39 protein-coding genes are annotated in these 48,296 nt (G+C 68.3%); 16 read left to right on the top strand and 23 right to left on the bottom strand.

What is annotated here, in order from left to right:
* Positions 1–163: 163 nt before the first annotated feature.
* A complete protein-coding gene (gene pyc, locus KHC23_RS23505) occupies positions 164–3,631 on the bottom strand; it encodes a pyruvate carboxylase (RefSeq protein ID WP_213376137.1) in 3,468 nt (1,155 codons plus the stop codon).
* 421 nt (positions 3,632–4,052) lie between these two features.
* On the opposite strand from pyc, the gene pyk reads away from it, so the two are divergent.
* From pyk to KHC23_RS23470, 7 genes are all read left to right on the top strand, one after another.
* Positions 4,053–5,600 (top strand): pyruvate kinase, encoded by a 1,548-nt coding sequence (gene pyk, locus KHC23_RS23500; protein ID WP_213376136.1) that lies wholly within the window; start codon positions 4,053–4,055, stop codon positions 5,598–5,600.
* 121 nt (positions 5,601–5,721) lie between these two features.
* Positions 5,722–6,123, top strand: a complete 402-nt coding sequence (locus tag KHC23_RS23495) for a GFA family protein (RefSeq protein WP_213376135.1) — start codon at positions 5,722–5,724, stop codon at positions 6,121–6,123.
* A gap of 79 nt (positions 6,124–6,202) precedes the next feature.
* The gene (locus KHC23_RS23490) at positions 6,203–7,354 is read left to right on the top strand and encodes an acyltransferase family protein (protein WP_213376134.1); all 1,152 of its coding nucleotides are present in this window, start codon (positions 6,203–6,205) and stop codon (positions 7,352–7,354) included.
* A gap of 129 nt (positions 7,355–7,483) precedes the next feature.
* A complete protein-coding gene (locus tag KHC23_RS23485; RefSeq protein WP_213376133.1) occupies positions 7,484–8,050 on the top strand; it encodes a TetR/AcrR family transcriptional regulator in 567 nt (188 codons plus the stop codon).
* An 84-nt stretch (positions 8,051–8,134) separates the two neighbouring features.
* Complete coding sequence (locus KHC23_RS23480) at positions 8,135–9,313, top strand: transporter substrate-binding domain-containing protein (protein WP_213376132.1); 1,179 nt, start codon at positions 8,135–8,137, stop codon at positions 9,311–9,313.
* 14 nt (positions 9,314–9,327) lie between these two features.
* Complete coding sequence (locus KHC23_RS23475; RefSeq protein ID WP_213376131.1) at positions 9,328–9,972, top strand: ANTAR domain-containing response regulator; 645 nt, start codon at positions 9,328–9,330, stop codon at positions 9,970–9,972.
* Positions 9,973–10,274: 302 nt separating this feature from the next.
* Positions 10,275–11,312: an aliphatic amidase gene (locus KHC23_RS23470; protein ID WP_213376130.1), complete on the top strand. Its 1,038-nt coding sequence runs from the start codon at positions 10,275–10,277 to the stop codon at positions 11,310–11,312.
* 252 nt (positions 11,313–11,564) lie between these two features.
* Here KHC23_RS23470 and KHC23_RS23465 read toward each other — a convergent pair whose 3' ends face one another.
* The 5 genes from KHC23_RS23465 to KHC23_RS23445 form a co-directional block, all read right to left on the bottom strand.
* Positions 11,565–13,844, bottom strand: a complete 2,280-nt coding sequence (locus tag KHC23_RS23465; protein ID WP_213376129.1) for a nitric oxide reductase activation protein NorD — start codon at positions 13,842–13,844, stop codon at positions 11,565–11,567.
* Entirely contained in the window at positions 13,841–14,698 is an 858-nt protein-coding gene (locus tag KHC23_RS23460) for a CbbQ/NirQ/NorQ/GpvN family protein (RefSeq protein WP_213376128.1), read from the bottom strand. The genes KHC23_RS23465 and KHC23_RS23460 overlap by 4 nt, the downstream gene beginning before the upstream one ends.
* Positions 14,699–14,870: 172 nt before the next feature.
* Positions 14,871–16,049, bottom strand: coding sequence for an ABC transporter permease (locus KHC23_RS23455; RefSeq protein WP_246544912.1), 1,179 nt, complete (start codon positions 16,047–16,049; stop codon positions 14,871–14,873).
* Between the two features lies 1 nt (position 16,050).
* Positions 16,051–18,807: a ribosome-associated ATPase/putative transporter RbbA gene (rbbA, locus tag KHC23_RS23450; protein WP_213376127.1), complete on the bottom strand. Its 2,757-nt coding sequence runs from the start codon at positions 18,805–18,807 to the stop codon at positions 16,051–16,053.
* The gene (locus tag KHC23_RS23445; RefSeq protein WP_213376126.1) at positions 18,804–19,853 is read right to left on the bottom strand and encodes an HlyD family secretion protein; all 1,050 of its coding nucleotides are present in this window, start codon (positions 19,851–19,853) and stop codon (positions 18,804–18,806) included. Before KHC23_RS23445 ends, rbbA begins: the two co-directional genes overlap by 4 nt.
* Positions 19,854–20,061: 208 nt before the next feature.
* Between KHC23_RS23445 and KHC23_RS23440 the strand changes: the two genes are divergently transcribed.
* The 6 genes from KHC23_RS23440 (at position 20,062) to KHC23_RS23415 (ending at position 26,501) form a co-directional block, all read left to right on the top strand.
* Positions 20,062–21,045: a zinc-dependent alcohol dehydrogenase family protein gene (locus tag KHC23_RS23440; RefSeq protein ID WP_213376125.1), complete on the top strand. Its 984-nt coding sequence runs from the start codon at positions 20,062–20,064 to the stop codon at positions 21,043–21,045.
* Between the two features lie 83 nt (positions 21,046–21,128).
* Complete coding sequence (locus KHC23_RS23435) at positions 21,129–23,504, top strand: phosphoketolase family protein (protein WP_213376124.1); 2,376 nt, start codon at positions 21,129–21,131, stop codon at positions 23,502–23,504.
* A gap of 113 nt (positions 23,505–23,617) precedes the next feature.
* Positions 23,618–23,890 (top strand): PepSY domain-containing protein, encoded by a 273-nt coding sequence (locus KHC23_RS23430; protein WP_213376123.1) that lies wholly within the window; start codon positions 23,618–23,620, stop codon positions 23,888–23,890.
* Entirely contained in the window at positions 23,890–24,453 is a 564-nt protein-coding gene (locus tag KHC23_RS23425) for a cytochrome b/b6 domain-containing protein (RefSeq protein WP_213376122.1), read from the top strand. The genes KHC23_RS23430 and KHC23_RS23425 overlap by 1 nt, the downstream gene beginning before the upstream one ends.
* Before the next feature lie 6 nt (positions 24,454–24,459).
* Entirely contained in the window at positions 24,460–25,137 is a 678-nt protein-coding gene (locus KHC23_RS23420; protein WP_213376121.1) for a response regulator, read from the top strand.
* The gene (locus tag KHC23_RS23415; protein ID WP_271188661.1) at positions 25,134–26,501 is read left to right on the top strand and encodes a sensor histidine kinase; all 1,368 of its coding nucleotides are present in this window, start codon (positions 25,134–25,136) and stop codon (positions 26,499–26,501) included. Before KHC23_RS23420 ends, KHC23_RS23415 begins: the two co-directional genes overlap by 4 nt.
* Here KHC23_RS23415 and KHC23_RS23410 read toward each other — a convergent pair.
* Together KHC23_RS23410 and KHC23_RS23405 are read right to left on the bottom strand one after the other, a co-directional pair.
* Entirely contained in the window at positions 26,485–27,285 is an 801-nt protein-coding gene (locus KHC23_RS23410) for a DUF72 domain-containing protein (RefSeq protein WP_213376120.1), read from the bottom strand. The two genes, KHC23_RS23415 and KHC23_RS23410, sit on opposite strands and share 17 nt — an antisense overlap.
* Before the next feature lie 72 nt (positions 27,286–27,357).
* Complete coding sequence (locus KHC23_RS23405) at positions 27,358–27,828, bottom strand: Lrp/AsnC family transcriptional regulator (RefSeq protein ID WP_213376119.1); 471 nt, start codon at positions 27,826–27,828, stop codon at positions 27,358–27,360.
* A gap of 129 nt (positions 27,829–27,957) precedes the next feature.
* Between KHC23_RS23405 and KHC23_RS23400 the strand changes: the two genes are divergently transcribed.
* Together KHC23_RS23400 and KHC23_RS23395 are read left to right on the top strand one after the other, a co-directional pair.
* Positions 27,958–30,339 carry a transketolase gene (locus KHC23_RS23400; RefSeq protein ID WP_213376118.1) on the top strand — a complete coding sequence of 794 codons (2,382 nt, stop codon included), beginning with the start codon at positions 27,958–27,960 and terminating at the stop codon, positions 30,337–30,339.
* Positions 30,340–30,433: 94 nt separating this feature from the next.
* Positions 30,434–31,453: an NAD-dependent epimerase/dehydratase family protein gene (locus tag KHC23_RS23395; RefSeq protein ID WP_213376117.1), complete on the top strand. Its 1,020-nt coding sequence runs from the start codon at positions 30,434–30,436 to the stop codon at positions 31,451–31,453.
* A 14-nt stretch (positions 31,454–31,467) separates the two neighbouring features.
* Here KHC23_RS23395 and KHC23_RS23390 read toward each other — a convergent pair whose 3' ends face one another.
* From KHC23_RS23390 to KHC23_RS23320, 15 genes are all read right to left on the bottom strand, one after another.
* Positions 31,468–32,475: an ATP-grasp domain-containing protein gene (locus tag KHC23_RS23390; protein WP_213376116.1), complete on the bottom strand. Its 1,008-nt coding sequence runs from the start codon at positions 32,473–32,475 to the stop codon at positions 31,468–31,470.
* Entirely contained in the window at positions 32,472–33,014 is a 543-nt protein-coding gene (locus tag KHC23_RS23385) for a GNAT family N-acetyltransferase (protein WP_213376115.1), read from the bottom strand. The genes KHC23_RS23390 and KHC23_RS23385 overlap by 4 nt, the downstream gene beginning before the upstream one ends.
* Positions 33,007–33,609, bottom strand: coding sequence for a sugar transferase (locus KHC23_RS23380; RefSeq protein WP_213376114.1), 603 nt, complete (start codon positions 33,607–33,609; stop codon positions 33,007–33,009). Before KHC23_RS23380 ends, KHC23_RS23385 begins: the two co-directional genes overlap by 8 nt.
* Positions 33,609–34,895 (bottom strand): glycosyltransferase family 4 protein, encoded by a 1,287-nt coding sequence (locus KHC23_RS23375; RefSeq protein WP_213376113.1) that lies wholly within the window; start codon positions 34,893–34,895, stop codon positions 33,609–33,611. The genes KHC23_RS23380 and KHC23_RS23375 overlap by 1 nt, the downstream gene beginning before the upstream one ends.
* Positions 34,892–36,040, bottom strand: a complete 1,149-nt coding sequence (wecB, locus tag KHC23_RS23370; RefSeq protein WP_213376112.1) for a non-hydrolyzing UDP-N-acetylglucosamine 2-epimerase — start codon at positions 36,038–36,040, stop codon at positions 34,892–34,894. Before wecB ends, KHC23_RS23375 begins: the two co-directional genes overlap by 4 nt.
* A gap of 4 nt (positions 36,041–36,044) precedes the next feature.
* On the bottom strand, positions 36,045–37,181 hold the full coding sequence (locus KHC23_RS23365; RefSeq protein ID WP_213376111.1) for a polysaccharide biosynthesis C-terminal domain-containing protein: 1,137 nt from the start codon (positions 37,179–37,181) through the stop codon (positions 36,045–36,047).
* Positions 37,182–37,185: 4 nt separating this feature from the next.
* Positions 37,186–38,052 carry a dTDP-4-dehydrorhamnose reductase family protein gene (locus tag KHC23_RS23360; protein ID WP_213376110.1) on the bottom strand — a complete coding sequence of 289 codons (867 nt, stop codon included), beginning with the start codon at positions 38,050–38,052 and terminating at the stop codon, positions 37,186–37,188.
* Between the two features lie 49 nt (positions 38,053–38,101).
* Complete coding sequence (locus KHC23_RS23355) at positions 38,102–39,124, bottom strand: polysaccharide biosynthesis protein (protein ID WP_213376109.1); 1,023 nt, start codon at positions 39,122–39,124, stop codon at positions 38,102–38,104.
* 39 nt (positions 39,125–39,163) lie between these two features.
* On the bottom strand, positions 39,164–40,351 hold the full coding sequence (locus KHC23_RS23350; RefSeq protein ID WP_246544911.1) for a glycosyltransferase family 4 protein: 1,188 nt from the start codon (positions 40,349–40,351) through the stop codon (positions 39,164–39,166).
* A 53-nt stretch (positions 40,352–40,404) separates the two neighbouring features.
* Positions 40,405–41,613 (bottom strand): hypothetical protein, encoded by a 1,209-nt coding sequence (locus KHC23_RS23345; protein WP_213376108.1) that lies wholly within the window; start codon positions 41,611–41,613, stop codon positions 40,405–40,407.
* Positions 41,614–41,744: 131 nt separating this feature from the next.
* Positions 41,745–42,068: a hypothetical protein gene (locus tag KHC23_RS23340; protein ID WP_213376107.1), complete on the bottom strand. Its 324-nt coding sequence runs from the start codon at positions 42,066–42,068 to the stop codon at positions 41,745–41,747.
* A 163-nt stretch (positions 42,069–42,231) separates the two neighbouring features.
* Positions 42,232–43,395 (bottom strand): glycosyltransferase, encoded by a 1,164-nt coding sequence (locus KHC23_RS23335; RefSeq protein ID WP_213376106.1) that lies wholly within the window; start codon positions 43,393–43,395, stop codon positions 42,232–42,234.
* Between the two features lie 51 nt (positions 43,396–43,446).
* Positions 43,447–44,559 (bottom strand): glycosyltransferase family 4 protein, encoded by a 1,113-nt coding sequence (locus KHC23_RS23330; protein ID WP_213376105.1) that lies wholly within the window; start codon positions 44,557–44,559, stop codon positions 43,447–43,449.
* Between the two features lie 34 nt (positions 44,560–44,593).
* Positions 44,594–45,295 carry a hypothetical protein gene (locus tag KHC23_RS23325; protein WP_213376104.1) on the bottom strand — a complete coding sequence of 234 codons (702 nt, stop codon included), beginning with the start codon at positions 45,293–45,295 and terminating at the stop codon, positions 44,594–44,596.
* Positions 45,296–45,865: 570 nt separating this feature from the next.
* Positions 45,866–47,614: an ABC transporter ATP-binding protein gene (locus tag KHC23_RS23320; RefSeq protein WP_246544910.1), complete on the bottom strand. Its 1,749-nt coding sequence runs from the start codon at positions 47,612–47,614 to the stop codon at positions 45,866–45,868.
* 379 nt (positions 47,615–47,993) lie between these two features.
* Between KHC23_RS23320 and KHC23_RS23315 the strand changes: the two genes are divergently transcribed.
* The gene (locus KHC23_RS23315; RefSeq protein WP_213376103.1) at positions 47,994–48,245 is read left to right on the top strand and encodes a hypothetical protein; all 252 of its coding nucleotides are present in this window, start codon (positions 47,994–47,996) and stop codon (positions 48,243–48,245) included.
* Positions 48,246–48,296 lie beyond the last annotated feature (51 nt).

Raw genomic sequence — 48,296 nt, 5'->3', positions numbered from 1 at the left:
CGACGCGACAAATACCGCCGCCCCCAAGCCGACATAGCGCTTGACCGTGTCGGCGCTGGCCGCCACGCGGGGTTCGAGGCCCGCCTCTTCCCTCAGTATCGCCACTCGCATTGCCTACCTCCCAGTATCGCCTTCCTGTCGAGAAGGTCGTTGTCCGTTTCGTTCACCCTTCGAGAATGACAAGCAGATCCTTGGCGTCGATCGCCGTCCCCGGCGACACCAGGATCTCCTGCACCGTGCCCCCGCACGGTGCATGGATCGCCGTCTCCATCTTCATCGCCTCGATGGTCATGAGCACGTCGCCCGCCGCGACCGCCTGGCCGCCCAGCACCGCGAGCGAGGAGATGGTGCCGGGCATCGGCGCGGCGACGTGGAGCGCGTTGCCCTCCTCCGCCTTGCGCCGCCCGGCGACCTTCGGCACCGCGGCGCGGTCGGTCGCCAGGATCATGCGCGGCTGGCCGTTGAGCTCGAAGAACACCTCGACCTGCCCGTCATCCCGCGTTTCGCCGAGCGCGGTGAGGCGCACCATCAGCGTCTTGCCGCGTTCGATCTCGATCGTGGTCTCGTCGCCCGGCTTCATGCCGTAGAAGAACACCGGGGTCGGCAGCGCCGAGACCGGGCCGAATTTTGCCACCACGGGGGCGAAGTCGGAAAACACCTTCGGGTACATGAGGTAGGAGGCGAGTTCGCGGTCGCTGGCGGTGCGGCCGAGCAGGGCCGACACGTCGGCGCGCTCCGCCTCCAGATCGGCATCCTCCAGCAGCGAGCCATAGCGCACGGTGATCGGCTGTTCGCCCTTCAGCGCCTTGTTCTGCAGCGCCGGCGGCCAGCCGCCGAGGGGCTGGCCGTATTCGCCATGCAGCATCGCCACCGCCGAGGCCGGGAAGGCGACGTCGCGCGCGGGGTCCAGCACGTCGGCGGCGGACAGGCCCTGGCTCACCATCATCAAGGCGAGGTCGCCCACCACCTTGGACGAGGGCGTGACCTTGATGATGTCGCCGAACAGGTCGTTGGCGTCGCGATAGGCGCGCGCCACCTCGTGCCAGCGGCTCTCCAGCCCCATCGAGCGCGCCTGCTCCTTCAGGTTGGTGAACTGCCCGCCCGGCATCTCGTGCAGATAGACTTCCGAGGCCGGGCCCTTGAGGTCGCTCTCGAAGGCGGCGTACTGGGCGCGCACGCCCTCCCAGTAGAAGGAGATGCGGCGGATCGCCTCCGGGTCGAGCCCGGTGTCGCGCGCCGAGCCGCGCAGCGCCTCGACGATCGAGCCGAGGCACGGCTGCGAGGTCATGCCGCTCATCGCGTCCATGGCGAGGTCGACGGCGTCGACCCCCGCCTCCACCGCCGCCAGCACCGAGGCGCCGGCGACGCCCGAGGTGTCATGGGTGTGGAAGTGGACGGGCAGGCCGATCTCCTCCTTCAGCGCCTTGAACAACACCCTGGCGGCTGCGGGCTTGACCAGGCCGCCCATGTCCTTGAGCCCGAGGACATGGATGCCGGTCTTCTCCAGCTCCTTCGCCATCGAGACGTAGTATTTCAGGTCGTATTTCGACCGGTTGGGGTCGAGCAGGTCGCCGGCATAGCAGATGGCGCCCTCGACCAGCTTACCCGTCTTCAGCGCCTCGTCGATCGAGACGCGCATGTTCTCGATCCAGTTGAGGCAGTCGAAGACGCGGAAGATGTCCATGCCGGCCTCAGCCGCCTGACGGATGAAGAAGCGCACGACATTGTCGGGATAATTGGCGTAGCCGACCCCGTTGGCGCCGCGCACCAGGGTCTGGGTGAGGATGTTGGGCACCTGTTCGCGGATCTTCGCCAGCCCCTCCCACGGGTCCTCCGAGAGGAAGCGCATGGAGACGTCGAACGCCGCCCCGCCCCAGCATTCCAGCGAGAGCAGCCCCGGCAGGCCGCGCGCGTAGGAATCGGCGACGCGGGCGATGTCGTGGGCGCGCATGCGGGTGGCGAGCAGCGACTGGTGCGCGTCGCGCATCGTGGTGTCGGTGACGAGCACCCGCTCCTGCGCCAGCATCCAGTCGGCGAAGCCCTTGGGACCGAGCTGGTCGAGAAGCTGCCTTGTGCCGGGCGCCGGCGCGTTGAGGAAGGCCGGCGGCTCCGGCGTGCGGGCGTTGGCGGAGGGGCGGGCGCGGCCCTTCACCTCCGGATGGCCGTTCACCGTCACATCGGCGATCCAGGCCAGCAGCTTGGTGGCGCGGTCCCGCCTTCCGCCGAAATCGAACAGTTCCGGCGTGGTGTCGATAAAGCGCGTGGTGTAGCGGCAGGCGGTGAAATCGTCGTGCGTCAGCACGTTTTCGAGGAAGGGCAGATTGGTCGCCACGCCGCGGATGCGGTATTCGCGCAGCGCCCGGTGCATGCGGGCGATGACCTCTTCGCTGGAGGGCGCCCAGGCGGTGACCTTCTCCAGCATCGGGTCGTAGAAGCGGGTCACCACGGCGCCGGAATAGGCGGTGCCGCCATCGACGCGGATGCCGAAGCCCATCGCACCGCGATAGGCGGTGATGCGGCCATAGTCCGGGATGAAGTTGTTCTCGGGGTCCTCGGTGGTGATGCGGCACTGCAGGGCGTGGCCGTTGAGACGGATTTCGTCCTGCGGCGGAATGCCGGTCTCGCCGACATTGCCGATATGGCCGCCTTCGAGAATGCGGATCTGCGCCTTGATGAGGTCGAGGCCGGTGACGACCTCGGTCACCGTGTGCTCGACCTGGATGCGCGGGTTGACCTCGATGAAATAGAAGGCGCCGGTGTCCGAATCCATCAGGAACTCGACCGTGCCGGCGCCGACATAGGCGGTGGCCCGGCCGATGGCCAGCGCCGCGTCGGTCAGCCCCTTGCGGGTCACCTCGTCGACATAGGGCGCGGGCGCGCGCTCGATGACCTTCTGGTTGCGGCGCTGGATCGAGCAGTCGCGCTCGAACAGGTGAACGAGATTGCCATGGGTGTCGCCGAGGATCTGCACCTCGACATGCCTGGCGCGGCGCACCAGCTTTTCGAGATAGACCTCATCCTTGCCGAAGGCCGCCTTGGCCTCGCGCTTGGCGGTCATCACGGCGTCGAGCAGCTTGTCCTCGCTCTCGATGGGGCGCATGCCGCGCCCGCCGCCGCCCCAGCTCGCCTTGAGCATGACCGGGTAGCCGACCGCGCGGGCCGCCGCCAGCACCGCCTGCGGATCGTCCGGCAGCGGCTCGCTGGCCGGCATGACCGGCACGCCGACGGAAATGGCGAGGTTGCGCGCCGCCACCTTGTTGCCGAGGGTGCGCATGGTCTGCGGCGTCGGGCCGATGAAGATGATGCCGGCCTCTGCGCACGCCTCGGCGAATTCCGGGCTTTCGGAGAGGAAGCCATAGCCGGGATGGATGGCGTCGACCTTCGCCTCCTTGGCGACGCGGATCACCTCGTCGATGGAGAGATAGGCGTCGATGGGGCCCAGCGGCTTGGCCAGAAACGGGCCGCGCCCGATGAGATAGGCCTCGTCCGCCTTGAAGCGGTGGAGCGAGAGCTTGTCCTCCTCGGCATAGATAGCGACCGTGGTGATGCCGAGCTCGGTCGCGGCACGAAAGACGCGGATCGCGATTTCGGAACGGTTTGCAACGAGAAGCTTCTTGATCGTGCGCATCATGGCGTAGCGTCACCCGTGGTTGCGGTCTGCGAATGTTGAAAACTCGAAACCTGCATCCTGCTGCGGACCAAACGGGGCGCCCCGCCTGCCTGCCGCCGCCGGAACCGGCAGGGCGACGATGCATCAGCCATGCCGGTTCCCTCGCGGGATACCGGCGTCCGGGCGATGCCGCACACGTGACATCGCAATTGGTATACAGAATTCCGAATGCCAGCAAGACGTTTCCGGCCGGCCGGCCGCGACGGGCCGGCGGTCAAGGTTCCTGCCGTTACGGCACGTTGTTTTGATCGCCGGGGCCCTCGGCGTCGCGAAAGGGACACGCTGCGGTGCAAGATAACATCCGAGAGACAGAACTGGACTTTTGCTTCATATGAGGACGCGCCGGTGCTGCGCATCGGCGAGCCCACCGACGGAGGAAATCATGGTTAGCAGGCGTGGACGCGCGACCAAAATCGTGGCGACGCTGGGTCCGGCGTCTTCAAGTCCGGAGATGATCAAGGCGCTGTACGAGGCCGGGGTCGACGTGTTCCGGCTGAATTTCAGCCATGGCACCCAGGAGAACCACGGCCGCGTGCTCGCCTCCGTGCGGGCGCTCGAAAAGGAAGTCCGGCGACCGATCGGCGTGCTCGCGGACCTTCAGGGCCCGAAGCTGCGCCTCGGCCGCTTCGAGAACGGCTTCATCAACCTGACTGCCGGCTCGACCATCCGCTTCGACACCGACCCGACGCCCGGCAACGAGACGCGCGTGTCGATCCCGCACCCGGAAATCCTTGAGGCCCTCAACGAGGGCTCCACCGTGCTGCTCGACGACGGCAAGGTGCGCGTGCGGGTGGTGAAGAAGGGCGCCGGCTATATCGACGCCGAAGTGGTGGCCGGCAACAAGCTGTCCAACAACAAGGGCTTCAACGTTCCCGACGTGCTGCTGCCGGTCTCGGCGCTCACCGACAAGGACCGCGCCGACCTGTTCTTCGCCCTCGACCTCGGCGTCGAGTGGATCGCGCTCTCCTTCGTGCAGCGCCCCGAGGACGTGCTGGAGGCCAAGGAACTGATCCAGGGCCGCGCCCAGATCAACCTGAAGCTGGAGAAGCCGCTCGCGGTCGAGCACCTCACCCGCCTCACCGAATTGTCCGACAGCATCATGGTGGCGCGCGGCGATCTCGGCGTGGAGCTGTCGCTGCCGGAAATCCCGGCGCTGCAGAAGCGCGTCATCCGCGAATCCCGCCGCCTCGGCAAGCCGGTGATCGTGGCGACGCAGATGCTGGAATCGATGATCAGCGCCCCGGTGCCGACCCGCGCCGAAGTCTCCGACGTCGCCACCGCCGTCTATGACGGCGCCGACGCGGTGATGCTCTCGGCCGAGAGCGCGGCCGGCCAGTACCCGGTCGAGGCCGTGGCGATGATGGACCAGATCATCAAGCAGGTGGAACGCGACCCGGGCTACCGCGCGATCATCGAATCGCAGCGTCCCGAGGAAGGCCATTCGGTGGCCGACGCGGTGACCCAGGCCGCCTACCACGCGGCGCTGTCGACCAATGCGGCGGCCATCGTCACCTACACCCTCTCCGGCACCACGACGCTTCACGCCGCGCGGGAGCGCCCGCGCATCCCGATCATCGGCATCGCCAGCCAGCTCTCCACCGCGCGCCGCCTTGTCATGTCCTATGGCGTCCACGTCGTGCACGCGCCGGAGGAGATCCACACCTTCGGCGAGATGGCGGCCAAGGCGACGCAGGTGACGGTGGAGCACGGCTTCGCCACCGAGGGCGACCTGATCGCCATCACCGCCGGCGTGCCCTTCGCCACCCCCGGCACCACCAATGTGCTGCGCCTCGTCACCATCGACAAGGCGATGGCCCACCGCACGCCGCGCCCGGAAGAGGCGGGCGATTCCCTGCGCCCGCGCGCCGCCGCCCTGAAGGCGGACGACGCCGTCCTGCGCTCCGCCCCGGTGGCGCCGAAGGCGGACTGAGGCGCCGGTTGCCGGCCCGCGATTGACTCCAGAAGGCCCGCTCCGGCGGGCCTTTCTCATGGCGCCGGCGCCATCGACCTGCGGTGCTGGATACCCGGACACTGCACCCGCGAGACTCCCGATGAAGCTTTCCGGCGGCTGCAATTGCGGACAGGTCCGCTACCAGATCGAGGGCGAGCCGCGGCGCGTCGGCCTCTGCCATTGCGCGACCTGCCGCAAGCAGTCCGGCTCGGCCTTCTCCTTCTTCGGCATCTGGCCGCGCGCCGGCGTGACGATGTCCGGCGAACTCGCCTGCTGGCCGGCGCGGGCCGGCGGCGAGCGGTTCTGCCCGCGCTGCGGCGCGCAATTGTTCTGCTGGGCGGAAGGCTCGGACGAGATCGAGGTCAAGCTCGGCTCGCTGGACACCCCGCCCAGCGCGCTGGTGCCTTCCTATGAACTGTGGACCCTCCGCCGCGAGCACTGGCTGGCGCCGCAGGAGGGCGCCGCGCAGCACACCAGGGACCGGCCGGCGGACGACGACTGACGGGTTGACGCGGGGCGCGGCGGCGGCGACACCTGTCGGTATCTTGACGCCACCTCCCGACGCCACAGGGCGGGCCCCGATGCCGCTGCGCACTGCCGAGATCGCACCCGCCTCCCCGCCTTCCGGGCGGGTGCGGTGCCTCGACGGGCTGCGCGGGCTGGCGGCCTGTTCGGTCGTGGCCTTCCATTTCTTCTATGCCTTCGTGCCCGCGCCTTTCACCGACTGGAACCGCAGCGGCTTCGGCCTCTGGGACACACCGATCGCGGTGCTGTGGAACGGGCATTTCGCGGTCGCCATCTTCTTCGTGCTGTCGGGCTTCGTGCTCGCCGCCTCGGCGCCGCGCGGCGCCCGCGAGGCGCCGGCGATGATCGGGCTGCGCTATCTCAGGCTCGCCCTCCCCGCGCTGGTCTCCTCGGCCCTGGCCTGGGCGTGGCTCATGAGCTTTCCCGACGCCGCGCGCGAGGTGCAGGCGCTCACCGGCAGCCCCTGGTTCCGCTGGACCTACCAGCCGCCCTTCCCGCCCTTCACCCAGGCGCTGTGGGAGGGCGGAATCGGCGCTTTCCTCGACGGCACCACGCGCTTCAACAACCCGCTCTGGACCATGCAGGCGGAGTTCTTCGGCTCCATCCTGATCTACGGCTCCTATGCGGTGCTGCCCGGCCGGGCGCGCCCGCTCGCCATGGCGTTTGCCGGGCTCGCCCTCGGTGCGCTGGGACAGTTCTCGCTCGCCGCCTTCTGCGGCGGGGCGCTGGTGTTCGAGGGCCGGCACATTCTGCGCGACCACGCGCGCGCGGGCTGCGTCCTTGGCCTGTTCGGCCTCGTCCTCGGCGCCACCTATCCCGGCCATGCGGCCGATGGCGGTGTCGTCTCCTACCTGCAATCCTGGCTCGGGCGGGACGGCGTCCGGCAGGTCGGCGCGGTGCTGGTGCTGGTCGCCCTGCTGATCACTCCCGCGGCGCGCCGCCTGTTCGAGACCGCGCCCTTGCAGCGCCTCGGCGAACTCTCCTTTCCGCTCTACCTCGTCCATGTGCCGCTCATCGTCGCGCCCGCCTGCGCCCTCTATGCCCGCTTCGGCCCGCTCGACCCGCTGGCGCTGGCGGGGCTGTTCGTGGCGACCTTCCTCGCCGCGCTGGCGCTGGCGGGGGTGTTCCTCGTCGCGGTGGAGCGGCCGGTGCTGGCGGGGCTGAAGGCGGTCCGCGCCCGCCTCAGGGCCCGGCCCGCTTCCGCCTGAAGGGCCGGCGCGGCGCGCCCCGCCCACGCAGAGAGCCGTATTTCCATCGGCCCGCTTTTCGTGCTCTTAGGGTCGGCACTGCGCCCCGGGGCGTAGCGGGCCATCCATCCGGCGTCGGGGAGAACTGCGTTGCGGGTCACGAAAGCCAAGGTCGCCGAGCATCGCCGGTCGATTCTCGAATCCGCGTCCCGCCTGTTTCGCCAACGCGGCTTCAAGGATGTCGGCGTCGCCGAGATCATGCAGGCCAGCGGCCTCACCCACGGCGCCTTCTACGGCCATTTCCGTTCCAAGGCCGACCTCGCCGACGCGGCCTGCCGGGAGGCCTGCATCGAAGGCATCCAGGGCTGGCTCAGATCGGCCGACCTCACCGCCATTCTCGACCGCTACCTCACCCCCGCCCATCGTGACGATCCCGCCCGCGGCTGCGCCCTCTCCGCCCTCGGCGCCGAGGTCTCGCGCCAGTCGGCCGACCTGCAGAAGAGCTATGCCGCCGGGCTCAACGGCTTCGTCGACGCCATCGCGCGCCACATGGACGACGCCCCGCCCGAGGCCCGCCGCCGGCAGGCGGTGGCGGTGCTGTCCTGCATGATCGGCGCGCTCACCATGGCGCGCGGCGTGGCCGAGGGCGATCCGGCGCTTTCGGCCGAGATTCTCGACAGCGTCCGCCGCGAACTGCGCGACCGTTTCGGCGCGTAAAGGGGGCAAACGCCGTATTGCGCGGCGCGGCCGGTACTGGTCGCATGCGCCGGACGAGTTTCCGGCGCGGGGTGCAGACGGCCAATGGCGAGGGTTTTCCCAAGCAGCGATGCGACGGCCGCGTGCTGGCAGGTTGGCGTGCTGTTCTCCGCCACCGGCGTCACCGCGGCGGTGGAGACCTCGCAGCTTGGCGGCACGCTGCTCGCCATCGACGAGATCAACGCCGCCGGCGGCGTCCTCGGCCGGCGCGTCGAGGCCGTCATCCGCGACCCCGCCTGCGACCCCCGCGCCTTCCGCCGGCTGGCCGAGCGGCTGCTGGTCGATGATGGCGTGCGGCTCATCTTCGGCTGCTACATGTCCTCCACCCGCAAGGCGGTGCTGCCGGTGGTGGAGGCGCAGGGCGGGCTGCTGTTCTACCCCACGCTTTACGAGGGCTTCGAATATTCGCGCCACTGCGTCTACACCGGGGCGGCGCCGAACCAGAATTCGATCCAGCTCGCCAACTACCTGCTGGGCCATTACGGCAACCGGTTCTTCCTCGTCGGTTCCGACTACGTCTACCCCTACGAGTCGAACCGCATCATGAGCGATTTCGTGGTGCAGTCGCGCGGGCGGGTGCTGGGCGAGACCTATGTGCCGCTCGGCGCGTCGGAGGCCGATTTCGCCGAGGTGATGGACAAGGTCCGCGAGGCCGCGCCGGACGTCATTTTCTCCACCGTGGTCGGTGCCGATACGGCCAAGCTCTACGCCGCCCATCACGCCGCCGGCTTCGATTCGCGCATCCTGCCGATCGCCAGCCTCACCACCAGCGAGGCGGAGGTGGCGCTGATGGCGCCTGAAGTGGCGAGCGGCCACATCACCGCCGCCCCCTTCTTCGAGACGCTGGGCACGCCGGCCGCAAGGCGCTTCGTCGCCGCCTTCAAGAAGCGCTACGGCGTAGCCACGCCGGTCACCGCCGCTGCCGAGGCCGCCTATTTCCAGCTGCATCTCGCCATGCAGGCGCTGGCCCGCGCCGGCACCGACGCGCCCGACGCCCTGCTCGCAGAACTCGGCGCCGGGGCCTTCGAGGCGCCGCAGGGCCGGGTGCGGGTGGAGCCCGGCAACCACCACACCTGGCTGCGCCCGCGCATCGCCCGGCTCGGCGCCGATGCCCGCTTCGAGGTGGTGTGGGACGCCGGCGCCCCGGTGAGGCCGGACCCCTATTGCGTGGTTCAGAACCTCGATGACTGGCCGGCCGATGGCCGCCAGTTCGCGCTGTCGTGACGGGAGGCGGCGAGATGGCGATGCAGGTGCTCAAGGATTTGCGCGGCCTTCGGGTGCATGTGATCCACCCGCCCGACGACGAGCGCCCGAGCCTGGTGGAGCATCTGCGCCGCATCGGCTGCGCGGTGGAGATCGTCTGGCCGGTGCCCGCCGACTGGCCGGCCGGCGCCGATGTGGTCCTGCTCGCCATCGAGCCGGATGCGCGCACCGCCATCGTGAAACTGCTCAAGGCCGATCCGACCCGACGCCCGACGCTGATCGCGGTGGTCGGCTACGAGAACCCCGCAACGCTGCAACTGGTGCTGGAATCGGGCGCGGTGGCGGTGGTGGAGCGGCCGATCCGGCCGTTCGGCCTGCTGACCAACCTCACCATTGCCCGCACATTGTGGCTGGAGCGGCAGGAGGCGCGAAAGCGCGTCGCCCGGCTGGAAAGCAAGCTCGCCGGCCTGCAGACGATCCAGCGCGCCAAGTCGATCCTGATGGCGAATCTCGGCCTCACCGAGGAGGACGCCTATCAGAGCCTGCGCCGGCAGGCGATGGCCAAGCGGGTGCCGATGGAGGACATGGCGGCGTCGCTGATCCACGCCACCGAGCTGTTGCAGATTTCCCCGCGCGGCCGCGACGCCGGCGCCGCGGCCACGCCGCCCGCCGGCTCTTGAACTGGCGCGGCGATGATGATTAGATATTACCCATGGATGGTTTCCGGGCAGTCGGGCCCGGCACGCCATCTCCCGCCCGGCCACCAACGCTGTTGGCCGTGCATGGCAACGTAGCCCGCAAGGTTCGCGAGAGCCTGCCGGGCTTTTTTTATGCCCGAATGCCCCGGCGGAACAACGCGGTTCCGCCCTGACGCCTGCCGCGGCCGGCCCTCCCCTGCGGCGCCCCGTTCCCGTCCCCCGAAAACGCACCGGCCCGGCCGCTTGCGAGCGCGCCCGCGCGGCTTATCCCGAGGAGAATTCCCATGATGCACGGCGACGTTTCCAGCAGCAAAGACACCGTCGGCGTGGCGGTGGTGAACTACAAGATGCCCCGCCTGCACACCAAGGCCGAGGTGCTTGAGAACGCCCGCAAGATCGCCGACATGGTGGTGGGCATGAAGGTGGGCCTGCCGGGCATGGACCTGGTCATCTTCCCGGAATATTCGACCCACGGAATCATGTACGATTCCAAGGAGATGTACGAGACCGCCTCGACCATCCCCGGCGACGAGACCGAGATTTTCGCCGAGGCCTGCCGCAAGGCCCGGGTGTGGGGCGTGTTCTCGCTGACCGGCGAACAGCATGAGGAGCACCCCAACAAGGCGCCCTACAACACGCTCATTCTGATGAACGACAAGGGTGAGATCGTGCAGAAATACCGCAAGATCATGCCCTGGGTGCCGATCGAGGGCTGGTATCCCGGCAATTGCACCTATGTCTCGGAAGGGCCGAAGGGGCTGAAGATCTCGCTGATCATCTGCGACGACGGCAACTATCCCGAGATCTGGCGCGACTGCGCGATGAAGGGCGCCGAACTCATCGTGCGCTGCCAGGGCTACATGTACCCGGCCAAGGAGCAGCAGGTACTGATGTCGAAGGCGATGGCCTTCGCCAACAACGTCTATGTCGCGGTGGCCAACGCGTCGGGCTTCGACGGCGTCTATTCCTATTTCGGTCACTCGGCCATTGTCGGCTTCGACGGGCGCACGCTGGGCGAATGCGGCGAGGAGGATTACGGCATCCAGTACGCCGCGCTCTCCACCTCGCTGATCCGCGACGCGCGCAAGAACATGCAGTCGGAGAACCACCTCTTCAAGCTGGTGCACCGCGGCTATACCGGCATGATCAATTCCGGCGACGGCGACAAGGGCGAGGCCGCCTGCCCCTACGACTTCTACCGGAAGTGGATCGCCGACCCGGAAGGCACCCGCGAGATGGTGGAATCCTTCACCCGCCCGATGGTCGGCACCGAGGAGTGCCCGATCGAAGGCATTCCCAACCCCGACACCGCGCATCGGTGAGCGGGGCCGCCGCTTCCAGGACGGCCATGGCCGGGCATAGACCGGCCATGACCGTCCCGAGCCACGAGGACCATCCTTCGAGGCTCAGGATGACGGTGCTCCTGTGACGCTCCCCCGGGACGTCGCTGTTCTGCAAGACGCTCGTCATGCTGAGGTGCCGGCGCTTTGCGCCGGCCTCAAAGCACGCAGGTCCGCGCCGCGAGCGATCCCGGATCGTCCTACGGGCGTCCAGGATGACGGCCGCACGGGAGATCACCGCCGCGCCAGCCGGAAATAGAGTTCCGACAGCCGCGCGGGCAGTTCCTCCACCCGGCGCACCGGCATGGAATTGGCCTTGCCGAAGATGGCGGGGCCGGACCCCACACCGGCCGGATCAAGCGTGACGCCGAACGTGTCGATGCCCTGCGAACGCAGTTGCAGCACCACGCGGCGCGCGTCCTGCACCAGATCCTCGCCCGAAGCGTCGATGTCGGAGGGCTCGCCGTCGGTGAGCACGAGGATGAGCTTGCGGAAGGCGCGCACGCGGGCGATCTGCGCCCCGGCATGGCGCAGGCCCGCGCCGAGCCGGGTCGACAGGCCGCTGGAGAGCCCGGCGAGACACGCCGCCGCCGCCGTGTCGTAGGGCGCGTCGAAGCCTTTCACCTCGCACACCCGCACGTCGCCGCGCCCGCTGGAGGCGAAGGCGATGAGCGCGAAGGCGTCGCCGAGCGCCGCCAGCGCCTCGGCCAGCATCGCCACGGCGAGCTTTTCCACATCCAGCACGCCGGCCCCGTCGGCCAGCCGGGCGCGGGTCGATTGCGACATGTCGATCAGCACCAGCACGGCGAGGTCGCGCTGGCTGAGCGCGGTAGAGCGGAACACCCGCAGGTCCGGCACCTCGCCGGCGCGCCGGGCGATCGCCGCCTCGATAGCCGCGTCGAGGTCGAGATCGTGGCCTTCCGCCTGCCGCTTCAGCCGGGCGGCGCGCCCGACCCTGGCCGCCTTCACCAGCCGGGCGATGCGCGCGCGCACCGGGCCCGCCCGCTCCAGCGCGTGCCGGAGCCCGCCTGTGTCGCCGGCGGCCGGCATCACCGCCCTTATGCTGGTCCAGTCCGGCCGCTCGATCCCCGCCGCCGCGTCCCATTCGGGATAGGTGGCGATGACGGCGCCGGTCTCGCCGGCCGGCCGCGGGCGGGCGCGTCCGGCCGGTTCGGGGGAAGGCGCCGCGTCCGGCGGCCCGTCCCCGCCTTCGCGCCGCTCGAGGCGGGCGGCCTCGACCATCAGTTCGACCTCGTCGGCGGCTTCCGGGGCGATGTCGGAAAAGTCCCACAGGCCGAGCCCGTCGTCGCGATAGGCCGGCTCGACCACATGGCCGCGCGCGTCGAAGCGCAGGCGCCGCTGGCCGATGTCGTTGGCCAGCCGGGTGCCGATAGCGAGGCTGAGCGCGGGGTCGTCGATCCGCCCGCGCGCCGCGGCGAACAGTTCCTGCCCCTTGCCGACCAGCGCGTCGGGGTCGCGATAGGCCGGATCGAACAGCCCGCGCGCCAGCCGGGCGAGCAGGGAGGCGACGGTCGGCCCATCGGCGGAAGAGGCGACATGATAGGGCGCCCATAGCCGGCGCAGGCCGGGATAGCGCGCCATCGCCAGCGTCTCCACCCGGGCATCCTCGACGATCCCGGCCAGCGCCATCTGCACCGGCTTGAATTTGCCGATCGGGAAGCGCGGATTGCCGAAATGAAGATGCGCCCCGGCATGCAGCGCGGCGGCGCGGTAGAGCGCGCGCGCCGCTTCCCCCGCGACGCCGGGAAACACCTCCGGCAGGCGGACCACCGGGCCGGCGATGTTCACACGGCGTGGCGCCTCACCCCCGGGCGGCAGCGGCTGGAGCGGCGGCGGCGTGCCCCACAGGGCGGCGAGCACCCGACACAAATCGGTCTCCAGCTCGGCAAATCCCGGCCCGGCGCCGATGCGCGCCAGCAGCCCGAGCGCCAGCGGGTCCTCCAGCGCGAAGAAGGCGCGCTGGCGCGCCCGGTCGCGCCCCGCCGCCTTCAGCCCCGCCGCGACGAAACCCTCGAACGCGGCCACATGGCCCGGCCGGACCAGACGGCGCGCCTGCGCGGCGACAAGCGCGACGCCATCGGGCGCCGCCTGCGCCAGCGCGAGCAGCGCCCGCCAGAACAGCGTCCGCTCCGCCGGCCCGGCAAGGCGCGGGGCGATCTCCACGAAGGCGTCGAGCGCAGCAAGGGTGGCCCGTCCGCCGGCCTCGCGGCACAGCGCGGCGGCGGCATGGCCGGTCTCGCCGAGTGCCGCCGGGGAGAGCCGGCCCGACAGTTCCAGGCTGGCGCGCCAGAAGGCGAGCAGCGCCCCGGCGCCGGCATTGACCTCGACCAGCGCCAGCGCGCCGCCCGCCCACGGCTCCAGCGCCGCCTCGCCATGGCGCGCGGCGAGCCGCCGGCAGGTGTCGGCGAAGCTGGCCGCGAGGTTTTCGCGCCCGCCCATCAGCCGCGTGAGGCGGGCCAACGCCGGAGGGGCGAGAGCGACGGCCCCGCTCATGCGAAACAGGCGGAAATCGCCGCGCTGAGCGCCCGGCGCATGTCGGCATCGTCGGTGATCGGCAGCACGATGCCGGCCTGCACCGCCGCCTCCAGCGACACCCCGCCCGCCGCCAGCCGGCCGGCATGGATCAGCATGCGGGTGGAGGCGCCCTCATCCAGCCCGTGGCCGCGCAGGTTTCGCGAGCAGGCGGCGATGGCCACCAGCGTACGGGCCAGCGCCGCGTCGGCACCCGCCTCGCGCATCACGATCTCGGCTTCCAGCGCCGGCGCGGGATAGTCGAAATCGATGGCGATGAAGCGCTGCTTGGTCGATTCCTTGAGGTCTTTCACCGCGCTCTGGTAGCCGGGGTTGTAGGAGATGACGAGGTGGAAATCGGCATGGGCCGCCACCAGCTCGTTGCGCTTTTCCAGCGGCAGCATGCGCCGCGCGTCGGTGAGCGGATGGATGACAACCGTGGTGTCCTGCCGGGCCTCGACGATCTCGTCGAGATAACAGATCGCGCCATGGCGCACCGCCTGGGTCAGCGGCCCGTCATGCCACACCGTGCCCTCCGGGGTGAGCAGGAAGCGGCCGGCGAGATCGGCGGCGGTCATGTCCTCATGCGCCGCCACGGTGATCAGCGGCCGGCCGAGCCGCCACGCCATGTGCTCGACGAAGCGGGTCTTGCCGCAGCCGGTCGGGCCCTTCAGCATCACCGGCAGCCGGTGCCGCCACGCCGCCTCGAACACGGCGATCTCGTCGCCCACCGGCCGGTAATAGGGCTCGGCGGCGAGGCGATAGGCGGAAAGGTCGAGGGCGCCGGCGGAGGAAGAACCGGCGGGGGAAGAACCGGCGGGGAAAGCGGTCGGCATCGGGGTCTCCGCGAGAATGGCGCGGCCGTTTCCCCATGGCGCAGCAAAGGACGGCGCAGGGAGGAACGGCCCCGCGAGGGGCTGCCGGCACTCCCTGCCGCATCGCCGGCAACGCCCTTGTTGCCCGGCCCGGCCATTAGAAATCCATTCGCCGCGCCGCACAAGAGGGACGTCAGCCCGCGGCCTGCAACGCCTTGCGGAAGCGCAGCGCCGCCAGCCCGAAGAACGCGGCGCCGATGGCGGCCAGCGCCAGCAGGTTCGGCCAGATCACCGACAGGCCGGCGCCGCGATAGAGCACCGCCTGCGAGAGGGCGACGAAATGAGTGGAGGGGGAGAGCTGCATCACGTTCTGCAGCCAGACCGGCATGCTCTCCATCGGCGTGGTCGAGCCGGACAGCAGGTTCATCACGATCAGGATCGGCATCACCACCAGGCCGAATTGCGCCATCGAGGTCGAGACGGTGGCGACCAGGATGCCGAGCGCGGTGACCGAGAACTGGTAGACCAGCATGGAGGCGACGAACAGCGGCACCGAGCCCTGCACCGGCACGCCCAGCAGCCGCTCGACCACCACGACGAGTGACAGCGTCGCCGCCACCACGATGACAAGGCCGTTGGCCCAGATCTTCGCCAGCATGATCTCGATCGGCGTCACCGGCATCACCAGCAGATGCTCGATCGTGCCGTGCTCGCGCTCGCGGATCAGCGCCGCGCCGGAGAGGATGACGGCGAGCATGGTGACGTTGTTGATCACCTGCATGACCGCGGTGAACCAGGCCGAGGTGAGGTTCGGGTTGAATTTCGGCCGGATGACGACGTTCACCGGCGCTGCCGCGGTCGCTGCGGACGTGGCTGCAGACATGGCTGCGGACGTGGCTGCAAGCGCTGCTGCCACTTCCTGCTGCAGGATGTTCTGGATGTAGGCTGCACCATTGCCCGCCTGCGACATCGCGGTGGCGTCGATGTCGAGCTGGATCTCGGGGTCGCGGCCGGCGATCAGGTCGTGCTCGAATTTCGGCGGGATCTCGACCACGAAGACGAAGCGCCCGGCATCCATCGCCGCGTCGATCCCGTCGGCGCCGATCAGCACCGCCGGCTTGAAGAAGGGCGGCAGCAGCGCGTCGCGCAGCCGGCGCGAGAGCGCGCTGTGGTCCTCGTCGACCACCGCCACCGCCGCGTTCTCGACCTCGAACCTGGCCCCCGCCGAGACGGTGTAGACCGCCACGGTGAAGGTGTAGAGGATCAGCCCCGCCAGCACCGGGTCGGACCGGAGGCTGTACAGCTCCTTGATGCCGAGGCGCCAGATGCGGGCGAGGCGGGCAAGCAATCCGGCAAGGCGTCCGGTCCGCATGTCAGGCCCCCTGCTTGCGCAGCGCCGCCATGGCGGCGGCGAGGAAGACCAGGGCGAGCGCGAACACCATGGCGATGTCCTGCCAGAGCGAGGCAAGGCCCAGCCCCTTGGTGAAGGCGCCGACGCTGACCTGCTGATACCAGGCGGAAGGGAAGGCCAGCCCCATGAGGCGCGCCCCGCCGGAGAGCGAGGACACCGGCACCAGCAGGCCGGAGAAGTTCACCGCCGGGATGATGGCGATGATCGCGGTGGCGAAGATCGCCGCCACCTGGCTGCGCACGAAGCTCGACACCAGCAGGCCGAAGGCGGTGGTCGCGAACACATAGACCAGCGAGCCGAAGGCCAGCGTGGCGAAGGAGCCCTTCACCGGCACGCCGAACACCAGGCGCGCCGCCACCACCATGGTGAGGAAGCTGACAAAGGCGATGGCGACATAGGGAAGCTGCTTGCCGAGCAGGAATTCGAAGCGCGTCACCGGGGTCGACTGGAAATTGGTGATCGAGCCGGTCTCCTTCTCCTTCACCACACCGAGCGCGGTCATGATGGCGGGGATCAGCACCAGCATCAGCATGATGACGTTCGGCACCATGGCGTTCACGCTCTTGAACGCCTGATTGTAGCGGTAGCGCGGCTCGATGGTGAACGGGGCGAGCGCGCCCGACGTGCCGGTGCTGCGCATCTGCGCGTCGGCGAGGTAGCTCTGGGCGATGCCCTGCACATAGCCGCGCGTGGTCTCGGCGCGGAACGGCATCGAGCCGTCGAGCCACACGCCGACCTCGGGCTGGCGCCCGCGCATGAGGTCGCGGCCGAAATCGGGGGGAATCTCGATGGCGAGCTTCAGTTCGCCGCTCTTGAGCCGCGTCTCCAGCTCCTCGATGGAGGCGATCGGCGCATGGGTCTCGAAATAGCGCGAGCCCTCGAAGCTCTCCAGCAATTGCCGGCTCTGCGCGCTGCGGTCCTGGTCGAAGGCGGCATAGGGCAGGTTCTCGACATCGAAGGAGATGCCGTAGCCGAAGGTGAACAGCAGCAGGATCGGCCCGATCAGCGCGAAAGCGAGCCGGGCGGGGTCGCGCGCGATCTCCAGCGCCTCGCGCCGGGTGTAGGCCCACAGCCGGCCGGCGTCGAAGCGCTTCACCGGGGCGAGGGCGGCGGGGCGCTGCTTCAGCTCGGCGCGCTCCTCCTCCCGGCCCATCCCGGCCTCCTCCAGCACGGCGATGAACACCTCTTCCAATGTCGCCATGCCGCGCGCGCGCTTCAGTGCCTCGGGCGTGCCGACCGCCAGCACCTTGCCCGCATGCATCAGCGAGATGCGGTCGCAGCGCTCGGCCTCGTTCATGAAATGGGTGGAGAGGAAGATGGTGACGCCGTCCTGGCGCGAGAGCTCGATCAGCGTGCGCCAGAAGCCGTCGCGCGCCACCGGGTCGACGCCGGAGGTCGGCTCGTCGAGGATGAGGATCTCCGGCCGGTGGATCACCGCCACGGCGAGCTGGAGGCGCTGGCGGATGCCCAGCGGCAGACTCTCGGGCCGCATATCGGCGACAGCGGCGAGGTCGAAGCGGGCCTCCATCTCGGCGACGCGCGCGGCGGCATCGGGTATCTCGAACAATTGCGCGTGCAGCACCAGGTTCTGCCGCACGGTGAGCTCGGCATAGAGCGAGAAGGCTTGCGACATGTAGCCGACGCGCTTGCGGGTCTCCATGTCGCCGCCGGCCAGCGGCGCGCCGAACAGCCTGGCTTCGCCCTCGCTCGCCGGCAGCAGGCCGGTGAGCATCTTCATCGTGGTCGACTTGCCCGAGCCGTTGGAGCCGAGGAAGCCGAAGATCTCGCCGCCCTCGATGCGGAAGTTCACATGATCGACGGCAACGAAATCGCCGAAGCGGCGGGTGAGGCCGGTTGCTTCGATAGCCGGCTCACCATCATGCATCACCGGCGGCAGGTCCGGCAGCGGCCCGTCCTGCGCGCGCTCGGCCGGTGGAAGCAGCGCGACGAAGGCGCGCTCCAGCGTGTCCTCGCCGGCCCGGGCGAGAATGTCGGCGGGGCTGCCGGTGGCGAGGACCCGCCCGCCATTCATCGCCGCCAGCCAGTCGAAGCGCTCGGCCTCCTCCATATAGGCGGTGGCGACGATGACGCTCATCGACGGCCGGCGGGCGCGCAGCCGCGCCATCAACTCCCAGAACTGCCGGCGCGAGAGCGGATCGATGCCGGTGGTCGGCTCGTCGAGGATGACGAGGTCGGGATCATGGATCAGCGCGGCGCAGATGCCGAGCTTCTGCTTCATGCCGCCCGACAGCTTGCCGGCCGGGCGCGCGGCGAAGGCGGAGAGGCCGGTGGCGGCCAGCAGTTCCTCGATGCGCTCGGCCCGCTCGCCGGCCCCCTGCCCGAACAGGCGGGCGAAGAAGTCGAGATTCTCCGTGATCGACAGGGTCGGGTAGAGGTTGCGCCCCAGCCCCTGCGGCATGTAGGCGACGCGCCCGCCGACCTGCCGCCGCCAGTGCCGGTCCGCCATGTCGCCGCCCAGCACCTCGACCCGGCCCTGCTGGAGACGGGTGACGCCGGCGGCGAGCGAGAGCAGGGTCGACTTGCCCACCCCGTCCGGCCCGATCAGCCCCGCCATGCAGCCTGCCGGAACGGAAAGGTCGACGCCGTCGAGCGCCAGCGTCCGGCCGTAGCGATGGGTGACACCGGCCAGGGCGATGACCGGCGGCACGACCGGTGCCTCCACCGGCGCAAGGGAGGCCTCGATGGCGGGCCCGCTCATTGCGGCAGCTTGACGCCGAGCGTGTCGGGCCAGGCGGTCGCGGGATCGGTGCGCACATAGGCGAGGCCGCGCACGCCGGTCTTCACCCGGTCCTCGTACTGGCGCAGCAATTCGGCCGCGATGCGCAGCTTGACACGGAACATCAGCTTCTCGCGCTCATCCGCCGTCTCCACCGATTTCGGCGTGAACTGCGCGCCGGAGGCGACGAAGCTCACCGTCGCCGGCACCACATAGTCCGGCGCCGGGTCGAGAATGATGCGCGCCTCGTCGCCCAGCGCCAGCCGCCCGGCGACGCGCGCGGGTACGAAGACGGTCATGTAGACGTCGGAGAGGTCGAGCAGGGTGACGATCGGCGCGCCGGCCGCCACCACCTCGCCGGACTGCACCAGCTTGTACTCGACCCGGCCCCGGCGCGGCGCCCGCAGGGTGGAATCGTCGATCTGCGACTGGATGCGCGCCACCTCGGCCCGCGCCGCATCGGCAGAGGCGTGCGCCTCGTCGAGCGCGGCATTGGCGGCCCTGAGCGCCGCCACCGCGACATTGAGCTGGCTCTGGCGCAGATCGAGCGACTGGGCGGTGCCATAGCCGCTCTGGTTGAGCCTGGAGGCACGCTGGTGCTCCTGCTCGGCGAGCGTGCGCTCGCTCTCGCGCTGGGCGATGGCGGCCTCGGCCTCGGCGATGGCCTTCTCCGCCCGGCGCACCTGCGCCTGCGCGCCGGCCAGTTGCGCCTCCAGCTCGGACGTGTCCATGCGGGCGACCACCTGCCCGGTTTCCACCGTCTGGCCCTCCTCGACCAGCACGGCGAGCACCCTGCCCGCCAGCTTGGCGGCGACCAGCACCTGCTCGGCCTCGATCCGGCCATTGGTGGAGAAGATGCCGGCCGGCAGCTTGTTTCCCGTGAGCCTGCCGATCAGCGCCTGCAGCTTCGCCGTGAGCCCCGCCGCCGAACCGCCGGCGGCGCTGTCCTGCGCCGCCGCGGGAAGCACCAGGCAGGCCGACAGGGCCAGCACGAGAGGCAAGAAGTGGGACCGTCGCTGGCTTGCCATCGTGCCTCCCTAGGATTGCACCGGATGATCCGGAGGATGGCGCAGCCCGCGCCATCCGCCAAGCCGCGCAAAAGCCGAAACCCGGGAGCGGCCCCGGCGCCGATGCATCTGAGTAGACGTCATTTGCGCCGGTGCCTTGACCGCGATCAACGAAAGGCCGGCAATGAACCTGTTGGATGGCGTCTCCGTCACACGCGAAGGATTTGCGATGAAGGCCATGGTCCTCCATGCCTATGGCGAGGCTCTTCGTCCCGAGGAGCGTCCCCTGCCCGTTCCGGGGCCCGGCGAGATCCGGGTGCGCGTGGAAGCCTGCGCCGTCTGCCGCACCGACCTTCACCTCGTCGACGGCGAATTGCCGCCCGGCCCGCTTCCGGTCGTGCCCGGCCATGAGATCGTCGGCATCGTCGAGGCGCGCGGGCCGGGCGTCGCGGCGCCGGCCATCGGCGCGCGGGTGGGCGTGCCATGGCTCGGCCACACCTGCGGCGCCTGCCCCTATTGCGCGATGCAGCGCGAGAACCTGTGCGACGCGCCGCTGTTCACCGGCTACACCCGCGACGGCGGCTTCGCCACCCATGTGGTGGCCGACGCCGCCTATTGCTTCCCGCTCGACAGCTTCCCTGATCCGGTAGCCGCCGCCCCGCTGATGTGCGCCGGGCTGATCGGCTGGCGGACGCTGAAGATGGCCGGCGAGGCGCGGCGGGTGGGCATTTACGGCTTCGGCGCCGCCGCCCATCTCATCGCCCAGCTCTGCCGCTGGCAGGGGCGCGACTTCTACGCCTTCACCCGCGCCGGCGACACCGGCGCGCAGGACCTCGCCCTCTCGCTCGGCGCACGCTGGGCCGGCGGCTCCGGGCAGGCGCCGCCCGAGGAGCTGGACGCCGCGCTCATCTTCGCCCCGGTCGGCGCGCTGGTGCCGCTGGCGCTGCGCGCGGTGCGCAAGGGCGGGCGCGTGGTGTGCGGGGGGATCCACATGAGCGACATCCCGCAATTTCCCTATTCCCTGCTGTGGGAGGAGCGGCAATTGCTCTCGGTAGCCAACCTGACCCGCGCCGACGCGCTGGAGTTTCTGGAACTGGCGCCGCGCGCGGGCATCGTCGCCACCACCACCACCTACGCGCTCGAGGACGCCAACGCGGCACTGGCCGATCTGCGCGCCGGGCGCTTCCACGGCGCGGCGGTGCTGGTGCCGTGACACGCAAAGACCTCACACAAAGCGACGCGGCGCGGATGCGCCCTATCTCACCTGTCAGCAACATATCCGGAGAGGAATTCGCAATGGCGACGGAACAGGCGACGGGCACGCTCGGCCCGGATCTCGTGCAGCGGATGAACGCGTGGTGGCGGGCGGCGAACTATCTCTCGGTCGGGCAGATCTACCTGCTCGCCAACCCGCTGCTGCGCGAGACGCTGACGCTCGACCACGTCAAGCCGCGCCTGCTCGGCCATTGGGGCACGACGCCGGGGCTGAACTTCCTCTATGTCCATCTCAACCGCCTGATCCGCGACACCGACGCCGACGTGCTGTTCATCGCCGGTCCCGGCCATGGCGCGCCGGGCGTGGTGGCGGCGACCTATCTGGAGGGCACCTATAGCGAGCTCTACCCGGACGTCTCCCGCGACGAGGCCGGCCTGTGCCGGCTGTTCCGCCAGTTCTCCTTTCCCGGCGGCATTCCCAGCCACGCCGCGCCGGAGACCCCCGGCTCGATCCATGAGGGCGGCGAACTCGGCTATTCGCTCTCCCATGCCTATGGCGCGGTGCTGGACAACCCGGACCTGATCGTCGCCTGCGTGGTCGGCGACGGCGAGGCCGAGACCGGGCCGCTCGCCACCTCCTGGCACGGCAACAAGTTCCTCAACCCGGCCGCCGACGGCGCGGTGCTGCCGATCCTGCACCTCAACGGCTACAAGATCGCCAACCCGACCATTCTCGCCCGCATCCCGCATGAGGAGCTGGCGGCGCTGATGCAGGGCTATGGCTACGACCCGCTCTTCGTCGAGGGCGAGGACCCCGAGCCGATGCACCAGGCGATGGCGGCCGCGCTGGACGAGGCCTATGGCAAGATCCGGGCGATCCAGGAAGCGGCCCGCGCGCGCGGCGACACCGACCGCCCGCGCTGGCCGATGATCGTGCTGCGCAGCCCCAAGGGCTGGACCGGCCCGAAGACGGTGGACGGCAAGAAGGCGGAAGGCTTCTGGCGCTCGCACCAGGTGCCGTTCTCCGACATGTCGAAGCCCGAGCATCTCGCCCTGCTCGAAGAGTGGATGAAGAGCTACCGGCCGGAAGAGCTGTTCGACGCGGCGGGGTGCCTTCGCCCCGAGATCGCCTCGCTCGCCCCGGACGGGGTCAAGCGCATGAGCGCCAACCCGCACGCCAATGGCGGCACGCTGCGCCGTCCGCTGCGCCTGCCCGACTTCGCCGACTACGCGGTCGAGGTGGCCCGGCCCGGCGACCGCGAACTGGAATCGACCCATGTGATGGGCACCTTCCTGCGCGATGTGATGAAGCAGAACGCGGACACCCGGAACTTCCGCGTCTTCGGCCCCGACGAGACCGCTTCCAACCGGCTGCAGGCGCTGTTCGAGGTGACCGACCGCGCCTGGGACGCGCAGACGCTGTCCTATGACGACCATCTCGCCCGCGACGGGCGGGTGATGGAGATGCTGTCCGAGCACATGTGCCAGGGCTGGCTGGAGGGCTATCTGCTCACCGGCCGGCACGGCCTGTTCTCCTGCTACGAGGCGTTCATCCACATCGTCGATTCGATGTTCAACCAGCACGCCAAATGGCTGAAATCGTCGAAGGAGGTGGAATGGCGCCGCCCCATCGCCTCGCTCAACTACCTGCTGACCTCGCATGTCTGGCGCCAGGACCATAACGGCTTCAGCCACCAGGACCCCGGCTTCATCGACCATGTGGTGAACAAGAAGGCGGAGATCGTGCGGGTCTACCTGCCGCCGGACGCCAACACGCTGCTCTATGTCACCGACCACTGCCTGCGCTCGTGGAACCGGGTGAACGTCATCGTCGCCGGCAAGCAGCCGGCCCCGCAATGGCTGGACATGGACAGCGCCATCAAGCATTGCGCGCAGGGCATCGGCATCTGGGAATGGGCCTCGACCGATGGCGGGGTCGACCCCGACGTGGTGCTGGCCTGCGCCGGCGACGTGCCCACACTGGAGACGCTGGCCGCCGCCGAGCTGCTGCGCGGTTTCTTCCCCGACCTCAAGGTCCGCGTCGTCAACGTGGTCGACCTGATGACGCTGCAGCCGAAATCCGAACACCCGCACGGGCTGTCGGACAATGATTTCGACGCGCTGTTCACCACCGACAAGCCGGTGATCTTCGCCTATCACGGCTATCCCTGGCTCATCCACCGCCTCGCCTATCGCCGCGCCAACCACGACAACATGCATGTGCGCGGCTATGTCGAGGAGGGTTCCACCACCACGCCGTTCGACATGGTGGTGCGCAACCGGCTGGACCGCTTCCACCTCGTCGCCGACGTGCTCGACAGGGTGCCGAAGCTGAAGACCAACGCCCATGTGCGGCAGGCGATCCGCGACAAGCTGACCGAGCATGCGCGCTACATCCGCGCCCATGGCCTCGACATGCCGGAAGTGCGCGACTGGAAATGGTCGGGCGCGAAATAGCGCCCGCCGCCGGGGTTTCCCTTGGGGGCGCCTGACAGGCGGCGGACAGGCGGCCGCCGCTAGCTTCCGGGCGATCGCCGCTTTCGGGCGATCGTCCGGATCAGGAAAGCACCATGAAGAAGATCATTGCCGGCCTCGTCGCCTTCTCCGTCCTTGCGCCCGCCGCCGCCTTCGCCGGCCCGGCCTGCACCTCCGAGGCGAGGGAAAAGTGGATGAGCGAGGACGCCATGAAGGCCAAGGTGGCGGAGATCGGCTACCAGAAGATCAAGACCTTCAAGGTCTCGGGCTCCTGCTATGAGATCTACGGCTACACCAAGGACAACAAGAAGGCCGAAGTCTATTTCAACCCGGTTACCGGCGCCGTCGTGAAGTCCGAGATCGACTGATGACCGAGCGGGTCGTTCAGGCCGGCGGCCGCGCGCCGCCGGCCGCGGGCGCGCGTGTCCGGGTGTGGGACCCGGTCGTGCGCCTGTTCCACTGGACCGTGGTCACCGGCTGCGTCCTCAACCTGTTCATTCTGGAGGACGGCGAGAGCCCGCACCGGATCGTCGGCTATGTCGTCGCCGGCGCGCTCGCGGTCCGCCTCGTCTGGGGCTTCACCGGCACGAAATACGCGCGCTTCGCCGACTTCGTGCCGACACCCGCCCGCCTCGTCGCCTATGTCCGCGCGCTGCGGCATGGCCACGAGCCGCGCCTGCTCGGCCACAACCCGGCCGGGGCGGCGATGATGCTGGCGCTGATGGCGCTGCTCGCCGGCGTGTGCCTCACCGGCTGGATGAGCACGCTCGACGCTTTCTGGGGCGAGGACTGGCTGGAAGAGCTTCACGAGACCCTCGCCAATGCCATACTGGTGCTGGCGCTGCTGCACGCGGCGGCGGCGCTGTTCGAAAGCGTGCGCCACCGCGAGAACCTGGTGTGGTCCATGGTGACCGGATGGAAAAGGCGGTGAGCGCGGATGCGGCTTCTTCTGGTTGAAGACAGCGCCCGTCTGCGCGATCTGGTGGGCGAGACCATCCGCGCCGCCGGCTGGCGGCTCGACGCGGTGGGCGGCGCGGGCGAGGCGCAGGATGCGCTCGCCTCCACCCATTACGACCTGATCCTGCTCGATCTCGGCCTGCCCGATGGCGACGGGCTCGACCTCGTGCGCGGCCTGCGCCGCAACCGCAACGGCACCCCGGTGCTGGTGCTGACCGCGCGCGGCGCGGTAGACGAGCGCATCGCCGGCCTCGACGCCGGCGCCGACGACTATCTGACCAAGCCGTTCAACAATGGCGAGCTGCTGGCCCGCGCCCGGGCGCTGCTGCGCCGGGCACCGGTCTCCTCCAACCCGGTGCTGGAGGCGGGGGCTTTGCGCTTCGACCCCGCCACGCAGGAGACGCGCTGCGGCGCGGAGGTGATCGCGCTGGCCCCGCGCGAGCGGGCGGCGCTGGAAATACTGCTGCGCAATGCCGGCCGCGTGACGCCCAAGCGCGGGTTGGAGGAGCGCCTCTCCGGCTTCGACGAGGAGGTGAGCCCCAACGCCATCGAGGTCGTGCTGTCACGGCTGCGCCGGCGGCTCGCGCCCTTCCCCACCCGAACCGCCATCGAGACGGTGCGCGGCGTCGGCTACCTGCTGCGCGAGACCGAGGCGTGAGAACCGCCGGGGTGCGGGCGCCGCTCGGGCGCCTCGTCGCGCTGCGCATCGTGCTGTTCGCGGCGCTGGCGATGCTGGCGCAGCTCGTCGCCGTGCTGGTGGAATATGGCAGCGACCCGGAATATCTCTCCCTTCTCGCCCTCGAACAGGAAACCGACGCCCTTGCCACCGGACTGGTGAGCGCCGGCACGCGGCTCTCCTACCAATTGCCGCCGGACCTCGCCGGCCGCTATGGCACCGAGGCCTCGGGCTATGTGGCGCGGGTGCGCACGGCGAGCGGGGTGGTGCTGTTCTCCCATTGCGACGCGGACTGCATCGAGCACTTCCTGCCGCTCGAGCTCAACCCGCCGACCTTCTGGCTGCGCGTGCTCTCGCCGGGATACCCGCTGTCCTTTGCCGGCGGCCGCATCATCGAACGTGGTGACCAGAGGATCTTCTTCGAGATCGCGATGAGGGGCGACACGCAGAACGTCGTCTGGGAGGTGTTGGGCGACGAGGTGCTCGACCACATGGTGCTGCCGATGAGCCTGACGCTCATCTTCGTGCTCGGCGCCACGCTCATCTCCATCCGCGCCGCGCTGGCGCCGGTGACGGCGGCGGCCGAGCAGGCCGAGCGGCTCGACCCGCTGAGCCCGGACGCCCGGCTGGAGCAGGCCGGCATGCCGCGCGAGATCGCCCAGCTCGCCGGCGCGGTGAACCGCTCCTATGCCCGCACCCGCGAACTGATGGAGGCGCAGAAGCTCTTCACCTCCGCCATCGCCCACGAGATCCGCACCCCGCTGGCGGTGATCCGGCTGGAGCTGGAGCGCATCGACGACCCGGCGGCGCGCCGGACCCTCGGCGAGCTGGACGAACTCACCCATTTCGTCGAGCAGCTGGTGACGCTGGCCCGGCTGGAGGCCTCCGACCGCAGCGGCTTCACCCCGGTGGCGCTGGACGAGATCGGCCGCGACATGGTGGCCACGCTGGCGCCCTTCGTCTATGCGCGCGGGGGCCGCATCGCCTTCGAGGAGACCGACAATCCCGGTGTGCCCGGCAATGCCGCGCTGCTGAAGGACGCCATCCGCAACCTGATCGAGAACGCCGTCCGCCATGGCGGGCCGGGCGTATCCATCGTGGTGCGGACCGATGACGGTCCCGGCATCGCGGTGATCGACGACGGTCGCGGCTTCGATCCGGCGGCGGGCGACCCTCACGACGCGCCCGGCCATTACCGCCGCGCCGGCGGGCTCGGCATCGGGCTGGAGATCATCCGCCGCATCGCCGCGCTGCATGGCGGGCGGCTGGAGATCACACGGGTGGCGCCGCGCGGCACGCAGGCGCGGCTGGCATTTGCCCGCGAGCCGCTCACACCCGCTCGATGAGCGCCATGGCGGCGGCGGGGTTGCGGGGCTTGAAGCCCGAGATGACGAACAGGAACACCTCGCGCGGCGCGGCTTGCGCCGGCGGGGCGAGCAACGCCCCCTTCAGCGCCGGCGGCGTTTCGCCCGAAGCCCACGCTTTCGCCGTCGCGGCCCAGCCGTCCAAAGCCGCGGGCGCGTAGCCGAGCGCCTCATCCTCGCTTGTGCCCATGATGCGGGCATAGACGAAGGGGGCGGTGACATCGGCGATGACGGGAAACGCGCTGTCGCCGGCAAAGATGATGGCGACGCCGTATTCCCGCGCCAGCGCGACGAAGTCCGGCGACTTGAAGCTGTCGTGCCGCACCTCCACCGCGTGGCGGATGTCCTGCCCCTCGACGCGCCGGGGCAGAAGCTTGAGGAAGGCCTCGAAATCGTCCGGGTCGAATTTCTTGGTGGCCATGAACTGCCAGTTCACCGGGCCGAGCTTCTCCTTCAGCTCGGTCACCCCGCTGTTGAAGAAGCGCTCGATCGATTCACCCGCCTCGCCCAGCACCCGGCGATTGGTGGTGAAGCGCGGGCCCTTGAGCGAGAAGACGAAGCCGTCCGGCGTCTCGGCCCGCCATCTGGCGAAGCTCTCGGGCTTCTGCGAGCCGTAATAGGTGCCGTTGATCTCGATGGCGGTGAGCTTCGAGCCGGCATATTCCAGCTCGCGCTTCTGGGTCAGGCCTTCGGGATAGAACACCCCGCGCCACGGCTCGAACGTCCAGCCGCCGACGCCGATGCGGATAGGACCGTGCTTCGCCATGGCTGCCTCGCGCCTCGTGCCGGAAGGGCCGGCAGGATAGGGGCCGTCGCCCGCGCCGGCAATCATCCGCGTTCACGCGATCGGCAGCGCCTGCGAATGCTTTACCTGGCTCAGCGCGAAGCTCGATTCGATCGAGGCGACGCCCTCCAGCCGGGTCAGCGTGCGCTTGAGGAAGGCTTCATAGGCCGGCAGGTCCTTGACCACGATGCGCAGGAGATAGTCGCGCTGCCCGGTCATCAGGTAGCACTCGACGATTTCCGGCCAGCGGGCGATCGCCTTGGCGAAGCGGTCAAGCTCATCCTCGCGCTGGCGCTCCAGCTTGATCGAGGCGAACACGCTGACCGGCAGCCCGACCTTGTCCTGATCTACGACAGCCACATAGCGCCTGATGACGCCCGCCGCCTCCAGGTTGCGCACCCGCCGGGCGCAGGGCGAGGGCGACAGGCCAACCTCCGCCGCCAGCGCCTCCATCGTGGTATGCGCGTCCTGCTGGAGGGTGGCGAGGATCCTGCGGTCGATGGCGTCGAGTTTCAGTTCGGGCATAAAACACCAGGAAATGACAGGATAATGGTGATTTCAGCCATGAAAGGCACCATTCGCGACCGATAATAGCTCCAAACGCCTTCGCCTTGTACCTAGCATTCGTCCATGGGTGAGCCCGGAGCGCCGACCATGGCCAAGACCGCCACAGACAGTGCCGACCACGCCGCCGCCGACATCGCGATCCTCAAAGAGCTGGAGCGCAAGATCCTGTGGCTGGCGACGTGGACCATCCACAATGCCAACCATGTGCGCCCCAACGCCGACGGGCTGAAGGTCGGCGGCCATCAGGCCTCCTCCGCCTCGCTCGCCACCATCATGACCGCGCTCTACCTCAGGGCGCTGCGCCCCGAGGACCGGGTGGCGGTGAAGCCGCATGCCAGCCCGATCTTCCACGCCATCCAGTATCTCTCCGGCAAGCAGACGCGGGAGAAGCTGGAGAATTTCCGCGCCTATGGCGGCGCGCAGTCCTACCCCTCCCGCACCAAGGACATCGACGACGTCGATTTCTCCACCGGCTCGGTCGGGCTCGGCGTGGCGCAGACGCTGTTCGCCTCGCTGGTGCAGGACTATCTCGCCGCCAAGGGGCTGGGACAGGGCCCCGAGGGCAAGATGGTCGCGCTCGTCGGCGATGCCGAGATGGACGAAGGCAACATCTTCGAGGCGCTGCTGGAGGGCTGGAAGCACGGCCTGCGCAACACCTGGTGGATCGTCGACTACAACAGGCAGAGCCTCGACGCCGTGGTGCGCGAGGGGCTGTGGGAGCGGTTCGAATCCATCTTCCGCAACTTCGGCTGGGATGTGGTGATCCTGAAATACGGCCAGCTGCAGCAGGCGGCGTTCAGGGAGAAGGGCGGCGCGGCGCTCAAGCGCTGGATCGACACCTGCCCGAACCCGCTTTACTCGGCGTTGACCTTCCAGGGCGGCAAGGCCTGGCGCAAGCGGCTGATGGACGACATCGGCGACCAAAGCGAGGTCAGCGCGCTGCTCGACCGCCGTTCGGATGACGAACTGGCGGCGCTGATGGGCAATCTCGGCGGGCACGACCTGCCCTCGCTGGTCGACGCCTTCGAGGCCGCCCGCCGCCATGACCGGCCGGTCTGCTTCATCGCCTACACCATCAAGGGCTTCGGCCTGCCGCTCGCCGGCCACAAGGACAACCATGCCGGGCTGATGACGCCGACGCAGGTGGAAACCCTGCGCACGCGCCACGATGTCCGCCCCGGGCATGAATGGGACCTGTTCGAGGGGCTGGCGACGCCGCCCGCGACGCTGCAGGCGTTTCTTGACGCCGTGCCGTTCCACACCGAAGGCACGCGCCGCCACGCGCCGCCGAAGATCGAGGTGCCCGCCGCGCTCGACGTGCCGCTGCAGCCTGCCATGTCGACCCAGCAGGGCTTCGGCCTGCTGCTGAACGAAATCGGCAAGCGCGAGGACACCTTCGCTCGCCGCGTCGTCACTACCTCGCCCGATGTGACCGTCTCGACCAATCTCGGGGCGTGGGTGAACCGGCGCAAGCTGTTCGCGCGCGAGGAACTGGCCGACACCTTCAAGAAGGAGCGCATTCCCTCGACCTATAATTGGGAATTCGCCCCGAGCGGCCAACACCTGGAACTCGGCATCGCCGAGATGAACCTGTTCACCATGCTCTCGGCGCTCGGCCTGTCGCATTCGCTGTTCGGCGAGCGGCTGCTGCCCATCGGCACGCTGTACGATCCCTTCATCGAGCGCGGGCTCGACGCGCTGAACTATGCCTGCTACCAGGACGCCCGCTTCATCATCGCCGCCACGCCTTCCGGGGTGACGCTGGCGCCGGAGGGCGGGGCGCACCAGTCCATCGCCACGCCGCTGATCGGCATGGCGCAGGATGGGCTGGCGAGCTTCGAGCCGGCCTTTGTCGATGAACTCGCCGTCATCCTGCGCTTCGCCTTCGCGCATGTGCAGGCGGAGGATGGCGGCTCGGCCTCTTTGCGCCTGTCCACCCGCACCATCGAGCAACCGCGCCGGACCATGGACGCGGCGCTGGCGGCCGACATCGTGAAGGGCGGCTACTGGCTGCGCCGGCCGGGGCCGAACGCGCAGGTGGTCATCGCCTATAGCGGGGCGCTGGCGCCGGAAGCGATCGAGGCGGTGGGGCTGATCGCCGAGGACCGGCGCGATGTCGGCCTGCTCGCCGTCACCTCGGCCGACCTCCTGCATGGCGGCTGGACGCAGGCGCAGCGTGCCCGCGAAGCCGGTGATGCGGGCGCCCGCGCCCATGTCGAGACGCTGCTCGACGCGGTGCCGCCGGGCTGCGCCATCATCAGCGCCGTGGACGGCCACCCGGCGACGCTGGGCTGGCTCGGTGCCGTGCACGGCCACCGCGCGCGGGCGCTGGGGGTCGAGCATTTCGGCCAGACCGGCACCATTGCCGACCTCTACCGCCATGTCGGCATCGACGCGCAGGGCATGGTGCGGGCAGCACAGGCCATGGCGCCGGGCCGGCCGATCCGCCATCTGCGCGCCGTGGGCTGACCCGGCGCGGCGTTGCTTCCCAAGCCTGCCGGCCCCTTGTAACACAGCCGGCAGGGCAAGGCCGCGCTCCCTGGCGCGGCAGCGGGAGAACAGCGTGTCGCAACGGCGCATCTTCATCACCGGCACGGCCGGCTTCATCGGCTTTCACCTCGCCCGCCGGTTGCTGGCGCAGGGCTGGCGCGTCCACGGCTATGACGGGATGACGGACTATTACGACGTCCGCCTCAAGCAGCGCCGTCATTCCATGCTGGCACAAAACGAGGCCTTCGCCGCCACCGAGGCGCTGCTGGAGGATTTCGACACGCTCCGGGCGGCGGTCGAGGACTTCCAGCCGGACGTGATCGTCCATCTCGCGGCGCAGGCGGGCGTGCGCTACAGCCTGGAGAATCCGCGCGCCTATATCGAGGCCAACATCGTCGGCACCTTCAACGTGATGGAATGCGCCCGCGCGGTGCCGGTGCAGCACCTGCTGATGGCCTCGACCTCCTCGGTCTACGGCGCCAATGAGGAGATGCCGTTCCGCGAGACCGACAAGGCCGACACACCGCTCACCATCTATGCCGCCACCAAGAAGGCGAACGAGGCGATGGGCCATTCCTACGCCCATATCTACGCCCTGCCGACGACGATGTTCCGCTTCTTCACCGTCTATGGCCCGTGGGGCCGGCCGGACATGGCGCTGTTCAAGTTCACCCGCGGCATCATCGAGGGCACGCCGATCGACATCTACAATCACGGCGAGATGTGGCGCGACTTCACCTATGTCGACGACCTCGTCGAGGGCATAAGGCTGCTGATCGACACCGTGCCGCCGCTGCCCGGCGCGCGGGGCGAAGCTTTGCCCGGCGACAGCCTCAGCCCGGCGGCGCCGTTCCGCGTGGTCAATATCGGCAATTCCGAGAAGGTGCGCCTGCTCGACTTCATCGACGCCATCGAACAGGAGACCGGCCGCACCGCGCTCCGCAACTATTTGCCGATGCAGCCCGGCGACGTGCCCGCCACCTGGGCCGAGGCGGGCCTGATCAAGGCGCTGACCGGCTACCGTCCGCACACACCCTTCCGCGAGGGCGTGGCGCGCTTCGTGGCGTGGTACCGGGACTATTACGGGGCGTAGGCCGGGCGCCGGCCCTACGGCGCCGGCACCTCGACCAGCATGTCGTATTTGGCGAAGGCGCGGCCGACCTCGTAGCGATAGGGCGGCATCGGCCGCCCCTCGAATTCGGCGAGCAGGCGGCCGACATGGTCGGCGCCGGCCAATTGGGTGAAGGGGTAGCCGCCGCCGAAGCGCGTGTTCAATTCGATCAGATGCAGCGCGCCCTCGTGCTCCATGAAGTCGCAGTCGAGATTGCCGCGATGCGACAAATGCCGCGCCAGCGCGTCGACCATCGGCGCGAAACGCTCGGGGGCGACGGTCACCGCCTTGTCGGTCTCGCCCGCGCGCATCGCCAGCTTGCGCTTGGCGGCGAAGCCGAGAAGGTCGCCATGACGGCCGAACAGGATGTCGACGCCATATTCCGGCCCTTCGAGGCACTGCTGGACGATCACCGCGTTCTCCAGCCCGGTGGCGGCGAGGATGCTGCGGGCGATGGCGGCCCGACAGGCCTCGATGGCGGCCGGCAGTTCCGCCGCCGTCTCGACCCGCGCCAGCCCGATCGAGGCACTGCCCCAGCGCGGCTTCACCATCACCGGCAGGCGCAGTTCCCCCCGCGCCAGCGCCGCCAGCGCGTCGTCGAGGCGCAGGAAGGTCGGCGGGGCGCCGATGCCGTGCTCACGCGCGAACAGGAAGCTGCGCCATTTGTCGGCGCCGATGGCGGCGGTCTCCACCGAGGGCACGTAGAGCACGGCGCCGGTCTCGGCCTCGATGGCGTCGCGGTGGCCGGCCAGCAGTTCCAGTTCGAGATCGTTCAGCGAGAAGACGAGGTCCGCCTTTTCCGCCCGGATCGCCTGTTTCAGCCGGTCGAGATAATCCGGCGCGGCGCAGGCGGGCACCTGCCGGGCGACATCGCACGCCGCCATGGCCGGCGCGGTGAGGCTCATATCGGTGCCGATCACCCGGCCGCTTCCGGCCAGCGCGGCACGGAAATAGTCGACCAGATAGACCCGCCGACCGGCGCAGGACAGCAGCACGTTGGTCATGAAAGCGCGCCGTAGAAGGCCGACCGGTCGGCCTCGCCGGCGGCGAGGAACCTGGAATAGATGACCCGGTCGCGGTAGGCGCCGCGATGCCAGACATGCTCCTTCAGCACCGCCTCGCGGAAGAAGCCGGCCCGCTCGTAGAACCGCATCGCCGCGGTATTCGAGATCGTCACGTAAAGCGTGATCTTGCGGAGATTGAGTTCGAGCAGGGCAAAGCGCAGGGTCGCCTCCAGCAGCACGGAACCGAGACCGCGCCCCTGATGCGCGCGGGGCATGAAGATGTAGAGTTCCGCCGTCCGGTCCCGCTGGCTGATATTGACGAGGCCGGAAAAGCCGACCGCTTCCCCCTCCCGCGCCAGCGCGAAGTCCCGCCGGCTCGAATCGGTCTGGATACGCTCGAACCAGCGTTCCGACGGCGCCAGCCCGACCGGAACCTCCATCAATATGCCGTCGAGGACGCTCTCCTCGTTCAGCGCGCGGGTGCGCGCATCGACGTCCGCCCGCGAGAGTCGCCGAAATGTCGCCGCGTGCTCAGCCATCGCTCTTCTTTGCCCGGTAAATGTCGAGAGCGCCCTGCGGCGCCGCGTCCAGCACGCCCTTGCCGCCGAACACCTTGGCGACGGTAAGGAAAAGGATCTGCAGATCAAGCGCGAAGGACCGGCTCTCGACATACTCGACGTCGGCGGCCAGCTTGTCTTCCCAGGTGATCGCGTTGCGGCCGCGGATCTGCGCCAACCCGGTCACCCCCGGCCGCACCTCGTGGCGCCGCATCTCGCGCGGCGAGTAATAGGGGAGGTAGCGCATCAGCAGCGGCCGGGGGCCGACGAGGCTCATCTCGCCCTTGAGCACGTTCCACAACTCGGGCAGTTCGTCGAGGCTGGTCGCGCGCAGGAAGCGGCCGAACGGCGTCAGCCGCTCCCGGTCCGACAGCAATTCGCCCTCCGCGCCGCGCGCATCGGTCATGGTGCGGAACTTGACCATGGCGAAGGGCTGGCAGTTCAGCCCCGGCCGCATCTGGCGGAAGAGCACCGGGCTGCCCAGCTTCCAGCGCACCAGCAGCGCCACCACGAGCAGGACCGGCGAGAGCACCAGCAGGGCGCTGGCCGAGACGGCGATGTCGAAAACCCGCTTCATCAGGTCCGCTCCCCGGCATGCGCGCCCGCCATCGCCGCCCGCAGCAGCTCGGCGAGCCGCTGCGTGCCCTGGGCGAAGGACAGATGTTCATCATAGTAGCGGCGCCCGTTCGTGCCCAGCCGCTCGCGCGCGTCGGGCGCCATGTCGGCCAGCCGCAGCACGGCGGCGGCGAGCGCGGCCGGGTTTTCCGGCGGCACCACCAGCCCGGCCTGTGCCGCCCGCACCAGATCGGCCGCATCCCCCTCCACCGCCATCAGGATCGGCCGGCCCGCCGCCATGTAGGCCTGCGTCTTCGAGGGAATGGTGATGGCGAACAGCGGGTCCGCGGTCAGGTGCACCAGCAGCGCATCCGCCGCTGCGAGATAGGCGCCCGCCTCGGCCATCGGCACGCGGGGCAGGAAGCGCACATTGGCGAGGCCTTCCGCCGCGACGCGCGCCTTGAGGCGGTCGAGCTCGATGCCGGAGCCGAGGAAGCAGAACTCGATTTCCGGCCGCTGCGGCGCCACCAGGGCGGCCGCCTCCAGCACCGCGCCCAGCCCCTGGGCCGGGCCCATATTGCCGGCGAACAGCAGCCGGAACCGGCCCGGCGCGGCCAGCGCGGCGGGCGGAGCGCCCGCCGGCGCCCGCATCGCGCTCTCGTCGGCCCAGTTGGGAATGACGGTGACATGCTCTGCGGGCACGCCGCGCTCGACCAGCAGCCGGCGGAAGCCTTCCGACAGCACGCTGATCCGGTCGCCGCGCCGCCAGGTCCAGCGGCAGGCGGCGCCGACCGCGCGCAGCACCCGCTCATTGCCGACCATGCCGGTGGCGCGCAGCGTGTCCGGCCACATGTCCTGCACGTCGAGCACCAGCGGCGTGCGGCGGAACATCCGCGCCACCGCCGCCGCCATCGCTACCGTCAGCGGCGGGTGATAGGCGTAGACCACGTCGGCGCGGCGGGCGAGGAAGGTCAGGTAGAAGGCGGCGGAGAGGAAGAAGCTGACATAGTTCAGCACCCGGCCGATGCGGCTACGGTCATGGCTGGGATAGAGCGCCAGCCGGGTCACCGCGACGCCCTCGATGCGTTCGCGCAGCAGCGGCCGGATGCGGTAGCCCTCATAGACCTTGCCGCCGGGATAGTTGGGAAAGCCGGTGACCACCTCGACCTCGAAGCCGAGTTCCTCGAACCGCCGCGCGAAGGCGAGGCCGCGCATGCCGGGCTCGGGGTGGAACCACTGCTTGAGCAGGATCAGGCGCGGCCGGCGCCCGCCCGTATGGGAGGCCGAGGCGGAGGCGGAGCCAGTCATGGGGTGAGATCGTTGCGGCGGATGCCGTCCCAGGCATTCGACAGCGGCGCGGTGCCGAGGATCAGGCTCACCACCCGCTCCGACGTGTTGGCGATGGCGTAGTCGTCGGGCAGCGGACAGGCCAGCCCGTGCTCGGCCCGGGCGGCGAACAGCCGGGTGACCACCTCCACGCCGCGCAGCACCGCCGCGCGGCCAAGGCCCGTCACCATGATCGAGCCGGTGTCCAGCGCCTCCGGCCGCTCGATCGAATCGCGCGGCGTGATGGCGGGAAAGTCGAGGATGGAGGCTTCCTCGGCGATGGTGCCGCTGTCCGAGATGGCGCAGAAGGCGTTCATCTGCAGGTGGTTGTAGTCGTGGAAGCCGAACGGCTTCATGAACTGCACTCGCGCATCGGCCTCCACCCCTAGCGCTTCCAGCCGCTTGCGCGTGCGCGGATGGGTGGAGACGATGAGCGGCCGCTCATAGCGTATCGCCAGTTCCGACAGCGCGCCGACCAGTTCGCCCAGGCGCTCCCCGCTGTCGACATTCTCCTCCCGGTGCAGCGACACGATGAAATAGCCGCGCGGGGCGAGGCCGAGCCGCTGCAGCACGTCGGACGCCTCGATGCGGGTGCGGTAATGCTCCAGCACCTCGCGCATCGGCGAGCCGGTGAGGTAGATGCGCCGGTGCGGCAGGCCCTCGGCGAGCAGGTGCCGGCGCGCGTGCTCGGTGTAGACGAGGTTGAAGTCGGCGATGTGGTCGACAACCTTGCGGTTGGTCTCCTCCGGCACGTTGCGGTCGAAGGAGCGGTTGCCGGCCTCCATGTGATAGACCGGGATCTTCATCCGCCGCGCCATCAGGGCGGCGATGGCCGAATTGGTGTCGCCGAGGATGAGCACCGCGTCGGGGCGCTCGGCGGCGAGCACCTTCTCGCTCTCGATCAGGATCTTGCCCAGCGTCTCGCCCAGCGTGCCCCCGCCGGTGCCGAGGAAATGGTCGGGACGGCGCACGCCGAGATCCTCGAAGAACACCTCGTTCAGCTCGTAATCATAGTTCTGGCCGGTATGGACGATGCGATGGTCGCAGAACGCGTCCAGCCGCGCCATCACCCGCGAGAGGCGGATGATCTCGGGCCGCGTGCCCAGTATCGTCATGACCTTCAGCATCGTCTCACCCCAGAACCGGATCGGCATAGGTATCGGGCGCGGCGGGGTCGAACACCGCCTGCGTCCAGAACAGCGTCAGCAGCGGCGCGGCGCCGACATTCTCGATGCTGTGCGTGTGCAGCGTGGGCATGTCCACCACCGCCGGCTGGCGGCCATCGACGCGGAATTCCCACACCGGCCCGCCCAGCACGCGGCGGATGCGGATGACCGCCTCGCCCTGCAGCACCAGGAAGCGCTCCACCTTGGCGAGGTGAAAATGATCGCCGCGGGTAACGCCGGGCTCGGTCCAGCTCAGGAAGGTCTGGCCGCCACCGCCCCCCTTCACCGCCTCGAACAGCACCCCGCGCGCATCGCTCTTCAGCGCGAGCGGACGCGGGAAGCCGTCCGGGTAGAGCGCCGCGCGGTAGGTGTTGAACAAAGCGAGGTCGAACGGGTCCGACAGGTCGGGAAAGATGTTCGTGCCATAGGCGGCATGGAAATCCTGCAGCCGCGCCAGCAGATCGGCCACGCCCATCGGGCGGGGGGCCGGACGGCGTTCGCCGGTCACCCCGCCGGTGAGGGCGCCGATGGCCTCCTCCACCGCCGCGCCGGCATGCAGAAGCTGCACCCGCCCCTCGGGATTGACGCTCGGGGTCTCGCCGCGGGCCACCTGGTGGATGAAGGTGGCGGTGACGTTGTTGTAGAACGGCCGCGCCCCTTCGCCGAAAATATGCGGCAGCACCAGATCGGTGAAGCGGTCGGTCGCGGCGGAGAGGATCTCGCCCGCCCGGCGCTTGGAGCGGCCATAGGGCGTGTCGTGCGCGGCGTGGGTCGAATTGGCGTAGACGATGTGCGGCCTTGCCCCGGCCGCCGCGCAGGCCCCGGCGAGGCGGGTGGCGATGTCGATGTTTCCGCTTTCCACCTCGGCGTCGGTGCCGCGGTTCACGCCGGCGAAATGCAGCACCGCCGCCGCGCCGGCCACCGCTTCGGCCAGCCGCGCCGGATCGTTGAAGGCCGCGCGGTCGAGCGCCACCAGGTCGAACGGAACCGGCGCGCCGCGATAGCGCGCGGCGCAGTTGCGCGCGTGAAGATGCGCGGCGCAATGCCAGCCGAGCAGCCCGCCGGCCCCGGTGACGACGACGCGCCGGACGCTCTCGCTCATGACGTCACCCCCGCCGGTCATAGGCATCGCGCAGTTCCCGCACCAGCGTGCGCCAGCCCGGCGGCTTGTAGCCGGTCGCGGCGCGAAAACGCGCCGCGCTCAGCGATCGGTCGATGCGCGGCTCGTCCCGCGGCACGATCTCGATCCGCTTGCCATAGGCTTCGGCCACGATACCGAGCAAGTCGTGCTTGCTGATCGGCTCGCCGGCGACATGATACAGCCCGCGCAACTGCGGGTTCGGCATCACCTGCCGGGCGATGACGCGGGCGAACTCGACCGTGGTGAGCCCCGAGAAGATGGCGCGCCTGTAGCCGGCGACCGTCCCCTGCTGCGACAGGAACCAGTCGAACAGGCCGTGATGGCTGTCGATCTCGTGGCCGACGATCGAGGTGCGCAGGGTGACGGCGTGGGGATAATCCACCTCGCCGAGCAGCTTGCTGCGGCCATAGAGGTCGGTCGCGTCGGGAAGATCGTCCTCGGTATAGTTCCCGCGCGCGCCGTCGAACACGCAGTCGGTGCTGATATGGACGAGGCGCGCCCCGGCCTCGCCGCACAGCCGGGCGAGCTGGTGCGGCAGCAGCGCGTTGATCGGCAATGCCACCAGCGGGTCCTCCGCCCCCGCGAGCTGCTTCACCATCCCGACGGCATTGATCACGACGTCGGGTTCCGTGCGGCCGATGAGGGCGCGCAGCGCGTCAAGGTCATGGATATCGGCGATGGTCAGGTAGCGCTCGGCCGGCAGGTGCGGGAAGTCCTGCGGCGAGAAGGCGCGGCGGGCGACGCCATAGACCTCGAGCCCAGCCTCGGCGGGCAGGACCCGCGCCATCGCATTGCCGAGCATGCCGCTCGCGCCGAGTACAAGTACCTTCATGCCCCCCCCCCCGTTCGACAGCGGCGCCCGCTCGACAGGCATCGCGGGCTCACGCCTGCCAGCTTTCCAGCTCGGCGACGACGTCCGGCAGGCTCAGCAGCAGCGCCTTCACGCCCGCCACGTCCAGCCGCTCGGTGTTGTGCGAATGGTAGTCGTGCTGGTCGACCGTCTCCACGTCGCCCTCGGAGAAATAGGCGCGGTAGTTGAGGTCCCGCTCGTCCATGCTGACGCGGAAATAATCGCCCATGTCCTCGCTCTTGCTCAGTTCCTGGGCGCTGACCAGCGTCTCGTAGAGCTTCTCGCCGTGCCGCCAGCCGATGACGTCGACCGGGTGGTCGGGGCGGCCGAACAGCTCGGTGAGCGCGGTGACGAGATCGGCGATAGTCGCCGCCGGCGCCTTGCGCACGAACAGGTCGCCCTGCCGCGCATGGGCGAAGGCGTGGTGCACCAGCGCCACCGAATCGCGCAGCGGCATCAGGAAGCGGGTCATGCTCGGCTCGGTGACGGTGATCGGCAGGCCGGCCTTGATCTGGCGGATGAACAGCGGAATGACCGAGCCGCGCGAATACATCACATTGCCGTAGCGCACCAGCGAGATGGTGGTGGGCGCCCCGGGCCCGATCGAGCGGGCCACGGCCTGCGCCAGCTTCTCCATCATCGCCTTGGAGATGCCCATGGCGTTGACCGGGAACACCGCCTTGTCGGTGGACAGGCACACCGCCGAGCGCACCCCCGCCGCCACCGCCGCGCGCACCACGTTCTCCGAGCCGAGAATATTGGTGCGCACCGCCTCCAGCGGGAAGAACTCGCAGGAGGGCACCTGCTTCAGCGCCGCGGCATGGAACACGCGGGTGGCGCCCGCCATCGCCCGGTCGACGCTGTCGCGGTCGCGCACGTCGCCGATATAGAAGCGCACATTGCCGCTGCGCAGCGTGCCGCGCAGCATGTCCTGCTTTTCCTCGTCGCGGCTGAGAATGCGGATTTCCGGGCATCCCTTGTGCAGCAGGTCCTGCAACATGGTCCGGCCGAAGGAGCCCGTGCCCCCGGTGATCAAAACGCGTTCGTCCTGCATGCCCCTGCCCCTCGCCCCGCACTCTTACTTCACCGAACGTCAGGACGCCACCGCCCCCGCCACCGCCCGCCCGAGCGCGGCGCGGAACAGGTTCCGGTTGGCCATGAGGTCGCCGGCCTGCCGCTGCGCCTGCCGCACATGGGCGGCAGCCCGCGCGCGCCGGGCCAGCGCCGCTTCGGCCGGCTCGGCGGCCAGCGCCTCGATGCGGGCAGCGAAGGCGGCGGGGTCGCTCAGCGGCAGGTCGTCGCCCACCCCTGCCGCCGCGAGGCCGCGCCACGGCGTGGTGTCCGAGATCAGCACCGGCGTTCCCGCCGCCAGCGATTCGGCGATGACATGGCCGAAATTCTCGCCGCGGCTCGGCAGGAAAAACAGGTCGTATCGCGCCATCAGCGCGTCGACCTCCTCCTGCCGCACAGGCCCCTGCCAGCGCACGCTCACATGGGCCGGCACCACCGCCGCCGCCTGCAGGCACTGAAGCCGGTAGGCCTCGTCCTCGGGCGGGCCGTAAATGTCGAACGCCACCGCGCTGCGCACCCGTGCCAGCGCGCGCAGCGCGAAATCGAGATTCTTCATCGGCGAGATGCGGCCGAGAAACAGCACCCGCAACGGCGCGCCGGGCGCGCGGGGCGCATGCGCCGGCGGCCGGTCGGCGAGCCGGGCGGTCAGGTCGGAGGCGGTCGCCACCCCGGCACGGGCCCCGATGACGGCGCGGATATCCTCCGCCTCGAAGGGCGAGGAGGCCTGCCAGCGCACATCGCCGAACAGCCCGCCCAGGCGCGCGGCGGCGAGATAGCCGCGCTTCTTGAACGCCTTGATCGCCAGCGCGCCGCCCGCGAACTCGCCCCGCGGCGCCAGCACGGTCGGCCGGCGCGGCACCAGGCCGAGCCGGCGGGCGGCGAGCGGGAGGATGGCGAAGCGCGGCGAGAACGCGCTGTTGAGATAAAGCAGGTCATGTGGCAGGTCGCGGATCGCCCGCACGATGGCGCCCGCTCCCTGCTTTCCGGGCGGCGTATAGTGGACGAGGGCCGGCCCCACCGGCACCCAGCGCTCGGTCACCACCCCGGCATAGGCGCGGTCCTCGCCGAGATCGCGGTCGGAGGTGAGGATGCGGAAATCGAACTCGTCGGCGAGATGATCGACGAGATTGGCGATGCTCCGCAGCGCCCCGCCGGCCCGGAAGCCGGGGAGATAGTGACCGACGGCCACGAGAATGACGGGACGACTCATTCGGCGGCCCCGCACGGTGCGACGACGACTTTCGCGAGATCAGGAAGCATGCGCTAAACCCGCCGTCCTGTTGGCCCGCGTCGCCCTCGAACACGGTCACGACGGATCATGAGATACGCCCGGTGCAAGCCCCAAAGGAGCACCAAAGGCACGCAACTCAACAGGAAACGGGCTGAAAACGCCTGCATCCCTCCCCAATAATATGTAGGTATCCACAGGCCGACCAGAAACACCCCATATCCTCCGAGTATATCTGGTCGAGACAGAACTCTATATATTATATAAATAAGCGTGACAGACAAAGCCATGCCAAAGATGCCCCAAACACCCCCGAGATAGTACACATGCTCGCCCAGGAAATTTGCGGCAACAGAATGACCAGCCTCAATAAGATACTGTGCCAAATTTTCTATTGTGTATTGGTATCCAAACCCATTCGGCTTTGTCGTCCAAATTGCTCGCGGAAAGACCGACAGGAAAAACAACATCATCTGATCGATCCAGCCGGAAAAATCATTTATCGCTGAGGAGCCTCTAGTTTCATATATCGTGCTCGACAGCAAGAATGGACTGACCGCCGAATCCCGGGTTGAATTTATTAACGCATCGTTGAATGTATTTACCCTGAATCTTAGAAATGTTCCCGCCACCGTCCCAAAAGGAATCAACAAAACAACAATCGGCTTGAGAAAAATCGTGAAATTAATACGCATTAGATACATAAATGTAACCGACATAAAGACACCAATTACTATAAGCCTTCCAAAACCCTCCCAAAATTGAACGTAATATACTCCTGAATACAGAATCAGAAGAAGATATATAACAAGGGAAGAAAAATTACCGCCCCTGTTCATGCACAGCGCCGCCGAAACAATGAGAAGGCCAATCGACAATACGAATGTGGCCCCTCCTGTTATAATCAACAGAAAAAAGCAGGCCGCATAAATACACAAGAACAGGTATAATGGAATTGAAATATAATACTTATTCCAATCAAACGTAGACCCCCCATCCGTCAAATAAATAGCGTAAACAACTCCAGCTAAACACCAAAATATCGCATAATAATTTATATAAATATCAGCAAAATGCGTTACAATTAATGGCATTACCCAGAATGCATAGTGTCCAGAAAGAAAAGATATGTGAAATATATTCTTACTATCAGCAAAAAGCGTTAGAAATATCGTGGCCACCAACAAACATATTATGGACGCGCCGCCGCCTCCAAGTATATCAAATACAAAAGACACCAACATGAACAGGACTGTGAACAAAATCCAGACGTACCGTATGTGCGGATTTTGTATTTCTGTCATTCGAACACCCGCCCTTCACACGCTCGACAGAGTCTAAGGTCGAGCATGGCCACACCGAACTCTGTCAACAATCAACCCAAAACCGCGTCAAAATAGTTGAAACGTCCGTTGCGCAGCCGCTGCCCGGGCGGAGCGAACTCGGCCAATGTGAGCCGTCCGCCCTCGGGGCATACTGGCCCCCTCGGCGATTTTCTCGTCAAACCGCCCGAGGCGGCGGCGAGTCCCGGATTGATCATCGTCAGAAACCAGGAGAGGGCGACCGCGCGGATCGCCGCGCCCCGCCCGGTCAGCGCATAGGCGCCAAGCGCGACATAGGCCATCAGGGTAGTCGGGCCGGACGCGACGCGCAGGCCCACCAGCGTGAGAATCAGCAGATACGGCACCAGCCGGCCCATACCCGGCCTGTGATCCGGCCGCGACCTGACGAGGCTTGAATAAGGCACCATACCCCTGACCTGCTCGGGCCTGCGCGCGACCAGGGCCGCGCCGGCGAAGAATGTGTCGGCACATATATCGCCGACGGGTGCATCGTGCCGCTTTAATTCCGCCCCGTCACCTTCAGCCTCGCGGGCCGGGCGCGGGCGGCTGCCAGGGCGGACGCGGTCGCGTCTCACCGGCCTCATCGGTCCGATGCTCCAGTATCCCGGTCAGATAATCCGCCCCCGCCCGCGCCCCCAGGCAGCGCGCCCAGCGGGCCAGCGCCGCCCGCTGCGCCGGCGTCGCGGGGCCCGCGGCGATCGCGCGGCCGAGCCGTCGCGCCAGATCGGCCGCGTCGCCGGCGCGGAATACCCCGCCCCGGCCGCTCAGGCGCACCACCCCCGCCGCGCCGCAGCGGTCGGAGCAGATGACCGGCGTGCCGGCCATCAGCGCCTCGGAGATCACCGCGCCCCAGCCGTCATGCCGGCTCGGCAACACCAGGCAGTCGGATGTCGCCATCACGCCGTGGACGTCCTGCTGCGACAGCTTGCCGAGCCACTCGAACCGCCCGGGAAGAAGCCGCTCCGCCTGCGCCCGAAGCGCGCCCTCAAGCGGCCCCGAGCCGGCGATGCGCAGCGTGAAATGGCCCGCCGCCGCCCCATCGCCCGCCGCCGCAATGCCGCCCAGCGCCTCGATCAGCAGGTCTAACCGCTTGCGTTCAATGAATTGTCCGACGAACAGGAAGCGCAAGCCCCCCTCTCCGCCCGCCGCCGGCGCGGCCTGCGGCGCGTCGATGTCGGGCAGGAAATAGGCGAAGGGAAACACCCGCTCGGGCGGCACGCCGCGCCGCACCAGCCACTCCGGCGTCGCATGCCCGGTGGCGAGCACGCCCGCCAGCCGGTCGCCCCGGCGCCGGACCAGGCGGTCATATTCCAGCCGCTTCAGCCAGGCGGAAAGCCGTCCCTTCTCCTCCACCGTCTCCATCACCACCCACTGGCGCAGGCCGCGGCGGGCGAGGGCCTCCTGCGCCACGCCGACCAGGCCGTTGCCGCGAAACCCCTGGCAGATGTGGCGGCTGGCGGCGGGCGCGGCGGCGACCAGCGCCTCGATCGCGGCGCGGTCCGGGGCCAGGCGAAGCGTCGCGGCGCCGAGTTCCGGCGCGCTCCAGCCCTGCCCCGCGCGGTCGGCCGACATCGGCTGCTCGGCCACATAGGTCACATCCTCCCCCGCCTCAGCCAGCGCCGCCGCGAGGCCGGCCATATGGGGCGAAACGATCCGCTGCCAGAACCAGATGGGATCAGGCATGCCACTCCCCTGCCCGCTCGTGCGAGGCCGTTCTTGCGGGGGCCAGACCCATCACTCTTCGATCACCCTCTGGTAGAGCTGGTACATGCGCTGGCCATAAATCTCGGGCGAGAAACGCTGCCTTGTCCAGCGCTGGCCGCATTCGACCATACGCTGACGGGCGGCCTCGTCCGCCTCCAGTTCCAGTATCCGGCTCGCAAGCGTGCGAAATGTCGCGGCATCCGGCTCGTTGCCGAACAGCTTCGGGTTTGAACGCGGAACCAGAGCCGCGTTTTGCGACGTCACGAGCGGATATTCCGGCTCGGCGATCTCGCCATCACCGAGCAGCCCGACCACCGGCTTGCCGACCAGCATCGCCTCGGCAACAGACAGCCCGAAGCCCTCATACCAGGACATGAACAGATAATAGTCGATCACGGCGTAGAAACGGTCGATGTCGTTGACGGAGCCCAGCCACTCCACGCGATCGGCCAAACCGCGCGCCTGCGCCATGTTCTGCAGCGCCTGCCTTGCCGGCCCCTCGCCCGCAATGGTCAGGATGAAGTGCCTCGGCAGCCGATCGAGAAGGGCGAACGCATCCTCGACCCCCTTGTCCGGCACCACTCGAACCGCCATTCCGAGGCGTCGGCGGCCGTCCGGCGCGACGTGGCGGCACTGCAGATAGGCCGGATCGACCGCGTTGTGTACGACCTCGATCTTGCCCGGGTCCAGCGTGTAGAGTTGCGCAAGATGCCGGGCGACGCCATGGGAGATCGCCACTACCCGGTCGGCCCGTCCGAACAACCATCTGTAGGCTAGCGGTGGCGAGACGTTCGGCACATCGAACAGGGGCCGGGAATGCTGGTGCAGCACTCGCTTCGATGACATTCCAATCGACGCCGCATTCATCCAGACAACCGGCTCGATATAATGGACGATATCGGGCCTGAGCCGCCGCAGCAGCCGTCGGTACCGCAACCAGCCACCAATGTCATGGCGGTTCTTAGCGCCCAAGGCATGGAACCGCCGGCCGACGAGTTGGGCGATCCGACCTGCGCCGCCATAGGCGGCGACCACATCGAAGCTAACGTCCTTCATCCGTAGCGAGCGGACCAACGTCTCCGCGACCCTTACGCTCCCGCCGGAACGCTCCGAATCCCTGTAGATGACGATGAGGACTTTCATCTTTCGGTCGGCACCTCCGCCTAGAGCCCCCGCCCTAGCTCGAGGCCCGCATGAGGTGTTGTATAACACCTTCCCATTGCCTCTCGAAATTCAGCACTTCATGATGATAGGCTTGGGTCAACTGGCGCATCTGAAATATCTTCTCCGTATCCGAAATCGCAGCCGCCAGTTGACGCGCCCCGACCTCAGGCTCGGTTGGATCATATACGACGCAGATATCATCGGGGATGAAAGACAGGCCGGGATTGCCCGCATGCGCCACGACGAGACCACAGGAGATGTATTCCCCGATCTTGTTGGACGCTGCGGAGTCAAAATAGTCCGGGTCGTAGACGCGCTCGGCCATGGGCGCCCAGTGAAGCCCCACGTCATAATCGCTCATGAGATCGAAAAGATGGGACTTTTCGACCGGTTCTTTGACCGCGAACAACGGATTCTGCGTCAACGACCGTGCCGTGGCGCGCACATCGTCCGTGCCAGGAAGATACCAATCAATCGGATGGCCCAGCGCGCAAACACACGAAAGGAACCGCGACAACCGATCGCGGTCAAGACCGAGCACATATTTGGAACCGGTGAAGAGTATGCGGCTCGGCCCTGCGTGCCGCTCCAGAGTCTTCGCTGTGCGCAAGGGCGGCGTATGCCTAGCGACAAAATAGTCGGCACTTAACCTTGGCCAATCCGTCTGACGCCATTTCAACCATATATCGCAGGAGTCCACATATGCGTCGATCATGCCCGCAAAAGGCTTTACGAGAGATATATACTTTCGATTGCGCTGATATTCCGTAAGATTTACCATAATCTTACAATCTTTATGCATTATTTTATGGAAAATTGCCGGCGTCATGTAGTCATTTTGGGCGACAATCCAGTGCGGCCTGTGAGCGCGGAGCGCTTTGCCTATGTGATGGAATCCTGTCCGGTACCAAGGAATCTTCCGCTGAAAGGGACCTGGCCCGGGAATACTCACCCACCGGAGTTGGCCATCGAGGGGCTCGACTGGCGATGAATCGCTACGCGACATGAAAACGACATCACCCCCCCGCTCCGCCAGGGCCATCGACAATTGGTGGAGGGGAGGAAAGAGATGAGGATCGAGGTGTCCGAGAATCGCCACCCTTACGGGTTCGTTTTGTTCGCGCTGCACCAAGCACCTGCCCTCTTCTATCCAAACTGGGCTTCGCAATCAAAGCCTGCCAAGCCCAGCCGCTTGCAGCCGCCGCAGTCACAGAGCGAAAGCTGGCAGAGCAGCCAAATTATTTCAACCGCTGGAGAAAATGGACCCCGGGCCGCGTCGCCTCGCTCACGGGCCGACCTTTTCCTGTACCAGCGCCCTGCCGTTCTCCAGCCTCACGATCATGTCGCATCCCTCCAGGGTGGAAAGGCGGTGCGCGATCACGATCAGGGTGAGCGTGCGGTCGAGCCGCTCGATGGCCGACATGACGGCGGCCTCCGTCTCGTTGTCGAGCGCGCTCGTGGCTTCGTCGAACACCAGCACCGAAGCCTGCTTGTAGAGCGCGCGGGCAATGCCGATGCGCTGGCGCTGGCCGCCGGAGAGCTGCACGCCACGCTCGCCGACCTTGGTCTGGTAGCCTTGTGGCAGCGCGGCGATGACATCGGTGAGTTCGGCCTGCTCGGCGGCGTGCTTGACCCGTTCAAGGTCGATATCGGCATAGCGCACACCGAAGGCGATATTCTCGGCGATGCTCGCGTCGGACAGGAAGATCGCCTGCGGAACATGGGCGATGTAGCGCTGCCAGGCATAGCGGTTGGCGGCGGTGAGCGGCACACCGTCCACCCGGATCTCGCCCTCGCTGGGCTCGAGCAGGCCGATGATGATGTCCATCAAGGTGGATTTGCCACTGCCGGTCTTGCCGGCGATGCCGATCCGGGCGCCGCGCGGAATGCTCAGATTGATATCGACCAGCGCCGAGCGCCCGTCCTTGGCATAGCGATAGCCGACGTGCTCGATCTCCACCCCTTCATTGAAGGAGAGTTTCGCATCCGTGGCCAGCGCCGGCGGCGCGCCCTGCCTCAGGAGATCGACGAGATCGAGCAGCAGCTGGCGGTTACCCGTCGAGGAAGCCCAGGCGCCGTAGATCTGCTGCAGCAGCGGCAGAAGACGCTGCGCGCCGAGCGCCAGCGCGCCCAGCGTCGGCAGGACCGCTGCGATGCCGCCCGAATTGACCGAGGTCACGCAGGCGACGACCGCCACCACGACCATCCCCAGTCCCTCGACGATATAGCGCGGCGACTGCGCCGCCAGCGCAGTGCTGACGCGTGCGTCGCGCAGTTCCGCTTCGGCACGCTCATAGTCTTCCGTGAAGACCGGCTGCGACCGGTCCAGCAGGATGTCGCGAATCCCGCCGAGACCTTCCTGCATCACCCGAACGCGGTGCCCCTGCGCCTTCGCCGCGATCAGGCTGTTCCGGCGCAGCCGCGCGTGGCAGACCCTGGAGGTGATGAGGTAGATCGCCGCGAGCCCCCCGCCGGAGGCCACCGCGACCACCGGGTCGATCCACATCAGGCCGGCGATGATGAAGGCCGCGAGGACCACCGACACCACGGCCTGCATCAGCGGCACGAGAAGCTCGCCGGTGACCTGCTGGGCCTTGTTGACCGCCGCCAGTATCTCGCTGGAATTGCGCCTGGTATGGTAGATGTAATCCTGCGCGAGAGTGTAACGGAAGAGACGTGAGCTTATCTCGTAGGAAACACCATAGACAAACGTCATCGACTCCTTTTGAAGAATGACCCTTATGGCGGCGGCCCCCAGGGCGGCCACGGCGAAAATAAACGTCGACAGATAGATGACCTCCGTCTGCGTGGAGGCCCCGAGGACGGTGAAAAGCCAGTTCAGAAGAGCGAAGCGCGACAATGCGGCCGGCTCCGCGATCATGGAAAGGAACACGACCAGCGCACCGAGGCTGAACAGTTCCGCGAACGCGCCGACCAGCATCAGCAGCATGAGAGGCACGAAGGAGCGCCGCCGTGCCGGGCTCAGCTCCATGAAAAGCTCGCGCAGGGCGCTCAGTATTGTTTGCTTCGGCATTGATCGTTTCACGCCTGCATTATTGCGTTTGTGTTCGCTGAACAGGCGGCGCACACGGCCCTGCCGGCCGCGTATGCCGTGTGGCCGGGAGAACCGTCGCTCCGCCCCGCTCAAGCGAGGAGATGGCCGTCATGTTCGACAATCGTATTCCTGCGCACAACGGATGAAGCGAAAGGTACCAGAACATTGCTTCTGCGGGCCGTTGTTGCATGTGGGAAGCGGCAAGGCAATTGCGCTTCGGGCGGGATGGAATCGACGCAATCTAGCCGGCAATTGCGACCGTTTTCCTATCCTCGCGCCTCGCGCCGTGGCATGACATTCGTTGTATGCGAAAACATGCTGGGAAGCGTGTTTGTCGCCCACCTCTGGGGAAACCGGGATGAACAAGTTCTTTGGCGAGAACGGCAATGACTATCTGTCGCGCGGCCTCCGGCTGGCCAACCGCCTCTATCGCAAGGAACACGATCGGCTGCTGTACCGCAAGGCAGCCCGGGACTATGCGAAGAAGGGTACCACCCAGTTGATTGACTGGGACTGGGACGCGATTCTCTATAACCGGGTCGCGCTGCTCAACACGCTGGCGGCGCGCAATCCCAATGCGTCTTACCTGGAGATCGGCTGTTTCCGGTGATCTGCCCCCTTCTGAGTGGCCCATCGACTATCGTAGTCTGGCCCACAAAGG

The sequence above is a fragment of the Ancylobacter dichloromethanicus genome, from assembly GCF_018390645.1.
Lineage (GTDB): Bacteria > Pseudomonadota > Alphaproteobacteria > Rhizobiales > Xanthobacteraceae > Ancylobacter > Ancylobacter dichloromethanicus.
The sequence above is the reverse complement of the archived record's forward strand: the minus strand, read 5'-3'. Positions and strand labels throughout refer to the sequence as shown.

Excerpts from the sequence above, each read along its gene's own strand:
- KHC23_RS23460 (WP_213376128.1), bottom strand. The coding sequence starts at position 14,698 with ATGCCGACCGCTTTCCCCGCCGGTTCTTCCCCCGCCGGTTCTTCCTCC.
- KHC23_RS23410 (WP_213376120.1), bottom strand. The coding sequence starts at position 27,285 with ATGGCGAAGCACGGTCCTATCCGCATCGGCGTCGGCGGCTGGACGTTC.
- pyk (WP_213376136.1), top strand. The coding sequence starts at position 4,053 with ATGGTTAGCAGGCGTGGACGCGCGACCAAAATCGTGGCGACGCTGGGT.
- KHC23_RS23355 (WP_213376109.1), bottom strand. The coding sequence starts at position 39,124 with ATGCAGGACGAACGCGTTTTGATCACCGGGGGCACGGGCTCCTTCGGC.
- KHC23_RS23420 (WP_213376121.1), top strand. The coding sequence starts at position 24,460 with ATGCGGCTTCTTCTGGTTGAAGACAGCGCCCGTCTGCGCGATCTGGTG.
- KHC23_RS23350 (WP_246544911.1), bottom strand. The coding sequence starts at position 40,351 with ATGAGTCGTCCCGTCATTCTCGTGGCCGTCGGTCACTATCTCCCCGGC.
- wecB (WP_213376112.1), bottom strand. The coding sequence starts at position 36,040 with ATGCTGAAGGTCATGACGATACTGGGCACGCGGCCCGAGATCATCCGC.
- KHC23_RS23405 (WP_213376119.1), bottom strand. The coding sequence starts at position 27,828 with ATGCCCGAACTGAAACTCGACGCCATCGACCGCAGGATCCTCGCCACC.
- KHC23_RS23325 (WP_213376104.1), bottom strand. The coding sequence starts at position 45,295 with ATGATCGACGCATATGTGGACTCCTGCGATATATGGTTGAAATGGCGT.
- KHC23_RS23315 (WP_213376103.1), top strand. The coding sequence starts at position 47,994 with ATGAACAAGTTCTTTGGCGAGAACGGCAATGACTATCTGTCGCGCGGC.
- KHC23_RS23465 (WP_213376129.1), bottom strand. The coding sequence starts at position 13,844 with ATGAGCGGGGCCGTCGCTCTCGCCCCTCCGGCGTTGGCCCGCCTCACG.
- KHC23_RS23430 (WP_213376123.1), top strand. The coding sequence starts at position 23,618 with ATGAAGAAGATCATTGCCGGCCTCGTCGCCTTCTCCGTCCTTGCGCCC.
- KHC23_RS23375 (WP_213376113.1), bottom strand. The coding sequence starts at position 34,895 with ATGACTGGCTCCGCCTCCGCCTCGGCCTCCCATACGGGCGGGCGCCGG.
- KHC23_RS23360 (WP_213376110.1), bottom strand. The coding sequence starts at position 38,052 with ATGAAGGTACTTGTACTCGGCGCGAGCGGCATGCTCGGCAATGCGATG.
- KHC23_RS23380 (WP_213376114.1), bottom strand. The coding sequence starts at position 33,609 with ATGAAGCGGGTTTTCGACATCGCCGTCTCGGCCAGCGCCCTGCTGGTG.
- rbbA (WP_213376127.1), bottom strand. The coding sequence starts at position 18,807 with ATGAGCGGGCCCGCCATCGAGGCCTCCCTTGCGCCGGTGGAGGCACCG.
- KHC23_RS23435 (WP_213376124.1), top strand. The coding sequence starts at position 21,129 with ATGGCGACGGAACAGGCGACGGGCACGCTCGGCCCGGATCTCGTGCAG.
- KHC23_RS23445 (WP_213376126.1), bottom strand. The coding sequence starts at position 19,853 with ATGGCAAGCCAGCGACGGTCCCACTTCTTGCCTCTCGTGCTGGCCCTG.
- KHC23_RS23480 (WP_213376132.1), top strand. The coding sequence starts at position 8,135 with ATGGCGAGGGTTTTCCCAAGCAGCGATGCGACGGCCGCGTGCTGGCAG.
- KHC23_RS23475 (WP_213376131.1), top strand. The coding sequence starts at position 9,328 with ATGGCGATGCAGGTGCTCAAGGATTTGCGCGGCCTTCGGGTGCATGTG.
- KHC23_RS23385 (WP_213376115.1), bottom strand. The coding sequence starts at position 33,014 with ATGGCTGAGCACGCGGCGACATTTCGGCGACTCTCGCGGGCGGACGTC.
- KHC23_RS23455 (WP_246544912.1), bottom strand. The coding sequence starts at position 16,049 with ATGCGGACCGGACGCCTTGCCGGATTGCTTGCCCGCCTCGCCCGCATC.
- KHC23_RS23425 (WP_213376122.1), top strand. The coding sequence starts at position 23,890 with ATGACCGAGCGGGTCGTTCAGGCCGGCGGCCGCGCGCCGCCGGCCGCG.
- KHC23_RS23340 (WP_213376107.1), bottom strand. The coding sequence starts at position 42,068 with ATGGGCCGGCTGGTGCCGTATCTGCTGATTCTCACGCTGGTGGGCCTG.
- KHC23_RS23320 (WP_246544910.1), bottom strand. The coding sequence starts at position 47,614 with ATGCCGAAGCAAACAATACTGAGCGCCCTGCGCGAGCTTTTCATGGAG.
- KHC23_RS23390 (WP_213376116.1), bottom strand. The coding sequence starts at position 32,475 with ATGACCAACGTGCTGCTGTCCTGCGCCGGTCGGCGGGTCTATCTGGTC.
- KHC23_RS23335 (WP_213376106.1), bottom strand. The coding sequence starts at position 43,395 with ATGCCTGATCCCATCTGGTTCTGGCAGCGGATCGTTTCGCCCCATATG.
- KHC23_RS23490 (WP_213376134.1), top strand. The coding sequence starts at position 6,203 with ATGCCGCTGCGCACTGCCGAGATCGCACCCGCCTCCCCGCCTTCCGGG.
- pyc (WP_213376137.1), bottom strand. The coding sequence starts at position 3,631 with ATGATGCGCACGATCAAGAAGCTTCTCGTTGCAAACCGTTCCGAAATC.
- KHC23_RS23440 (WP_213376125.1), top strand. The coding sequence starts at position 20,062 with ATGAAGGCCATGGTCCTCCATGCCTATGGCGAGGCTCTTCGTCCCGAG.
- KHC23_RS23400 (WP_213376118.1), top strand. The coding sequence starts at position 27,958 with ATGGCCAAGACCGCCACAGACAGTGCCGACCACGCCGCCGCCGACATC.
- KHC23_RS23470 (WP_213376130.1), top strand. The coding sequence starts at position 10,275 with ATGATGCACGGCGACGTTTCCAGCAGCAAAGACACCGTCGGCGTGGCG.
- KHC23_RS23495 (WP_213376135.1), top strand. The coding sequence starts at position 5,722 with ATGAAGCTTTCCGGCGGCTGCAATTGCGGACAGGTCCGCTACCAGATC.
- KHC23_RS23345 (WP_213376108.1), bottom strand. The coding sequence starts at position 41,613 with ATGTTGGTGTCTTTTGTATTTGATATACTTGGAGGCGGCGGCGCGTCC.
- KHC23_RS23365 (WP_213376111.1), bottom strand. The coding sequence starts at position 37,181 with ATGAGCGAGAGCGTCCGGCGCGTCGTCGTCACCGGGGCCGGCGGGCTG.
- KHC23_RS23330 (WP_213376105.1), bottom strand. The coding sequence starts at position 44,559 with ATGAAAGTCCTCATCGTCATCTACAGGGATTCGGAGCGTTCCGGCGGG.